We start from the raw sequence: 56,150 nt of genomic DNA on the forward strand, positions 1-56,150 counted from the left end.
CGATCTGGTCGTAGGCCTTGGCTTCGCCGCCAAACTTGGCCGACAGCACGGTAGCGATCGCTGCCGTCAGGGTCGTCTTGCCATGGTCCACGTGGCCGATCGTGCCCACGTTGACGTGGGGCTTGGTGCGTTCAAACTTACCTTTTGCCATTTCAATTCTCCAAAGAGCAATCCCTGTGTAGTGGTTTTACGTCTGCATCTGGTTGCTGAATCACCCCGCACAGGGAACAGGGTGGCACCGGATCGCAGACAAAACAAAGCCCAGGCCAAAGAGGCCCGGGCGAAGTGCTTACTTACTTGGCGCGTGCTGCCATGATGGCTTCAGACACGTTGCGAGGGGCTTCGCTGTAGTGCTTGAATTCCATCGTGTAGGTGGCGCGGCCTTGCGACATGGAGCGCAAGGTCGTGGAGTAGCCGAACATTTCAGACAGGGGCACTTCGGCCTTGATGGCCTTGCCGCCGCCCGGGATATCGTCCATGCCCTGCACCATGCCGCGACGGCTGGACAGGTCGCCCATCACGTTGCCAGCGTAGTCTTCAGGCGTTTCCACTTCCACGGCCATCATGGGTTCCAGAATGACTGGACCGGCCTTCTTGCAACCTTCCTTGAAACCGAAGATAGCAGCCATCTTGAACGCCAGTTCGTTCGAGTCCACATCGTGGTACGAACCGAAGTGCAGCGTAACCTTGACGTCCACCACAGGGTAACCAGCCAGCACGCCTTGCGTCACGGCTTCGTTGAAACCCTTTTCCACGGCCGGGATGAATTCGCGAGGAACCACACCGCCCTTGATCGCGTCCACGAACTCGTTGCCCTTGCCGGCTTCGTTGGGTTCGATCTTGAGCACGACGTGGCCGTACTGACCCTTACCACCGGACTGGCGCACGAACTTGCCTTCGGCTTCTTCCACCGTCTTGCGGATGGTTTCGCGGTATGCCACCTGGGGCTTGCCCACGTTGGCTTCCACGCCGAATTCACGCTTCATGCGGTCCACGATGATTTCCAGGTGCAGCTCGCCCATACCGGCGATCAGCGTCTGGCCCGATTCTTCATCGGTCTTCACGCGGAACGATGGATCTTCTGCGGCCAGGCGCTGCAGAGCGATACCCATCTTTTCCTGGTCGGCCTTGGTCTTGGGTTCCACGGCCTGGGTAATCACAGGCTCAGGGAACACCATGCGCTCCAGAATGATCTGGGAATCGATGTCGCTCAGCGTTTCACCGGTGGTCACGTCCTTCAGACCCACACAGGCAGCGATGTCACCAGCGCGAATTTCTTCGACTTCCATGCGCTCGTTGGCGTGCATCTGCACGATACGGCCGATACGTTCCTTCTTGCCCTTGATGGGGTTGTAGACGGTATCGCCCTTGGTCAGCACGCCGGAGTACACGCGCACGAAGGTCAGCTGACCCACGAACGGGTCGGTCATCAGCTTGAACGCCAGGGCCGAGAACTTCTCGCCGTCGTCCGCCTTGCGGGTCACGGGCTGCTCGTCTTCGTCGGTACCCGTCACGTCCGGAATGTCCGTCGGTGCTGGCAGGTAGTCGATCACGGCATCCAGCATGCGCTGCACGCCCTTGTTCTTGAACGCGGTACCGCACAGCATCGGGTGGATTTCCGTGGCGATGGTGCGCGTGCGCAGACCGAACTTGATCTCGGCTTCCGTCAAGTCACCCTCTTCCAGGTACTTGTTCATCAGGTCTTCAGAGGCTTCAGCAGCCGCTTCCACCATCTTCTCGCGCCATTCTTTGGCGGATGCGACCAGATCAGCTGGAATTTCTTCGTAGCTGAACTTCATGCCCTGGGAAGCCTCATCCCACAGGATAGCCTTCATCTTGAGCAGATCGACCACGCCGGTGAACTTGTCTTCGGCACCGATCGGGATCACGACAGGCACGGGGTTCGCCTTCAGGCGCAGCTTCATCTGGTCATAGACCTTGAAGAAGTTGGCACCGGTACGGTCCATCTTGTTCACAAAGGCCAGACGCGGCACCTTGTACTTGTTGGCCTGGCGCCAGACGGTTTCCGACTGGGGCTGCACGCCACCCACGGCGCAATACACCATGCAGGCGCCGTCGAGCACGCGCATCGAACGTTCCACTTCGATCGTGAAGTCCACGTGACCGGGGGTGTCGATGATGTTGAAGCGATGCTCTTCGTAGGAGTTGTCCATGCCCTTCCAGAAGCAGGTCGTGGCAGCCGAGGTGATCGTGATGCCGCGCTCTTGTTCCTGCTCCATCCAGTCCATGGTGGCAGCGCCGTCGTGCACTTCACCAATCTTGTGGCTCACGCCCGTGTAGAACAGGATACGTTCGGTGGTCGTGGTCTTGCCAGCGTCAATGTGGGCCGAGATACCGATATTGCGGTAGCGCTCGATGGGAGTCTTGCGAGCCATGGTGGATCCTTGGATGGGTCGTGTTATTCAGGGGAAGGGTGCAGCATTGTGGCGCTGCGACCCGTCAATTTTGTGACCACCTCAATCGCCACAAGGCTGCAGGCAAAAATGCCGGCAGCCTTGCGCTTGGCGACGAAGCGATTCGTCGATTTAGAAGCGGAAGTGGCTGAATGCCTTGTTGGCTTCGGCCATGCGGTGCACTTCGTCACGCTTCTTCATGGCGCCGCCACGGCCTTCGGTGGCTTCCAGCAGTTCGTTGGCCAGGCGTTGGGCCATCGACTTTTCGCCACGCTTGCGGGCGGCTTCCTTGATCCAGCGCATGGACAGGGCCAGACGACGGACAGGACGCACTTCCACGGGCACCTGGTAGTTGGCACCGCCCACGCGGCGGGACTTCACTTCCACCATGGGCTTCACGTTGTTGATGGCAACGGTGAAGGCTTCCAGAGGGTCCTTATCGGGGTGCTTCTTCTCGATCAGCTCCAGGGCGCCGTAAATGATGCGCTCTGCAACTGCCTTCTTGCCGCCTTCCATGATCACGTTCATGAATTTGGACAGCTCTACATTGCCGAACTTGGGATCCGGCAGGATTTCACGTTTGGGGACTTCGCGACGACGTGGCATTTTTTACCTCTATCTTTGCTTCAGTTGGCGTCTTTTCAGACACCGCGAGAGTCATTAAAACTCCCACTTACTCGACCCGCGCAGAACACCTGCGTTTGGGGTCACTACGCTGCATCACCGCGCCACGCGGGGAACAGCACCGAAAATTCTTTGCAAAAAAGCGCAGGGCTTACTTGGCCTTGGGCTTCTTGGCGCCGTACTTGGAGCGCGCTTGCTTGCGGTCTTTCACGCCTTGCAAGTCGAGCGAACCGCGCACGATGTGGTAACGCACACCGGGCAAGTCCTTCACACGACCGCCGCGAACCAGCACCACGCTGTGTTCCTGCAGGTTGTGGCCTTCACCGCCGATGTAGGAGATCACCTCAAAACCGTTGGTCAGGCGCACCTTGGCAACCTTACGCAGAGCGGAGTTAGGCTTCTTAGGCGTCGTGGTGTACACACGGGTGCACACGCCGCGGCGCTGTGGAGAGTTTTCCATCGCAGGGCTCTTGGACTTGGTCTTTTCGACCTCGCGCCCCTGACGGACCAGTTGATTGATGGTTGGCATGAAATACGTCCCTAAACGTAAAAAACGAAAACGTGAAACCCTTCGGAAATTCCGAAAAGCCTTCTAATGTAGCAGCAAGCCCCTGAACGGGCAAGCGGTACGAGGCTTCTCCCCTGGGCACAGCAAGAGTTCTCTTCCTGTCCAGGCCCCCTGCGGCGTGAAGCAGCGCCACCCACAACCGCCGAAAGCGCGCCGCCCCCAACCAAGACCACCGCGCAAGGGTCGCCGGGTTGCGCAACGGCGTTTCGCTTGCGTGCGCTGGCGGTGCCCCCCTCCCGAGCGGCGCAGCCATTCGATAGAAGGGGTGAAGGCGCGGCAGCGCCTCAGGGGGAGGGTCTTGCTACTTTATCCACAGGCGGATCGCATCCCAGGCCCGGCCCAGGATGCCCGCCTGCTCTACCCCTTCCAGCGCCAGCAGGGGCACTTCGCCCACCACCTGCTCGCCCAGCATCACCTTCAGGGTGCCGATAGGCTGGCCCTTGGTGTAAGGCGCCACCAGCGGGTCGGGGCGGGCAATCTGGGTGGTGACCTTGCCTGCGCTGCCCGCAGGCACGGCCACGACGATGGCCTCTTCGCGGCCGATCTTCAGCACGCTGTCCTTGCCCTTCCAGACGGCGGGGGTGGCCACGGGCTTGCCCGCATCGAACAGCTTAACGGCTTCGAACGCGGTGTAGCCCCAGTTCAGCAGCTTCTGGCTTTCGTTCGCGCGCGCGTTTTCACTCGCTGCACCCAGCACGATGGACAGCAGGCGGCGTTGGCCCACGCCTGGGAAGTCACGCTTGGACGTGGCCACCAGGCAGTAGCCGGCGGCAGCCGTGTGGCCGGTCTTGAGGCCGTCGACCGTCGGATCGCGGAACAGCAGCGAATTGCGGTTGTTGCCGTTCGATGCGGGCGTGCCGGGGTAGCTGTACTGCTTGGTGGAGTAATAGTGCATGTACTCCGGGAAGTCCTTCATCAGGCGCATGGCCAGCACGGACAGGTCGCGCGCCGTGGTGGTGTGGCCAGGTTCGGTCAGGCCTTCGGGGTTCTTGTAGCTCGTGCCGTTCATGCCCAGGGCCTTGGCTTGGTCGTTCATGAGTTTGACGAAGTTCTCGGCCGTTCCGCCCACGCCTTCGGCCAGGGCCATGGTGGCGTCGTTGCCGGACTGCACGATCATGCCCTTGATGAGGTCTTCGACCGGCACCTGCATCTTGGGGTCGATGAACATGCGCGAGCCGGGCATCTTCCAGGCGCGCACGCTCACGGGCAGCTTCTGGTCCAGCGCGATCTTCTTGGCGCGCAGTGCGTCAAACACCAGGTAGCCCGTCATGAGCTTGGTGAGCGAGGCCTGCTCCACCGGCGCGTCGATGTCCTTGGCGGCCAGCACCTGGTTGGCGGTGACATCCACCAGCATGTAGGTGCGCGCGGCGATTTCGGGGGGCTGGGGTGCCTGGGCCAGGGCGCCGAAGGCAGCCGGGGCCACCGCAGCAAAGACGGCCAGGGATCGCAACGCAGACAGGATTCGTTTCATGGGGCAATAGGGGGCTGGAGAGGCTCAGAAAAAGAGGAAAAAGAGAAACGCGCAGAGAGGGGAAGAAGGCCCGAAAAGCCCGGGCCGCCCCCTCAGGCGCCCGATTGCAGGTGGCGGACCACCAGATTCTTCAAAAGCGGCAATTGTCCGTGAAAGAAATGCCCGCCCGCCGGGATGACTGTGACAGGCAGTATCTGGGGCCGCGCCCAGTCCATGACGGACGCCAGCGGCACGGTGTCGTCTGCCTCGCCGTGCACGACCAGGGTGCGCAGGTGGGCGTCGGGCGGCACCGGGGCCACGGTGAATCGGCTGGCGGCGGTGCCGACCAGCACGGCCTGGTCCACCCTGCCTTGGGGCCAGAGCGTGGCCAGCGCGTGGCTGGTGACAAACGCGCCAAACGAGAAGCCCGCCAGCGCAATGCGCTGGCCCTCGGCCACGGGCGCCACCTGTTCCACCACAGCCAGCAGGTCCTGGAGCTCGCCCCGGCCGTCGTCGTGCACGCCTGCGGTGCCGCCCACACCCCGGAAGTTGAAGCGCACGGCCGTGTAACCGCACTGCACAAAGGCACGCGCCAGGGTCTGCACCACCTTGTTGTCCATGGTGCCGCCAAACAGCGGATGGGGATGGGCAATGATGGCCACGCCCCGGGGGGCGGCCCCTTCGGCCAGCGCGGCGCTGTCGCGCACGGCCTCGATGGCGCCTGCGGGGCCGGACAGGGTCAGGCGTTCGGTCTGGGCATTCACGGGATTGCTACTCTATTGATAGCTACAAACGCTTATCCATCAGGCGCAAGCAGCCAAAATCATTCAAAAAAGACGAGGGATGGAGCCCGCATCAGCGGCCAAGTTCCGCCGGTGTGACCAGGCGCTCCACCACCTGGCCGTTCTTGAGGTGCGATTCGACGATCTCGTCGATGTCGGCCGCGTCCACATAGGTGTACCAGGTGCCCTCGGGGTAGACCACGGCCACGGGGCCGCCCGCGCAGCGGTCCAGGCAACCGGCCTTGTTCACACGCACCTTGCCTGCGCCTGCCAGCCCGGCCGCCTTGACCTGGGCCTTGCAGCGGTCAAAACCCGCCTGGGCGTTGTGGTGGGCGCAGCTGTCTTCGCCGTTGGTGCGCTCGTTCAGGCAGAAGAAGATATGGCGCTGGTAGTAGCCGGGCGCTGCGGCCGGTGCGGAGGAGGTGTCACTCATCCGGGCATTTTAAGTTTGCGCATCCCGCCGGGACACCCGCAAAAGCACATACAGCAGCGTGGCATAAGGCCACAGCCAGCCCAGCCACTGCCCCAGACCATAAAAGCGGATGAAGCGCCCCTGCTCCCAGATCTGCAGGGTCTGGGCAAAGTACGCGCTGGTGGGCGCCTGGTTGAGCAGCGCCAGATGCCAGGCCAGCGCCAGCAGCAGCACGGCGGCGCAGGCCCGGCGCGGCAGGGCCACCAGCAGCAGCGCCAGCGCCAGCGCCCCCCACACGCCCACGCGCACGGGCAGGCTCATCCATTCCCAGGCGTGCACCGGGCCCCAGCTCAGCGCGGCCGACAGTGCCGTGAGGACCACGCCCACCACCACCACGCCCAGCGCAAACAGTGCGCGCCGCCCCATCTGGCGGATCACGCAGTAGCCCAGCAGGCAAGGGATGAGCAGGCCCAGCGTGACGCACAGCAGCTCTCCACTGGGCGAAAGCGGGTCCAGCGCGGCCTCGCGCAGGGGCAGCCAGTCAAGAAACGGGGTGTCGGCCAGCAGTTCGATGAGCGCCGCCTCCAGCCGCTCCAGCACCTGGCCCAGCCCAAAAGGCACAGCCGCCGGGAACAGCAGTGCCATCGGCCACAGCGCCAGCAGCACCATCCCCCCGCTGGCGTCCGAGACAAACCAGCGCGAGCGGAAGTCGCTCCAGCGGTCCAGCGCACCCAGACGCTCCAGCAGCGCCGCGCTCAGGGCGCCCGCCAGGGTGCCGCCGATGTTGAGCAGCAGGTCCAGGTTGGATGGCACCCGCCGGGGCAGGTAGATCTGCAAAAACTCCAGCGCCAGCGACAGCAGCGCGCCCACCAGCGTGGCCAGCAGCACCGCCCCCCGGCCCCAGCCAGAGCGCAGCATGCCCAGCACCAGCAAAAAGCCCAGCGGCGCATAACCGGCCGCATTGGTGACCACGTCAAACCCCGTCCAGTACGGCGGGGGCAGGCGGGCCAGCAGGAACACCAGCGGGTCGATGCCCTGCGCGCGCCAGCCGTCAAACGGGAACAGGCTCGCAAAAACGATGAGCGCCGTGTAGATCAGCGCGAGCGGCCAGGCGGAGGTCTTGTGCACCGGTTCAGAAAGGCTTGACGACCACCAGCACCACAGCCACCAGCAGCAGCAGCACGGGCGCCTCGTTGAACCAGCGGAACCACACGTGGCTCTTGCGGCAGTTGCCGTCGGCCAGCTTGCGCAGCAGCACGGCGCAGGCATGGTGGTAGCCGATCACCAGCAGCACCACGGCCAGCTTCGCGTGCATCCAGCCATTTCCCTGTGACGCGGGGCCCCGGCCGATGCCATAGCCCATCCACAGCCACAGGCCCAGGGCCAGTGCAGGCACCGCCAGCAAGGTGGTAAAGCGCAGCAGCTTGCGCGCCATCAAGAGCAGCCGGTCGCGCTCGGCCACCGAGCCCGGTGCCACCATCTGCAGGTTCACGAAGATGCGTGGCAAATAGAAAAGGCCAGCAAACCAGCTGGCCACGAAAACGATGTGAAAGGCTTTGACCCAGAGCATGGGTGCAGTTTACGTTCCAGCAAGCTTTGCCACAGCCGAGGGCCGGACAAAAAAAGCCCGGCTATCCGCCGGGCCAGGAAAGCCTGTTTTGCATTGCTGCAATCCGAGGCCCCGCTCAGGGAGGAAAGCGGGGGGCAGCAAGCCGCCCAGCGCCAATTTAGCACCGGGCACACGCTGTTACAAGCGGCAATACCAGAGCATGCAAAGTGGCGCCGCATCTCGCAACAGACTCCGCCAGCGCGGAGCCTCCCTACCCCAATGGCCCACCGTGCACGCCTTTCCTTTCGATGGAGCGCGCCTCACCCCAGTGCACCCGTGGATCCGGCTGTGCCGGTCCAGGGGTGCGTCCCCCTCGAGGGGCTGAGGGCCAACGCCTCTGGCGGCGGCACCGAGGCGCCGACAAGCAGCACAGGGGGGGGCTTCATAATCCAATGATGCACCTCCAAAGCCCCGCCCCCTTCCCCCAGAACCGCCCCCGCCGCCTGCGCCGCGACGCCTTCACCCGCCGCCTGGTGCGCGAGAACCAGGTGACCGCCGACGACCTGATCTACCCCGTGTTTGTGCACGAGGGCCAAGGCCGCAGCGAGGCCATTGCGTCGATGCCCGGCGTGGAGCGCCTGAGCCTGGACCTGCTGCTGCCCGTGGCCGAAGACTGCGTGAAGCTGGGCATCCCGGTGCTGGCGCTCTTTCCCGCCATCGACCCGGCCCTGAAGACACCGGACGGCAAGGAGGCCCTGAACCCCGACGGCCTGATCCCGCGCGTGGTGCGGGCACTGAAGAAAGAATTCCCCGACCTGGGCGTGATGACCGACGTGGCACTGGACCCCTACACCAGCCACGGCCAGGACGGCGTGCTGGACGCCACCGGCTACATCATCAATGACGAGACGGTGGAGATCCTCACCGGCCAGGCGCTCACGCATGCCGAGGCGGGCGTGGACATCGTCGCCCCCAGCGACATGATGGACGGGCGCATCGGCGCTATCCGAGAGGCGCTGGAGGTGCAAGGCCACATCCACACCCGCATCATGGCCTACAGCGCCAAGTACGCCAGCGCTTTCTACGGCCCCTTCCGTGACGCGGTGGGCACGCGCGGCGCCCTGGGCAAGGCCGACAAGAACGTCTACCAGATGGACCCCGGCAACAGCGACGAGGCCCTGCGTGAAGTCGCCATCGACATCGCCGAAGGCGCCGACATGGTGATGGTCAAACCCGGCATGCCCTACCTGGACATCGTGCGCCGCGTGAAGGACGAGTTCAAGGTGCCCACATTCGCCTACCAGGTGAGCGGCGAGTACGCCATGATCAAGGCCGCCGCCGCCAACGGCTGGCTGGACCACGATGCCGTGATGATGGAAAGCCTGCTGGCCTTCAAGCGGGCGGGCGCCGACGGCGTGCTGACCTACTTCGCCCGCGACGTTGCCCGGAAACTTCAAAAATAATAGCTACCAGCGCTTACCCAGCGCGCGCATAAGCCATTTTTGACCACAAATCCGGGGCCTTGTTGTTCATGCGCATCTTCCACATCCACAGCGGCGGCGTGCAGGAGCTGGCCGAGCTGCCCGCACAGATGCCCGCCCAGGGTTTTGTCTGGATCGCCTGCGCGCGCCCGGTGTTCCAGGCGCGGCTGACCGAGATCCAGGCGAGCCTGCAGGCCCTGGCAGGGCTGCAGTTGGTGGACCTGCATGTGTCCGACCTGCTCAACGCCCAGCTGCCCTCGCACTACGACTACACCTCGCAGTACGACCTGCTGGTGTTTCGCCGCCTGGCCACGGCGCAGGGCGACGGGGCGGCCCAGCCCCCGGCCCCAGCGCCTGTTGCCCCGGCAGAGAACCCCGCGCGCCGCAGCGGCCCGCCCGTGCTGCGCCGCATCGACACCAGCCCCGTGGGCTTTGCCGTGTTCGACCAGCTGCTGCTGACCGTGCACCCCAGCGACTGCGCCGTGCGCGATGCCTATGCCACGCGGCTGCTGGCCTCGGTGCCCGCGGCCAGCACCAACGGCGAGGGCCGCAGCAACCCGGCGGCCGGCGCCCGCGTGCCCACCGGCCCGGCCGACCTGATGCTGCGCGTGGTCAACCAGATGGTGGACGGCTACCTGGACCTGCGCCGCGAGCTCACGCGCCAGCTGGACCACTGGCAGACCGAACTGCTCAGGCCCCGCGCGCGCTACGTCAACTGGAATTCGCTGCTCGAAGCGCGCCTGTCGCTGCACATGCTCGACGAAATCTGCGAAGACCAGCGCACCGCCGTGCAGGACTGGATTGACGCGCTGGAAACCTGGACCCTGCCCGACACCCCCGCAGGCCTGCGCGAGCTGGACCTGCTGAAGGTGCGCAGCCGCGACGTGCTGGAGCACATCGAGCGTGTGGTGCACCACGTGCGGCGGCTGGAGCAAAGCACTGAAACCGCCGTGCAGATGCATTTTTCGGTCCAAAGCAACCGCACCAACGACATCATGCGCACGCTCACGGCGCTCACCGCCGTGTTCCTGCCGCTGAACCTGATCGCGGGCATCTTCGGCATGAACTTCGAGTTTCTGCCGCTGATCCACAAGGCCGACGGCTTCTGGTGGGCGCTGGGATCGATGGTGTTCATCGCCCTGTCGCTGGTGCTGCTGTTCTGGCGCAAGCGGTATCTGGCGAGGACTCGGTGACAACCCCCTGAGCGGCTACGGCGCTTCCCCCTTCTCTCGAATCGCTGCGCGATTCGGGAAGGGGGACGATGCCCTCGCTGCGGGGCGGCCCTTGCTTGGCATCCCTGGCTAGGGTCAGCGCCCCTATCGGCGGGCGTCACTCAAAAACAGGAAGGGTCATATGCTCCAGTGCCCTATGGTCGGGCCACACCAACACCGAACAACCCCGCCCCGTTGTCCCACGCCACCTTGCGCGCCACATCGGCAGGCAGGCCGCCCAGCCACTGGCGGTAGCCCTGCATCAGGCTTTCGTAGTGCTGCCAGCGCTGGTTCACCCAGGTGTCCGAGCCGATCACGAAGCGCGTCGGGTACTTGAGCAGCAGCGCACGCCAGGCGGGGCACAGCTGGTTGTCGTCACACACCAGGCCCGGGCGGTACGAGAGTTCGCCCACCAGGCCGGGGTAGCGCGCCATCAGCGCATCCACCCTATCCACCGGCGCGCCGCCGATGCCAGTGTGGGCCCAGATCAGGCGCGCCTTCTGCCCCTTCGACGGGGTGTGGGCCATCAGCAGGTCGATGGCGACATCGTCCACATGGGCCAACACCACCAGGTCACGCTCTTCGGCCAGGGCCATGAGCTTCTGGGCCACGGGGCCGTTGGCATTGGCGCTGTCGTACAGGTGGAACTCGCCAATGCCCCGGTAGGGCCCGGCCGCCGTGCCGCGCGCCAGTTCGGTCTGCACCATGGTGTAGATGCTCTCGTCGGCAAACCAGCCGGTGTAGTCCGCCCGGTTGCGGTACAGCCGCACAAAGGGCACGACGGTGACGCCCGCCTCACGCGTCTGCGGCAGGCGCGCCAGCGTGAGCGAACCCGCGTTGGGCCGCGAATTGGCCACGATGGCGCGCACGCCGCTGGCCTTCATGCGCGCGAGCACATCAGCGGGCGGGTGGGGGCCGGTTTTGCCGTCCCACGCTTCCTCGTTGTAGTGCAGGTGCGCGTCGAACAGGGGGCCGGTGTAGTCGGCCGCATGGGCGCTGGTGCCAATTGCTACCAAAAAAATAGCTATCAGCGCTTGCTGGATGCACGCCAGGGGCCCAAAAAGCTTGAATTTTTCCATGGCAACCCCGGGTAGATGCGTTGATAGGTGGGTGTTGGTTGTCTCAGGCCAAGTGCTTGTCGAAGAACGCCAGGGTGCGGTCGCGCGCGGTCATGGCCGCAGGCTCGTCGTAGCTGCCGCGCTGGTCGCAGTTGAAGCCGTGGTCGGCGGCGTAGATGTGCACCTCGGCCCCCGGCTGCGCGCGGGCAAAGGCCTGCACGCTGTCCACGGGGATCCAGTGATCGCGCTCGCCAAAGTGGGCCAGCACGGGCACGCGCGGCTGGCGGGCGGCTTCGTCGGGGCTGGTCATGCCACCGCCGTAGTAGGGCACGGCGGCCGACAGGCCATTGAGCGTGCAGGCCGCGCGCCAGGTGAGCAGCCCACCCCAGCAAAAGCCCACGATGCCCACCTTGCGGCCGCTTTGCGCGGCGGCGTAGTCGATGGCGGCCTGGATGTCGGGCATCACGCCAGGGGCGGGCAGCGCCTCCACCGCCGCTTTCAGGCCCATACCAGCCTGCATGTCGTCGCCGGTGTAGCCCAACTCCACGCCGGTTTTCACACGGTGGAAGGTCGAAGGCGCCACCGCCAGGTAGCCACGCGCCGCAAAGCGGTCGGCCACGGCGCGGATGTGGGAGTTCACGCCAAAAATCTCCTGCAGCACCACCACGGCGCCACGCGGTGCGGCATCGGGCTGGGCCACCCAGGCCGGAAACACAAAACCGTCACCCGAAGTCAGATCGACAAACTGTCCCATGCTGCAATCTCCTTGATAAAAATGCGCCGGAGTGGAGGTGCGCCTGCTGCAAACCGCTGCCCGCAGCACCCAGAACCTGTTCCAATGCGCCATTCTTGCAGGAGACCCCGATTTCATGGACAAGATCGCCTTAATCACCGGTGCCAGCCGAGGCATTGGCGCCGCCACCGCCCTGCTGGCGGCACGCCAGGGCTGGGCGGTGGCGGTGAACTACCAAGGCAACCAGGCCGCCGCCGATGCGGTGGTGCAGCAGATCCGCGCCGCAGGCGGCACCGCGCTGGCCGTGCAGGCCGATGTGGCCGATGAAGCCCAGGTGCTGGCCATGTTTGCCACCATCGACGCGCAACTGGGCCGCGTCACCGCACTGGTAAACAACGCAGGCGTGGTGGACACCACCCAGCGGGTGGACGAGATGAGCGTGGCGCGCCTGCGCCGCATGTTCGACATCAACGTGATCGGCAGCTTCATCTGCGCCCGCGAGGCTGTGCGCCGCATGAGCACGCGCCATGGCGGCGCTGGCGGGGCCATCGTCAACGTCTCCAGCGCCGCGTCACGCCTGGGTTCGGCCCACCAGTATGTGGACTACGCGGCGGCCAAGGGCGCCATCGACACCTTCACCGTGGGCCTGGCGCGCGAGGTGGCGGCCGAAGGCATCCGTGTGAACGCCGTGCGCCCGGGCCTCATTGAAACCGACATCCACGCCAGCGGCGGCCTGCCCGACCGCGTGCGCGACCTGGCCCACCAGGTGCCCATGTTGCGCGGCGGCACGGCCGAAGAAGTGGCCGAGGCCATCGTGTGGCTGATGTCGGATGCTTCGCCTTACACCACCATGTCCCTTTTAGAAGTCTCCGGAGGCCGTTGATGGATCTCAAACCGCTCATTACCTTGCTGGCCATCGTGAACCCACTGGCCATCGTCCCGTTCTTCATCCACTACACCCAGGGCTTTTCGTACGCGCAGCGGCGCCGCACCATCCGGGTGGCCAGCTTCAGCGTGTTCTGCGTGATCGCGGCCTGTGCGCTGCTGGGCCTGCAGATCCTCGATTTTTTCAACATCTCGCTGCAGAGCTTTCAGGTGGGCGGCGGCATGCTGCTGCTCATCAGCGCGATGAACATGCTCAACGCCCAGCCCGCCGAGGCCAAGCCCAGCACCAATGAATACGAAGAAGGGGCAGAGAAAGCCGCAGCGGGCAGCAGCATTGCCGTGGTGCCACTCACTATCCCGCTGCTCACCGGCCCGGCCAGCATGTCCACCGTGGTGATCTACGCCGACCGCGCCCAGGGCGTGTGGCAGACCGCTACCCTGGTGGGCTACGGCGTGGTCATCGCCCTGGCCACCGCCGTGTGTTTTTCGCTGGCCGACCCGATTGCACGCGTGCTGGGCAAGACCGGCATCAATGTGATGACCCGCCTGATGGGCCTGATCCTGGCCGCGCTGGCGGTGGAGGTGATGGCGGACGGGCTGGGCAAGATTTTCCCCGTACTGATCGCGCGCTGACCGTCCATGTCTGCCCGCCTGCTGCTCCTCGAAGACGACCCCGCCATCGCCCGCACCGTGGCCTATGCGCTGGAACGCGACGGGCTGCTGGTGACGCACAGCCTGCTGGTGAACGATGCGCGCCTGCAGCTGCAGCGCACACGTTTTGACCTGCTGGTGCTGGACGTGGGCCTGCCCGACGGCAGCGGTCTGGACCTGCTGCGCGACGTGCGCAATGCGCCGCCCACCGCCGCCCTGCCCGTGCTCATGCTCAGCGCCCACGGCGAAGAAATCGACCGCGTGCTGGGCCTGGAGCTGGGCGCGGACGACTACCTCACCAAACCCTTCAGCCCGCGCGAACTGGCCGCGCGCGTGAAGGCGCTGCTGCGCCGCGCGGGTCACGGAAACGGCAACGGCCACCCGGCAGCGCCCGCCGCCACGGCCGCCGCGCTGTTCCACGACGACGAGACGGGCCAGCGCATCAGCCTGCGCGGCCAGGCCCTGCCACTGACCCGGCGCGAGTACCGCCTGCTGTCCCACCTGCTGCGCGGCGCAGGCCGCATCCATTCACGCGACGCCCTGCTGGCCGCCGCGTGGGGCGACGACAGCGAAAGCACCGACCGCACGGTGGACACCCACATCAAAACCCTGCGCGCCAAGCTGCGCGAGGTGGACCCGGCGAGTGAATACATCAGCACGCACCGGGGCATGGGGTATTGCCTCGATGTGCAATAAAAAGCGGCCCTACCGCTCGTCGGTATTGGGTTTATAGCTATCTATTTTTATGAAGTACTTGCGCCGTTGCTTGAAAGCATTGGGCTGGCTGATGCTGGCCCTGGGGGGCTTGGCCGCCGTGTGGCTGGCCGCACTGATCATTGCCAACTGGAACGACGACGCCTTGACCGAGGCGGCCCAGCGCGCGCTGCAGTACACGCCGCCCACCGAGCAATCCCTGGAGGGCAACGGCTATTTAATCTTGATGGGGCTGGACGCACCCGCCGGGGGCGATGCCATCGGTGATGCCATGGCACTGGGCCGCCAGCGCCTGGCGCGCGAAATCGAGCGCAGGCGCTGGGTGGAGGCCCATGGCGACCGGCAGGAAGGGATGCCTCCGTCGATTGCAACCGAGGCCACGTTGGGTGACGTACTGCCCGACCGGCTGCGTTGCCCAGTCGGCGAACCGGATTGTTTTGCCTGGTTTGTGAAACATGGCGATAAAGTGCAGGCCTTGGCGAAAAACCACCAGGCCCTGCTGCAACGGCTGGCGGCAGCAGCCAGTGCCCCGCAGTTCAGCAACCCCGCCCCTTTTTACCTGCTGGCCGAATTCCCGCCCTATGCGCTCCTGGTGCGCGCCCATGAACTTTTGCTGGCCCAGGCCGCGTTGGAATGGATGCACGGGCAGCCGCAACAGACCGTGGACATCGCCCGCCAGGCCGCCCAACTACGCAGCCGCCTGGCAAGCAACTCCAACAGCCTGATTGCCTCCATGATCGCGCTGGCCATGCAGCACCGCGAATTGCGCTGGTTCAGCGATGCGAGCGCACAAACAGCATCGCCAACACCTGCGGCTGTGTCCACAGCGATCGAAGAACTTCTTTCCGTGCCGACCGAGTCCTTGGGGTCAGCCATGGAGGGGGAAATGCGTTTTGTTGCCAGCGGTTTTTATATGTACAAAACCGTTAATTTGTTCACCAGTCCATGGGACGCACCCCCCACATGGTGGCAACGCCTTTTGAGCAAAGCGAGCAATTGGGCCTATTTACCCAGACAGACGCTCAATCTCTCGCTCGACTACCTGCAGCAAGTGCACACCATTCACGGCATGCCTGCCCCGCGACAGGACGCAGCTTTCTCCACACTCATGCAGCAACTGGAAGATGATGGAGCGTGTCTGCCCTGGAAACGCTTGCGCAATGTCACGGGAACATGTCTGGCGGCGATCACGGCGCCCAGTTACCAGGGCTACGCCCAGCGGGTGACAGACATCGACGGCTACCGCCGCCTCGTCCTCCTGCAGCACCGCGCCGCCGCAGAACAGGTCGCCCCGCCCGACATGCCCGCGTGGCTGGCACAGTCACCCGAGGAATTGCGCAACCCTTACACCCTGGAGCCGATGCAATGGGATGCAGCCACCCGCAGCCTCGTGTTTGAAGGCCGCGAGGAGCAGAACCAGAACCCTGGCCGGTCCTCGACCTACCGCGTTCGCTTGCGGGGGTAAAAAAGGCATGAAATCCGCCGTCTGCGCGCGCCCAGCAATCCTTTGCAGCTACTGTTTTTACAAAAGGGTCCACTGATCCATGCGCCTCGGCATCCGCCTGCTGTTCGCCTTCTTCCTCATCAACGGCATCGCCGCGTTTTTTGTGCTGCGCGTGTTCATGGCAGAGATCAAGCCCAGCGTGCGCGAGGTGATGGAGGACATGATGGTGGACACGGCCAACATCCTGGCCGAGCTGGCCAGCGAAGACCTGGCCGCCGGGCGGTTGGCGGCGGGGGCTGACAACAGCAGCACCAGTCCGTTTGCGCAGCATGTGCGCCGCTATGCCACGCGGCCCATCGACGCGGCGATCTGGGGCTTCTCCAAGCAGTCGCTGGACTACCGCATCTATGTGACCGACACCACGGGGCGCGTGCTGTTCGACTCGGAGAACCGCGCCATCGGCGCCGACTACTCGCAGTGGCGCGACGTGGCCCGCACGCTGCGGGGCGAGTACGGCGCACGCTCTACGCGCGATGTGGAAGATGACGACACCAGCGGCGTGATGCATGTGGCCGCGCCCATCTACGTGCAGGAGCGGATCGCGGGTGTGCTAACGGTGGCCAAGCCGACGCGCACGGTGCAGCGCTTCATCGACAGGGCCGAGCGCAAGGTGTTCATGGGCGGGCTGTTGCTGCTGGCACTCTCGGCCGTCGTGGGCGTGGCGGTGACACTGTGGATGGTGTGGAACGTGCGCCGCCTGCGCGACTACGCCCTGAGCGTGCAGGGCCCCGCCGATGGCGAACGCCACGACCCGACTCTTCCGCCCCCCACGGCCCTGGCCGTGCCTGAGGTGCCCGGCGAGCTGGGCGACCTGGCCCGCGCCATGGACCGCATGCGCGCGCGGCTGGAGGGGCGCGACTACATCGAGGGCTATGTTCGCGCGCTCACGCACGAACTCAAGAGCCCCGTGGCCGCCATCCGGGGCGCAGGCGAGCTGCTGCAGGACGAGCTGCCCGCCGCCGACCGCGCCGAATTCGCGACCCAGGTGGTGCAGCAAAGCGAGCGCCTGCAGCGCATCATCGACCGGCTGCTGGAGCTGTCCAAGCTGGAGCAGCGCCACCATGCCGAAGGCCGCGCGCCCGTGGCGCTGCACGACTGCGCCGAGGCCGCCATTGCCCAGACCCGCGCCCGCGCCGGGCAGCGCGGCATCAGCCTGGCACTGGAAGGGCTCGGCACCAGCGGCCCGTGGGAGGCAGAGCTGGTGACGCTGGCGCTGACCAACCTGCTGGACAACGCCATCGACTTTGCACCTGCGGGCAGCACGGTGCGGGTGGAGTTGGACGGCGCCACGGTGGCCGTGCAGGACAGCGGCCCTGGCGTGCCCGACTACGCGCTGCCGCGCCTGGGCGAGCGCTTTTTCACCACCGCGCGGCCGGGCGGGGAGCGCAGTGGATCGGGACTGGGGCTGGCGATTGTGCAGCGTGTGATGGCGCTGCACGGCGGGCAGATGGTGGTGCGCAACACGGCGCCGGGGCTGCGGGTGGAGCTGGTGTTTGGGGCCTCTAAGCGGCCGCCACCTTGAGGCGGGGCTGGGCATTCAGGAAGTGCACGAGGTCGCCCACGGTGTTGACCTTGTCGTAAAAGGGATTGGTCTGCGTGTCGGAGAGGTTGCAAGCTGGCCCGCCTGATCTACGCCATGCTGACCCAAGGGCAGGAATACACCGACCGAGGGCAGGATTACTTCGAGGAGCGCTACCGCCAGCGCGTCTTGCACAACCTCGCCCAGAAGGCCAAGGCTATGGGCATGCAGCTCATTCCCACCGACTACCCCGCCTGAAAACACCATGAAAATCAATCAGTTATCTGGTGTTTCTTGAGAGGGCGCAGCTCGAACGACCGCGCATAGAGCAAGGGCGCGCTTTGGCAGCAGAGACGCACAAACGGCTCCTGAAAACAGCGCAAAAAGTGCCAATGCTATCGGCCAGGAGAGAAGCAAGACTAAGCCGGGAAGTATGCCAAAGGAGAAAAGTTCATGCTTAGGGTCTTGCACGCCGTAGAACCACCCGAAAAACAAAAACGTTGAGACGAACGTAGAAGCGGACGAAACGGCGCCACCCAGTGCTGCACGAGAAGATCTTGATTGCAGATGGCTTTCTGGCTTGTAGAAGAACGCAAAAAGGGCACCCGCTAAAGCGGCTGGAACGCCACCTACGGTATAGCTAAGACTAAGCATAGCTGGGATCGGCATTGCTACGGCCGGTCCAAGGACTGCAAACCAGGTCGCACATAGGAAAACAAAGCGAAATGGTCGCGACCTTGGGTTGGGCATCTGCAGCCTCTTAACGAATGAAAGGGACTTCCCCGTCCCGAACTAGCCGCATGCGGCAAACGGCAACCGAGTGCCACGACGGGAGGTGCATTCTCTCATCAACTCATTCGGAAGGGGAAATCCATGACGATTCAAGTGGAAGTACGACGATCCGCAGCGACGATACCGCCAATTTCAATGATTCAATGGACTAGGCAGCAGCAGTGGCCTGGAGGTGAGGCTGGGCGTTGAGGAAATGCACGAGGTCGCCCACCGTGGCGACCTTGTCGTAGAACGGATTGCCTTGCGTGGACGAGAGGTCGCGGCCCGCACGTTGGGCGATGTCCGGAACCAGCGACAAGTCCAGGTCGTCGACATCCAGGCGCAGATCCTTCCGCAACCGATCAGTCACCCGCAGCGGAAGCGACCTGCCCGCTCCCGGCAACCCGGCCTGGAGTTCTTCGTACACGGCACGCACCACCCAGGTGTCCACGCTGCGGCAGTCGATGGACCGGGCGAACTGGCAGATCGATTCCCCCGAACGCTCCTGCGCCAGCCGCGCGAAGTGCTTTTGGTCCCGCCCGCCGGAGACAACGGCCCCTACCCACAGAACGCTGGCCGCAGCGCACACGAAGACAGGATGATTCCACAAGGCCCAGAGCAAGACTGCGGATGCGGTCCACACCAAAAGACGGACCGACCAAGGCAACGGCACGGACGGTTGCGAGACTGGGGGCATGAAGCGGGAAGCGCGTTGCATGGCTATCTCTCCAATGCGCCAGCCATCGGCTGGCTGGCTTCAGAACCATTCTGCCACTGGCCCCACTTCACACCCGCCTCACAAACTTCATAGCGCCCTCACAGCACGCCACAACACTGCCCCCACAACATTCACTTGTGGAGGATCTTTTGCTCAAACACCCCTTGTTCACCAAACTGGCGGCGCTGGCCGCCATCACCGTGCTGCTGCTTTTTGGCCTCGGGCTGATCGAAGATGTGGTGCGCGACCGGCTGCGTTACCGCAGCATCACCGCACAAAGCGTGGCCGAGAGCCTGGCCGGGCCGCAGACGCTGATGGGCCCCATGATCCACAGCGCCTGCGTGGAGAGTTGGGAAGTGGAGACCGGCAAGGGCGATGAACGCCGCAAGGTGGAGCAGCGGCGCGAGTTCTTACTCACGGCCATGCCGGAGCAGCTCAAGCTCAGCACCGGCGCCGCGATGGAAGAGCGCGCACGCGGCCTGCATAAGGTAAACACCTACAACCTCAAGGCCCAGGTGACGGCGCAGTGGGGGCCACTGACCAGCCTGCTGCCACAAACCACCATGAAGAATTCGCGCATGGTGTGTGGCGCCCCCGTGGTGATGATGGCGGTGGGCGATGCGCGCGGCATCCGCACCGCGCAGCTCACGCTGGGCAACCAGGCCATGGCCCTCAAGCCCGGCACCTTCCACCCCACGTACAGCCGGGGCCTGCACGCGATGCTGCCGGAGTCGGTGCGTGGCAAGGCCGATGGCCTGACCGCCACGCTGGACCTGGAGCTGGTGGGCACGGAGCGCCTGGGCATTGTCCCGCTGGGGGGCAACACCGAGGTGCTGATGACCAGCAGCTGGCCCCACCCTTCGTTTGCAGGGCGCTTTCTGCCGTCCGAACGCGAGGTCAAGAAGACCGGCTTCTCGGCCCAGTGGCGCCTGTCGTCGCTGGCCACCACGGCGCAGGCCGATGTGGCCAGCGGCAAGCGCGTGTGCCTGGCGGGTGCTGAAGACGGCATCGGCCATGCGCCCGGCAGCAGCCCGGGCGACTGCGCCGACAGCTTCAGCGTGGCCTTCATCGATCCGGTGAATCCCTATTCCCTCTCAGACCGCGCCACCAAGTACGGCGTGTTGTTCATTGCGCTCACCTTCGTGGCCGTGGGCCTGTTCGAGCTGATGAAAAAGCTGCGCGTGCACCCGGTGCAGTACCTGCTGGTGGGCAGCGCGCTGTGCAGCTTCTTCCTGCTGCTGGTGAGCCTGTCGGAGCACCTGCCGTTCGGCATCTCGTACGCGGTGGCCGCCACGGCCTGTGTGCTGCTGCTGGCCTACTACGCCAGCCACATGCTGGGCAGCCTGGCGCGGGGTATTCCGCTGGGGGCGGGCATTGCCTTGCTGTATGGCCTGCTGTATGTGCTGCTGCAGCTGGAGCAGACGGCGCTGGTGGTGGGCGCAATTGCACTCTTCCTGGTGCTGGCGGCGGTGATGGTGCTGACGCGCAAGGTGAACTGGTATGGGCTGTCGCAGAGCGGCGGCACGCCGGGCCGCCCCATGCCGCCCAAGCCACCGTCCACACCACCCACCTCGCCCATGCCACCGACACCAGCCGCGCCCGCCGTACCGACCCGCCCTGTCACCCCACGCGCGGAGGCCGCATGACACCCGGAGCCCTGGGCCCGCAGCCCGGCACCCTGCCAGCCCCTCGCACCTGGGCCGTGCACCTGGCCCAGGGCCCAGGGGGCGCAGGCCCCCTCACCCCGGCGGCATTGGCGACGACGCTGACGGCGGCCGAGGCCGCCCGCGTCCAGCGCCACCGCGACCAGCTGATGAGCGCGCTGCGCGCCCGGGACCGGGTGGCGCTGGTCAGCGCCAAGCAGCAGGTGCTGGAGGCAGCCTTCTGCCCCCATGAAGTGCCGGGCACGGCCAGTGCAGCCACCGCGCCGTCGCCCGCCCTGCGCCGCGCGCTGCGCGATCTGTCGTGGCGCATGGCAGCGCTGCTGCTGCCACGCAGCCCGGGGTGTTGAGACCGCGCGCTGCGCGATCTGTCGTGGCGCATGGCAGCGCTGCTGCTGCCACGCAGCCCGGGGTGTTGAGAGACTGAAAGCTTTTTGCCCACGCCTGCGTGGCAGAGCCCGGCATGCCCGCCTGGACATGCCGGGCTTTTACACGCTTTGCAACCTCAAAAACAATGGTCAAAAAGAGGCTTTCCGCTCATCCACAAAGCGCAGATAGCTATCAATAAATGAGCAATCATCCCCTACACCACCACCGTGCGGCTGCGGCCCTCCCGTTTGGCGGTGTACAGCGCGGAGTCGAGCAGGCGCAAGGTCACGTCGAGCGGGCGCAGCGGGTCAAACAGCGTCAGCCCCATGCTGACCGACAGCCGGTGCGGGGGCTCGATGCCAGGCAGGGGCTGCTGGGCGAGCGCAGCATGCACACGCTGCGCCACGGCCTGGGCCTGCTCCAGCCCTGTGGCGGGCAGCAGGGCCAGAAACTCCTCGCCGCCCCAGCGCCCGACCACGTCGGAGGCCCGGAACACACTGCGGCAAAGGTCTGCAAACAGCTGCAGCGCCTGGTCCCCCACATGGTGGCCATGCACATCGTTGATGCGCTTGAAGTGGTCCAGGTCCATCATCAACAGGCAGGCGGGTTCATTGCCCCGCTGCAGCAGGGCCTGCTCCTGCCGCAGGCGTTCGGTGAAGGACCGTCGGTTGGCCAGCCCGGTCAGCACATCGGTGTGGGCCAGCACGGCCATCTGCTGGCGGGCGGCGTCCAGTTCGGCCAGCATCTGGCCCTGGCGGTCGTTGGCGCGGTGCAGCTCCAGCAGCAGGACCACCTGGCGCGCCAGGGCGCTGAGCAGCTCCTGCGCACGCGGCGACAGCTGGCGCGGCCGGTGGTCCAGCACGCAGAGGGTGCCCAGGGCGTAGCCGTCGGGCGTGACCAGGGGGGCGCCCGCATAAAAGCGCAGCGGGTGTTTCTGGGTGACGATGCCGTAGTGCGCAAACCGCACGTCCTGGGCCAGGTCGGGCACGATGAACACATCTGGCTGCCGGAGGGCGTAGCGGCACACGGACTGGTCGAGCGGCGTCTCCCGATTGGGCAACCCGTGCGCCGACTTGAACCACTGGCGGTCGCGGTCCACAAAACTCACCAGGGCCACGGGTGCCTCGCACACATGGCCCGCAATGTCGGCCAGCTCGTCGTAGGCGGGCTCCATCGGGGTGTCGAGAATCCCGTAGCGCTGCAGGGCCTGCAGGCGCTCGGTGTCATCGACCGGGGCTTCGAGGGAAGAGATTGCGGCCATGGAGCAAGGCGGCCATGCCGCCCACACTTGCCTAAAGAAAAGGCAGCATGCCACACAAGCGGCGCCCGCGCGCGGGTAAAAGCACGCTTGCGGCTGCGCAACGCACATCCCCCATCCGCGCAGTCGCGCTGCGCGAAGGCCCTCGCAAGCCGGAGACTTCAGGCCACTGCGGCCTGCCGCGCGTTGTCTGTGCTGTCCGCCACGGGCTCGTCACCCGCGTCCGAGCAGGTGGCGCCACCGCAGCCGTGGATCAGCTCACCCGGCAGCGCCTGCGGTGCGTGCACCACGCCGGTGACAGGGTCAAACCCGACGCGGCGCAGGTGCAGGGCCAGCGCCGCGTCCATGCTCTGCGCATGCTGGGGGAACCACAGGGCCAGCTCGCTCGCCATCACGCGCAGCACCTGCAGGTCGCCCTGCGCAGCCCGTGCTGCGCCTTCGCGCATCACCTGCAGCACCACGCGGTGCTGCATGCTGTGGCAGTTGCCCGAGGCAAAGCGGGTGGATGCCATCCAGGCGTCTTCCTGGCCAAAGTGCTGGTCGGTGTGCTCCACCAGCGCCTGCCACGCCGGCTGCAATTGCGCGTCGTCGGCCTGCGCCACAACCGACAGTAGATCGACGAACTCCCGGTGGGTGTCGTCCATCAGGGGCAGGTCCAGGTTCAGCGCGTCCGACCATTCGAGTTGGGCCATGGGTATCAATCCCTCTGCCGTCCGGCAAAAACAACGGGAAAAAATGGAAGGCCCAGCTTAGAGCCCGCACTGCGACCCGGTATTGATGCAAGTCAGGCAAATCCTGCCTGCACACGCAAAAAAGCCCCGCCAGAGCGGGGCGTTGTGCGAAAAATTGCGCGGGGGCAGTGATCCGCCCTTGCCGTACGTGCGCTTGATGTCGTCCACACAGGCCGACTTGGCGTTGCCTGACATCGCGTCGCAGCGCTCCTTGGCCGCCTGGTAGTTGGCATCGTTCTTTTCTGCGTTGGCTTCCTTGCGGGTCTCCGCCAGATCGACCGCCTTCTCGGCCGGGTTACCAGCGGGCTTGGCCTGCACAGCGGCCACCTTGGCGTCGGCCTTGGCCTTCACGCGGGCGGCCTTGGCGTCTTTTTCGCAGACGTCCTTTTCATTGCCCTTGAGGCCGTCGCATTTTTCCTTGGCAACTTCGTAGGCAACGGCAGCGCGCGCTTCGGCTACCTTCTGGGTGCTTCTGGGGCTGGGTTTTTACTGGGCTTCCAGTTCGGCCTGGGCCACTTTTTCCTTGCCCCTGGCTTCCTTCTGGCAGATGTCCTTGGCATTGGCGGCCAGGGCATCGCATTTTTCCTGGTCGGCCTTGTAGGTCGCTTCAATGCTGTCCTTGGCGGCCTTGTGCTCGGCCGGTGTCATGGCAAAGGCGGATGTCGCCACCAGACCGGCGGCCACGGCGGCGATCAGCGTGTGTGCGGATGGGAATTGCATGGGGTTCTCCTCGGCATCGGGGGTAGTCAGTGCGGCGCGCAGCAGCAGGGCATGCCTGCTGCTGCGACGATGGGCGGGCTGCACAAACCAGGCTGTACAGCACCCGCCCGTCAATCGTTGAAGCGGAAGCCCGGGTGGCGTTCCTGCCATTCCTTGAGCTGCTTTTCGGCCGCTTCGCGGGCCAGGCCCTGGCGCTCCTGCAGCTTGCCCAGGAACTGCTCGCGCTTGCCGTCGATGACATCCAGGTCGTCGTTGGTGAGCTTGCCCCACTGCTCGATCATCTTGCCCTTGAACTGCTTCCAATTGCCCTTGATGGTGTCTTCATTCATGGTTGCATCCTTCAAAAACCTCGCCCTGGCCATCCACCCGGAATGCGTGGAAACACTGCGTGGGGCGATGGGTTCACTGTAAAAACGAATCAGTCCGTGGGCCGTAGTCCATGCCAAGCGGCGTGCGTGGGCCCAGGCCTACGGGGTTGACGGACAGGGCCGACGGGCAGGGAGCCATGCCGCGCGCCACAAGGGCTGCCACGCAACACACGCCCCCGGCAGGCCACAAAGTGTTGCAATTGCCCATCATTTCGCCGCAAGGACCGCAGCACCCGCCCAAGGAGGCGTTTCTCTTGGTAACACTTGTGTCACCGCCCTGCGCCTGCCCTGTGATTAAGTGGCGGCTGCGCCACTTGAACAGCGCGCGTTTCACCACGATCACCATGAAAACCACATACGAGGAACCTCTGGCCACCCAGGTTGCAGAGGACGCAGAGGGCGCACCCACCACCGCCACGCAGCCCGCTCCGGCAGAGCGGGGCCACACCCCATTGCTGACGGCGCTGTTCGCATCCACCGCCGCGCTGGCCGCCTGCGGCGGCGGCAGCGAGGACACCCCGTCGGCCAACGCCCCCATCACCGCCCCTCCGGGCTCCGCGCCTGCACCGGCACCGACGCCCGCTAACCCGAGCCCGGCTCCCGCAGCGCCCACGCCCCCCAGCCCGGCCCCCTCACCCACCCCTGCCCCCAGCCCCTCACCCACCCCTGCCCCCAGCCCCGCGCCCGGCCCGACGCCTGCGCCACCACCCGCTGTCGGCAACTACGCCTACCCCGCAGCCACCACCGACCAGGAAGCCGCCCGTTTCCTGCTGCAAGCGCAGTTCTCGGCCTCCACCGCCGAGATTGCGGCACTGCGCTCCACCACCTATGCCAACTGGCTGCGCACCCAGTTCAGCACACCCGCCAGCCAGACAGGCTGGGACTGGCTGAACCAGCGTGGCTACGCGGCCATCAGCAACGACACCGCCTACTACGACAACTCCTACCCGGCGGACTACATGATCTGGAACCAGCTCATGACCTCCCCCGACGGCCTGCGCAAGCGGGTGGCCCTGGCGTTGTCCGAAATCTGCGTGGTCTCGCTCAACGGGGTGGACATCACCTGGCGCTGCCACGCCATGGCCTGGTACTGGGACCAACTGGTCAACAACGCGTTTGGCAACTACCGTTCGATCCTGGAAGACATAACGCTGAACGCGGCCATGGGCTACTACCTCAACACCCGGGGCAACCAGAAGGAAAACGCCGCCACCGGCCGCCAACCGGATGAGAACTACGCCCGCGAAATCATGCAGCTGATGACTATCGGGTTAGTGGAGCTCAACCCCGACGGCACCGCCAAGAAGAACGGCGCAGGCAAACCCATCGACAGCTACACGATGGACGATGTGACCAACCTCGCACGGGTGTTCACCGGCTACGACTACGACCAGACGCAGAATGTGCCCACCACCGTGCCAGGCACATCACGGGTGGTATCCAACACCACCTTTGCGCGCCTGCCCATGGCGCTCAATGCATCGCGCCACTCCACCCTGGCGGCCACCTTCCTCGGCACCACGGTGCCCTCCAACACGCCCGGGGCAGCGGCGCTCCAGATAGCACTGGACACCCTGTTCAACCACCCCAACGTGGGCCCGTTCATCGGCAAGCAGCTGATCCAGCGGCTGGTCACCAGCAACCCCTCACCCGCCTACGTGGCGCGCGTGACGGCGGCCTTCAACAACAACGGTGCAGGGGTGCGGGGCGACCTGCGCGCCGTGGTCCAGGCGATCCTGCTGGACGACGAAGCCCGCTCGCCCGCTGGCCTGACCCAGCCCGGCTTTGGCAAGCTGCGCGAGCCCATGCTGCGCTTGGTGCAATGGGGCCGCACCTTCGGGCTGAACTCGGCCCAGGGCAGTTGGAAAATCGGCGACCTGACCGACCCCGGCTCCCGTCTGGGGCAAAGCCCGCTGCGCTCGCCATCGGTGTTTAACTTCTTCCGCCCAGGGTATGTTCCTCCATCTACCGCGCTGGCGGCCACCGGGGCCGTAGCGCCCGAGTTTCAGTTGGTCAACGAAAGCAGCGTCGGCGGCTACCTCAACTACATGCAGGGCGTGATCCGCAACGGCATTTTTGTGAATGCCCCGGAGCTGCCCAACAACGCCAGCACAGCCAACAACGGCTACGACATCAAGGCCACCTACGCCAACGAGCTGGCCATCGTGGCCGATGCCGATGCCCTGGTCACGCGCATCAACCTGCTGATGTGTGCCGGCCAGCTCTCGGCGGCCACGGTCAAGCTCATCTCCGATGCGCTGAAGGCCACGGTCGTCACTGCGGCCAGCCCGGACAGCGCCAAGCTCGACCGCGTGGCCGCCGCCATCCTCCTGGTGATGGCCTCGGCCGAGTACCTCATTCAAAAGTAAGCCCCGCCGACAGAACCCAAGAAGCCCAGCCATGCACCTGCTTCAACCCGAACTCCATACGCGCCGCGCCTTCCTGCGCCGCTCCACCCAACTAGGCCTGGCGGGCACCGCCCTGCCCTTTGCCCTGAACCTGGCCGCCATGGGCGAGGCCGCCGCATTTACCGCCACCGACTACAAGGCCCTGGTCTGCGTCTTTCTGTATGGCGGCAACGACTACGCCAACACCGTGGTCACCTACGACGACGACAGCTACAACCGCTACAACACCATCCGGGGTGGCGGCGTGGGCCAGGCGGCAGGGGGCATTGCGCTGGCCAAGGCCGACCTGACCCCCACGCTGCTCGCGCCCACCACGGCCCTGCCCGGCGGCCGCCAGTACGCGCTGCACCCGGCCATGACGGGGCTCACCGGCCTGTTCAACAGCGGCAAGGCTGCGGTGCAGCTCAACGTGGGCCCGCTGGTCGTGCCCCTCACCCGCACGCAGTTCAGCAGCGCTGACCGCGCCAACTACCCCATCCCTCCCAAGCTGTTTTCGCACAACGACCAGCAATCGGTCTGGCAGTCTTCGTCGCCCGAAGGCTCCACCGTAGGCTGGGGCGGCAACATCGGCGACTTGGCGCTGTCATCCAACGGCAACTCGCTGTTCACCTGCATCTCGGTCACGGGCAATGCGGTGTTCCTGTCGGGCGACTCGGCCCTGCAGTACCAGGTCACCTCCAACGGTACCGTGGCCATCAATGGCGTGAAGAACAACGTGTATGGCTCCTCGGCCGTACGCACCGCCCTCACCTCGCTCATCCAGCAGGGCAGCACGCAGACGCTGGAGAACGAGTACACCCGGGTCACCACCCGCGCTGTCACTGCCGAAAGCCAAATCACCAGCGGCCTGTCCGCCATCACGCTGTCCACCCCCTTCCCCAGCGGCAACGCGCTGGCCAGCCAGTTGAGGATGGTTGCGCGCCTCATCGGGGCGCGCTCGGCACTGGGCAGCAAGCGCCAGGTGTTCTTCGTGTCGCTGGGCGGCTTCGACCTGCACGACAACCTGATTGCGCAGCAACCCGTACTCATGCAGCGGGTGAGCGAGGCAATGACTGCGTTCTACAACGCCACCGTCGAACTGGGCGTGGCCGACAAGGTCACCGCCTTCACCGCCTCGGACTTTGGCCGCACGCTCAGCTCCAACGGCGACGGCTCGGACCACGGCTGGGGTGGCCACCACCTCATGGTGGGCGGCGCGGTCAAGGGCAAGGCCTTCTACGGCAAGGCACCACCGGTCAGTATTGCCAACACCGCCGACGCCAACGACCAATGGCATGTGGGCCAGGGCCGCCTGCTGCCCAGCACATCGGTGGACCAGTACGCCGCCACGCTGGCCAACTGGTTTGGCGTGAGCAACAGCGAACTGGCGAGCGTGCTGCCCAACCTGAGCCACTTTGGCGGGGCCGACTACCCCACCAACCTCGGCTTCATGGCCTGACCGCAGGGCACGCGGCAGCGTGCCCTGCCTCCCCGCCGCCCCCCCAATCCCCGCCTCGCAGCGGGGCGGGCGCGGCAGCCCCAATAATGGGGGCATGCACACTTCCCCCGCCCCCTCTGGACACACCCCGCAACGCCCCCGCATCGTCATCATCGGCTGCGGCTTTGGCGGCCTCGAAGCGGCCCGGGCGCTGCAGGGCGCGGCGGTGGACGTGACCCTGGTGGACAAGACCAACCACCACCTCTTCCAGCCCCTGCTCTACCAGGTGGCCACGGCCGGGCTGTCGGCCCCGGCGATTGCGGCGCCCATCCGCCACCTGTTTCGCCAGCAGCGCAATGTCACCACCTTGCTGGGCGAGGTCACGCGCATCGATGTGGCCCGGCGCGCCGTGCACCTGACAGACGGAACCCACCTGCCCTACGACCACCTCATCGTCGCCGCAGGCGCCACCCACAGCTACTTCGGCCGCGACGACTGGGCGGCCTATGCGCCCGGCCTCAAGACCCTGGACGACGCCTTCGAGATCCGCCGCCGCGTGCTGCTGGCCTTCGAAGCCGCCGAGAAAGAGCCCGACCCGGCACGCCGCGCCGACTGGCTCAACTTTGTGGTGGTGGGCGCTGGCCCCACGGGCGTGGAGATGGCGGGCACGCTGGCCGAGATCGCGCGCCACACGCTGCCCGGCGAGTTCCGCCACATCGACCCGGCCGCTGCCCGGATCATCCTGCTCGAAGGCGGCGCCCGCGTGCTGCAGGCCATGCCCGAACGCTTGAGCCAGCGCGCCAAAGAGCAGCTCGAAAAACTGGGCGTGGACGTGCGCCTCAACGCCCGCGTCACGGCCATCGACGCGCAGGGTTTGAGGGTCGAATCGGCCTCTCCCGCGCAACCATCAAACCCCAATAGCTATCAAATAAGTAGCAAATGCATTGTCTGGGCGGCGGGCGTGGCCGCATCCCCTCTGGGCCGCCACCTGGCCGAAGCCACCGGGGCCCCCACCGACCGCGCAGGCCGCGTGGTGGTTGCGCCCGACCTGGGCCTGCCCGGCCACCCTGAGATCAGCGTGATTGGCGACCTGGCTGCCGCCAAGAGCCACACGCCCGGCCGCGAGCCCACCCCCGTGCCCGGCGTGTCGCCCGGCGCCAAGCAGATGGGCCGCGCCACGGCCGCCAACATCCTGCGCCGACTGGCCGGGCAGCCCACAAAGCCGTTTCGTTACCGCGACTACGGCAACCTGGCCACCATCGGCCGCAATTCCGCCGTGGTGGACCTCACCTCACCCGCCGGGCCGGTGCGGTTTTCAGGCTACTTTGCCTGGCTGTTCTGGCTGTTTGCGCACGTGTATTTCCTCATCGGCTTTCGCAACCGCCTGGTGGTGCTGCTGGACTGGGCCTGGGCGTACTGGAGCTTTGCGCGCTATGCGCGGGTGGTGACGGGGATCGAGGGCGGGTCGCACCAGCCTCCCGCGCCCTCTTCGGCAAAGCCGCCCGGCTGAGTACCGAACCGACTCCTACCGCCCCACCTGCTCCACCCACGCTGCCAACTCCCCTGCCACGCGACCCGAGGCGTCGGCCAATGCCGCCACCCCACCCGCCGCGTCGGCCGAGCGTGCGGGCTGCTGGGCGATGAACACGCGCTGGCCGCGCAGGGATTCGCCTGCGGGGGTCAGTTCGACCACGGTGGCGCGCAGGCGTACCACGCCGCTGCTGTCGGTGGGGCTGGTGAACAGGTGGCTGAATTCCTCCAGCTCCACGCGCAGCACCAGCGGCAGCTTGCCGCCCTGGGCCGGGTCGCGGGCCTGGGCGGCGCCGTCGTCGGCTTTCAGGATGGCGCGGCGCTGGCCCAGCTGTTCCCGCAGGCGCTGCTGCACCAGCTGGGCGGGCGGCTGGCTCCAGCGGGCCTGGCTGTAGGGGCGCAGCTGCTGGCCGTCGGCATAGGCCAGGCGGTAGAGCATGGCGTTGCTGCCCTCGGGCAGGCCGGTGGCCTCCACGTCGGCCAGGGCCAGCGGCGGCAGGGGCGCGCGGCGGTCGGTGGGCGCCGGGGCCACGGCGCCCGGGCCAAAGTCATACAGCGCCGGACGCGCGGGTGGGGCGGGCAAGGCCGAGCAGCCTGCCAGAATCAAGCAGCAAATGCCGCTTGCGCCTGCTACATATGATTTTTTAGCTATATTTTTCATAGTACCCATCCATTCCTCGGTGATCCATACCACGTCTGCCTCGCCGCCATCGCGTGCAACGGGCGCGGCACATCCCAGTGCACCCGTGGAGCTGGCTTCGCCAGGCCACCGGGTGCGTCCCCCTCCCGCGCAGCGAGAGAGGGGGAAGGCGCCGAAGGCGACTCAGGGGGTGCTTCATCTCAAGGCGCGAATCCAGCCTCGCCCGGGCCGGGCGGGACACGGCCCGAGCCATAGATGAACAGCTGCGGGTTGTCGGTGATACCGCCAGCCGCACGCCCCAGTTGGCGCGCGGCGCGCGAGGTGTCGTCGGCGGCGCGGTTCACGCGGGGCAGCGTGGTGTTGCTGAACTGGTCGGCCGCACGGGCGAGCGACTGCGTGCCGAGGGTGATCTGGTCGATGGCACCGCCTTCGGCGTTGAGGCGCTGGGTGGTCTTGCCCAAGTCCACCGCCAGGGCCGACACGCCAGCGCCCGCCTGCTGAAGCGACTGCAAGGTCTGCCGCGCATCGCTGGCCAGGGGAGGCAGCGCGGCCAGGGCCGGGTCCAGGCGCTGGGTCACGGTGGCGTCCAGCCGCTGCGTCAGGGTGTTGACGCTGCCGGCGGCCTGGCCGATGTTGGACAGCGCCTCGGTGAGCTTTTGCTGGTTGCCATCCCCCAGCAGCTGGTTGATGCGGCGCGTGGCTTCTTCCACCTGGGTGAGGATGGCGGGGGCCTGCTCGGCCAGCTTGCCAAAGGGCGAGGGCTTGAGCGGCAGGCGCGGCAGGCCGCTGGGGCCCGGGGGCAGCTCGGGGTAAGGTTTTTCGGCGTCGTCGAGCAGCACATGGGCCAGCCCCGTGACGCCCTGGTAGCCCAGCACGGCAAAGGTGGTGGGACTGATGGGCGCCTGTTCGTTGACGGCGATGCGGATCAGCACGTTGCCAGTGACCTGCGGGTCAAAGCCGATGCGCGTGACCTTGCCCACGGCCACGCCCTTGTAGCGCACAGCGGCCTGGGGCTGCAGGCCGCTCACCCCGTCGCGGGTGGAGAGTTCGTACTGCTCGTAGTTGGCGTTGTCGCGGGTGAGCCAGATGGCCAGACCCGCCAGCATGGCGGCCACCACCAGCACAAAAATGCCGGCGGCGAGGGCGTGGGATTTGTTTTCCATCAGCGGGGTTCCTTTGCGGGCGTGGGCGCGGCGGCGGGCTCCACGGATTGCACCGGGGCCATGGCACGCTGGCCACGTTCGCCCAGGAAAAAATGTTCGATGAACGGGTGCGGGAAATGCGCCACCTCGTGGGGCGGGCCGGTGACGATGACCTTTTTATCGGCCAGCACGGCCACGCGGGTGCTGAGCGCAAACAGGGTGTCGAGGTCGTGCGTGACCATGACCACGGTGAGTCCCAGCGCAGCGCGCAACTCGCGCAGCAGGGCGCAGAAATCGTCGGAGCTGCTCGGGTCCAGCCCCGCTGTGGGCTCGTCCAGCAGCAAAAGTGGTGGGTCCATGATCAGCGCGCGCGCCAGCGACACACGCTTGACCATGCCACCCGACAGATCGGCCGGCATGCGCGTGGCGTGCTCGGGCTTGAGGCCCACCATCTGCAGCTTGACCAGGGCAGCATCGCGAACCAGGTCGTCGGGCAAGGTGCCTTGCTCGCGCAGCGCAAAGGCCACGTTGTCGAGCACGTTGAAGGCCGAGAACAGCGCCCCGTGCTGGAACAGCATGCCCACGCGGCTGGCCGCGCCCTCGCGCCCCATTTCAGCAGCGGGGCGGCCCAGCACCGTAACGCTGCCGCGCGTGGGCCGGGCCAGTCCCAGGATCTGCCGCAGCAGCACCGTCTTGCCCGTGCCCGAGCCCCCCACCAGCGACAGCATCTCGCCGCGCTGCACGCTGAAGTTCAGGTCCTGGTGCACGGTGAAGGTTTCGCTGCCCTTGCCAAACTGCGACCACAGGCCGCGCACGTCCACAATGGGCGGCTCGCCCGGGGTGGTAGCGATGTGCTCGGGCTTGGAGATGCGCTCAGACATGGCCACCACCGGTCGAAACTGGCACGCCCCAGACCAGTGGCCGCCGCGCAAGGGCCGCCCCGCCGCGCTGGCGGCGTCCCACTTCCCGAATCACGCAGTGATTCGAGAGAAGGGGGAAGGCGCGAAGCGCCTCAGGGGGATGCCACTTCGTCTTCATATGCCTATGTTCTTGAAGGCCACGGCGAACAACGCGTCCACGATGATCACCATGGTGATGGACGACACCACCGAGGCCGTCGTGCCCTCGCCCAGGCTCTGGGTGTTGGGCTTGACGCGCAGGCCCCAGTGGCAGCCGATGAGCGCGATGCATGCACCAAACACCACCGATTTGGCCATGGCCAGCCCGAGGTTGCCCACCTTCACGGCGGCGGGCAGCGCCTGCACAAAATACGACGGCGAGATGTCCATGGCAATGTCGGCCGCCAGCATGCCGCCCGCCAGCGCGGCCAGCGTGGTCCACACGCTGATGAGCGGCATGGCCAGCGCCAGCGCCAGCGTGCGTGGCATCACCAGCCGAAAGCCGTGCGGGATGCCCATCACGCGCATGGCATCCAGCTCTTCGGTCACGCGCATCACGCCGATCTGCGCAGTGATGGCCGAACCTGAACGCCCCGCCACCAGGATGGCCGCGAGCATGGGCCCCAGCTCGCGGATCAGCGAGATGCCCAGGATGTTGACGATGAAGGACTCGGCACCAAACTGCCGCAGCTGCAGGCTCATCAGGTAGGCCAGCACCACGCCGATCAAGAAACCCACCAGCGCCGTGATGGGCAGGGCCGTGGCCCCCATGCGGTACAGGTGGCCGGACACATCGCGCCAGGGCCCCTTGCGCGGGGCGCGTGCCAGGCGCACCAGGTCCAGCACCAACTGGCCCACCATCTCCAGCAGGTGGCGGGCGTGGTCCACGCCATGCAGCACCAGCACGCCCAGGTGGTCGATCTGGTCGCCCAGGCGCCAGGGCTCGGGCGGGGGGGCCACGGTGGTGAACGCGGCCACGCGCGACAGCATGGTGCGCTGGCCCTCGGTGCAAGCCAGCTGTGCGGGCCAGGCGTGTTGCCAGTGGTTCCACAGCAGCTGGGCACCCACATGGTCCAGCCACTGCAGCTCCCGCAAGTCCCAGCCCAGGGCAGGCTCGGCAGGGCAGCCTCGCAACTGCTCGGACACGGCCTCCCACTGCGACTCGGAGCCCAGCTCGGCCGCGCCCCAGCGCCCACGCAGCTGCGCACACGGCCCCTGGGGCGTCTCGGTGCGAACAATGCGGGGGGCGTGGTCGGTCATGGGCCGGGCTGCACAAGCAGCCAGAGGTAGGTGACAGTCAAGAAGCAGAAAGGAAGAGGGTGCATGGTAGCGGACCCCAACCTGCCCGCCCCACCGGACAAGCGGGCGCCAAGCACAGGCCAGCCCCGATGGCATGTAATTATTATCAAAACAAGGCCCAGCGCGCTACCAGCAAACCCCAACAGCTACCAAATATGTAGCAACTCGCACACACCCTATCGACAGGGCTTGAGCGATCCGCACAATGGCCCACCGTTACAACCCCCACATTGCCCGCCCCTTCACCCATGAGCGACACCACGTTTGACACCATCATCATCGGCGGGGGCACGGCCGGTGCCCTGCTCGCCAACCGCCTGAGCGCCGACGGCCGCCACCGCGTGCTGCTGATCGAGGCGGGTCGCAAGGACGACTACCACTGGATCCACATCCCCGTGGGCTACCTGTACTGCATCGGCAACCCGCGCACCGACTGGCTCTACAACACCGAGCCCGACGCGGGCCTGAACGGCCGCACACTGCGCTACCCGCGCGGCAAGACGCTGGGCGGCTGCAGCAGCATCAACGGCATGATCTACATGCGCGGCCAGGCGCGCGACTACGACCAGTGGGCTGCGCTGACCGGCGATGCGGGCTGGCGCTGGGACAACGCCCTGCCCTACTTCCGCCGCCACGAGGACCACTGGCGCCTGGACCAGCCCGGCAGCGCGAACGAGAATTTCAAACGCCTGCACGGCAACAAGGCCACCGGCAGCACCGGCGAGTGGCGGGTGGAAAAACAACGCCTGCGCTGGGACGTGCTCGACGCCTTTGCCCACGCCGCGCAGCAGGCGGGCATCCCCGCCACCGACGACTTCAACGGCGGCAGCAACGAAGGCGTGGGCTACTTCGAGGTCAACCAGAAAAGCGGCTGGCGCTGGAACACCGCCAAGGCCTTTTTGCGGCCCACTTGCTATGGCCGCCCCAACTTCGAGATGTGGACCAGCGCGCAAGCGGCCAAGCTCGTGGTCGAAACCCAGCCCGATGGCAGCCAACGCTGCACGGGTGTGATGGTGTGGGACGGCCAGGAGATGGTGACGGCACAGGCCACGGGCGAGGTGATCCTGAGCGCGGGCGCGGTCAACTCGCCCCAGCTGCTGCAGCTGTCGGGCATCGGCCCGGCCGCGCTGCTGCGCCAGCACGGCATCGACGTGGCGGTGGACCTTCCTGGTGTGGGCGCCAACCTGCAGGACCATCTGCAGATCCGCGCCGTGTTCAAGGTGCAGGGCGTGCAGACGCTCAACACCATGGCCAACTCGCTGGTGGGCAAGGCCAAGATCGGGCTCGAATACGCGCTCAAGCGCAGCGGCCCCATGAGCATGGCGCCCTCGCAGCTGGGCGCTTTCACCCGCAGCAGCGCCGACCAGCCGTATCCGAACATCGAGTACCACGTGCAGCCGCTGTCGCTCGATGCGTTTGGCGAGCCGCTGCACAGCTTTCCGGCGTTCACTGCCAGCGTGTGCAACCTCAACCCCACGAGCCGGGGCACGGTGAACATCAAGAGCGCCGACTTCAAGACCGCTCCCGCCATCGCCCCCAACTACCTCAGCACGCCCGAGGACCGCCAGGTAGCGGCCGACAGCCTGCGCGTCACGCGGCGCATCGTGGCCCAGCCTGCGCTGGCTAAATACCGGCCTGAGGAGTGGAAGCCAGGCGTGCAGTTTGAAAGCGACGAAGACCTGGCGCGCCTGGCGGGCGACATCGCCACCACCATCTTCCACCCGGTTGGCACGACCAAGATGGGGCGCGATGGTGACCCGATGGCCGTGCTGGATGCGCAGATGCGCGTGCGCGACGGACGTGGCGGCGTGGTGGCCGGCCTGCGCGTGGTGGATGCGGGCGCCATGCCCACCATCACCAGCGGCAACACCAACTCGCCCACACTGATGATGGCGGAGAAGGCGGCCGAGTGGATCATCGCGGCGCGGCGGGCGTGACCTGACGCCCGTGCCGCCACGCAGGCCCGCTCAGCGGATGCCCCCCACGTAGCGCGGCACTTCGGGCGGCGGTGGAGGCGGTGGTGGTGCCAGGCGCTGGCGCACCGCCTGTGTGGCCACATCCAGCAAGGGCTTGCGCGCTGCGGGCGTAGGCGCCTGGTGCACCGCCTGGTCCAGCCGGTCGGCCCACTCGGCCAGCTCGGGCGCGTTGTCCTCCTGCGCACGCAGGCGCGCAAAGCGCACGATCTCCAGCGCGTATTCGGCGTTGGCCGCCATCCACTCGGTGTCGGTCACGCGCCCCGTCTTGCGGCGCAGCAGCACGTGCAGATGGGCGGCAATGGCAAGCTTGTCGGAATCGGGCATGGTCGGCTCCTTACGGCATTTCAGTCATCCAGGGCGCGGTGGGTCAACCCCCTAAGTGCTCGCGGTGCTGGGCGATGTCGAGCCCGGTCTGCTCGCTCTGCTCGTCCACCCGCAGGCCCATTGCAAAGTTGACAAGCCACAGCAGCACGGCCGTCGCCACCAGGCTGTAGGCCATCACGGCCCCCACACCAATGGCCTGGGTGAGCAGGCTGCCCGGCACGCCGCCCACCGTGCGGCTGGCCAGCACGCCCGTGAGCAGCGAGCCCACGATGCCGCCAATGCCATGCACACCGAACACATCGAGCGAGTCGTCCACCCGCAGCAGCCGCTTGAGCCCCGTGGCGCCCCAGTAGCAGGCCAGGCCTGCCACCAGGCCAATCACCACGGCCGAGCGCAGCGTGACAAACCCTGCCGCCGGCGTGATGGCCACCAGGCCTGCGACCAGGCCGGAACACAGCCCCAGCAACGACGGACGCCCGCGCACCACCCACTCGCCCAGCATCCACGCCAGCGCACCGGCAGCAGCGGCCAGGTGCGTCACCGCCATGGCCAGCCCGGCGCGGCCATCGGCCGCCACGGCCGAGCCCGCGTTGAAGCCAAACCAGCCCACCCACAACAGGCCCGCGCCCGCCATGGTGAGCCCCAGGTTGTAGGGTTCAAACGGCTGGCGGCCATAGCCCGTGCGGCGGCCCAGGAACCAGGCACACACCAGCCCGGCCACACCCGCATTCACATGCACCACCGAGCCGCCTGCAAAGTCGAGCGCCCCCATCTGGGCCAGCCAGCCGCCCGGCTCCCACACCCAGTGCGCCACCGGGGCATAGACCACCAGGGTCCACAGGCCGATGAAGACCAGCATGGCGGAAAACCGCATGCGCTCCACCAGCGCGCCCACCAGCAGTGCGGCGGTGATGATGGCAAAGGTGAGCTGGAACATCGCGTACACCGATTCGGGAATGTGGGGCGCCACATGGCTCACGGCCAGCTGGCCGCCCGCCAGGTCGAAGTCCAGCCCCGCAAAGCCCGCGCGCTCCCAGCCACCCAGCCAGGCATTGCCGGGCGTGAAGGCGAGGGAGTACCCTGCCGCAAACCACAGCAGGCTGACCAGCGCCGCAATCGCCACCACGCTGGCCATGGTGTTGAGCACATTCTTCTTGCGCACCATGCCCGCATAGAACAGCGCAATGCCCGGCAGCGTCATGAGCAGCACCAGGGCAGTGGAGGTCATCATCCAGCCGGTGTGGGCCGCATTCACGGCATCCTGCGCAACCAGGGATGGCCGCGTGAGCGCCACCGCTGCCGGGGCCGCCCCACCGGCCACCGCCTCAGGCGGGCTCTGCGCCAGCACACTGGCACACAGCCCCAGACACAACCCCACAACCGCCACGAACCGGTGCAAGACTCCCCGCATGAAGGCTCCCTTTCGCAATTTGTTACAGCGCATTGCACGAGCCATGCCAACCGATGCCGCCCGATTCAGGGCCACCGCACGGCCCGGCGCCCTACAAAGGGGGGCGGGAAACCCCCAATGCACCAGCGGGGTGCGGCCGTTACAGTTGCGGCACTCGAAAGCGCGCTTCGGTGTGCCAAGCGAGGGGCCCGAGGAGACACTTTCTACCAACAACCAAATTCAAAGCACCCAACGAGGTGCAACACTTTCCAGGCGCTGGCGATCCCAGCGCCTTTTTCTTGCCTGCTCGAAAAGTGATCCAGGCGCCCAACGCGTCCGTTCAGTCCTGAATTGATAGCACTCCAGGTGCGAAAATAGCGCCATGGAATGGATTTTGATGACCCTGGCCTCGCTGCTCGCAGGCTTTGTGGATGCGATCGTGGGCGGCGGGGGGCTGGTGATGGTGCCCGCCTTGTTTGCAGCGTTTCCGGGAGCGCCACCGGCCACGCTGCTGGGCACCAACAAGGCGGCTTCGGTGTGGGGCACGGCCATGGCCACCTGGCAGTACAGCCACCGGGTGCAGATCCGCTGGCAGGCCATGCTGCCCGCTGCGGCGGCCGGTTTTGCCGGGTCGTTTGCAGGCGCCTGGGCCGTCACGGTGATCTCGGCCGACTTCCTGCGCAAGCTGCTGCCCCTGGTGCTGCTGGCCGTGCTGGTCTACACCCTGGCCAAAAAAGAGCTGGGGCGGCACCACATGCCGCGTTTTGCCGGTCGCACCGAGGTGCTGGTGGCCGGGCTGATCGGCGTGCTCATCGGTTTTTATGACGGCTTCTTCGGCCCGGGCACCGGCAGCTTCTTTGTGTTCCTGTTCGTGCGGCTGCTGGGCTATGACTTCCTGAACGCCTCGGCATCGGCCAAGCTGCTCAACTGCGCCACCAACATCGCCGCCATCGTGCTGTTTGCGGCCAAGGGCCATGTGTGGTGGCACTTTGCCGTGACGCTGGCCGTGGCCAACGTGGTGGGCAGCCTGCTGGGCACGCACATGGCGCTCAAGCATGGCACGGGCTTTGTGCGCGGCATCTTCATCCTGGTGGTGAGCACGCTGATCCTCAAGACCGGCTACGACGCCTTCTTGCGCTGACACCGGGCACACAAAACTGCTCCTGAAAGTTCGGGAGCCCCGTCTAAACCTGTTGTGAATAGGCACACAAGCGTCCGCTGGGGGTTGTCCGCAGTGTCAAGGAAAAAGTTCACATCTTTATAATCGTGTCCATTTGATGACGGCAGGCTTCGCCATTGGCGATGACCCCGCCCTCGTTCCCCGAGCCTCCGGCCTGCTTACCCGCATGCCGGATTTTTTGTACCTGAAATACCCCGTACAGGACCCATCCCATGAAATTGTTCAAGGCTGTCGCCACCGCCCTCGCGCTTTGCGCCGCATTCGCCGCCCAGGCCCGGACACTGGACGAGGTGAAGAAGGACGGCAAGATCCTCATCGCCACCGAAGGGCAGTTCGCCCCGTTCAATTTCTTCAACGGCACCACGCTGACCGGCTTTGAAGTGGAAGTGGCCGAACTCGTGGCCAAGAAGATGGGCCTGACCATCCAGTGGAAGACGCTGGGCTTCGACGCCCTGCTGACCGGCCTGCGCCAGGACCGCTGGGACCTGGTGATCGCCTCGCACGGCATCACCGAAGAGCGCGCCAAGGCCGTGACCTTCACCGAGCCCCACTACTGCTCGGGCGGCATGATCATCGCCATGGACCCCGCCATCAAGGGCGCCAAGGACCTGGCCGGCAAGATCGTGGCCGTGCAGACCGGCACCAGCTACCTCGAAAACGTGCAGAAGGTCTCGTCCATCAAGGAAATGAAGAACTTCCCCACCGACGTGGATGCCCGCAGTGCCCTGAACTCGCGCCGCGTGGACGCCTGGGTGACCGACCGCTTCGTGGCCAAGGCCGTGGCCGAGAAGAACCCCGGCGCGGGCTTCAAGCTCGGCGACATGCTGTTCATCGAACGCATCGCCGCCGCCGTGGCCAAGGGCAACAGCTCGCTGGCCGGTGGCTGGAACAAGGCCCTGGCCGAAGTCATGGCCGATGGCAGCTACGCCGCACTGTCCAAGAAATATTTCAACGAAGACGTGCGCTGCCAGTAAGCGGCACGGCCGGGATATTTCTTCATGCTCACTGCCTTTTGGCCACAGCGCTGGTCCCGCCAGCAGCGCAGCAACGCCACGCTCGTCTCCGCCGTCATCCTGATGGTGCTGGCGCTGGCGCTGCTGGGCCAGTTGCTCTCCTTCCTGCCCGAGCCCATTGGCTCCAACGCCCAGGCTTTTTCTGACGGCGCGCGCACCACGCTGTGGCTCACCCTGATCAGCGGCAGCGTCGGCCTGGTGCTGGGCACCGGCGCGGCCCTGGCGCGCACCGCACGCTGGGCGGTGGTGCGCTGGGCAGCCAGCTTCTACATCTGGGTCATCCGGGGCACGCCCCTCTTGGTGCAGATCCTGTTTGTGTACTTCGCGCTGCCGGTGCTGGTGCCGGGGCTGAACTTGCCCGACTTTGCCGCCGCCGTGCTGGCCCTGGGCCTGAACGTGGGCGCCTACAACGCCGAGGCCATCCGCGCCGGGCTGCTGGCCGTGCCGCGCGGCCAGACAGAGGCCGCCAAGGCCCTGGGCCTGGGCCGCATGCATGTCTTTTTTGACGTGGTGTTTCCGCAGGCGTTCAAGATCTCGCTGCCGCCGCTGGTGAGCAACTTTGTGGCGCTGCTCAAAGACTCGTCGCTGGCCTACGCGATTGGCGTGGTGGAGCTGACCAACGTGGGCAACCGCATCCAGTCGGCCACCTTCCAGCCCATTGCCACGCTGTCTACCGTGGCGATCACGTACCTGCTGCTGACCACCCTGGTCACGCAGATCTCGAACGCGGTGGAATACCGCTTCGACGTGGAAGGCCGCAACAAATGACGATGGGCCAAGCCACTCCATTTATCGTCGTGGACCGGGTCTGCAAGTCGTTCGGCGCCCACCAGGTGCTCAAGGACGTCTCGACCACCTTCAACACCGGCGAAGTGACCGTGATCATCGGCGCCTCGGGCTCGGGCAAGAGCACCTTGCTGCGCGCCATCAACCGGCTGGAGCCCCACGACAGCGGCACCATCACCATCGGCGGCGAGCCGGTGGGCGACGACCAGCACCTGCTGCAGAAGCAGCGCAGCGAAGTCGGCATGGTGTTCCAGCAGTTCAACCTGTTCGGCCACATGAGCGTGCTGGACAACGTGACACTGGCGCCGCGCCGCATCCGCCGCACGCCGCGCGCCCAGGCCAACGCGCAGGCCATGGCCCTGCTCACCCGCGTGGGCATGCAGGACCATGCGCACAAGTACCCCTGGCAGCTCTCGGGCGGCCAGCAGCAGCGGGTGGCCATTGCACGCGCGCTGGCCATGCAACCCAAGGTGATGCTGTTCGACGAACCCACCTCGGCCCTGGACCCCGAGATGGTGCAGGAGGTGCTGGACGTGATGCGCGAACTGGCCCGTGGCGGCATGACCATGATCGTGGTGACCCACGAGATGGGTTTTGCCCGTGAGGTGTCCGACCGCGTGATGTTCTTCGACCAAGGCCGCATCGCGCACGACGCCCCGCCCGCCGAGTTCTTCAACAACCCCGGCAACGACCGCATTCGCGCCTTCATTGGCCGCATGAGCACCTGAGATCCAGGTCCATGTGACATCCACAAAAACGCCAACAACCCCTACCGGAGTGACCATGAAACTGAACCACACGTTCCTCGCCCTGATGGCCGCCGGCCTGTGCAGCCTGCCACCCGCAGCCTTTGCCCAGACCGCCAAGGATTTCGAAGACATGCGCAATGAGCTCAAGGCCCTGCGCGCCGAGCTGAACGCGCTCAAGGCCCAGGCACCGGCCGCAGCGCCCGCCGCCTCGGCATCGGGCTGGAACGACCGCATCGAAGCGGTGGAACTCAAGCAGAAGGACGCCGTGGTGCTAGGCGACATCCCTGGCAGCTTCCGCCTGCCGGGCAGCGAGACCTCGATCCGCGTGTACGGTTTTGCCGAAGCCAACATGGTCAAGGACTTCAAGGGCACGGCCCCTGGCGACACCTTCACCAACCTGATGGAGCAGCCCCTGGGCAGCTCCAAGAGCGGCAAGACCAGCCTGACCGCACAGACCTCGCGTTTTGGTTTCGAGACCTCCACGCCCACCGCCGTGGGCACCTTCAATACCAAGATCGAAGCCGACTTCTATGCCTACTGCGGCGCCGAGTGCAACCGCAACCGCCTGCGCCTGCGCCATGCCTACGGCGAATACGCAGGCTGGCTGATCGGCCAGACCTGGTCCACCTTCATGGACACGGACAACCTGCCTGAGACGGTGGACTTCAACGGCCCGCCCGGCGCCACGTTCCGCCGCCCCACGCAGATCCGCTACACCTACAACAACCCGAGCCTCGCCAAATTCCAGTTCGCAGTGGAAGAGCCCACCGACGGCGCACGCAGCCCCAACCTGGTGGCCCGCATGGACAAGGCCTACGACTGGGGCAACGTGAACGCCCGCCTGATGTCGCACGAGCAACGCGTGTCCGGCGTGTCCAAGCGCGGCACCGGCTTTGGCCTGGGCGCGGGCTACAAGATCACCGGCACCACCACGCTGATGGCGCAGTACACGCGCCTGGACGGTGATGGCGACGGCGCCTACCTGGTGGGCACCAACTACCCGGTGCTGGACGGCGGCACGGTGCGCCTGGACAAGTCGCACGGCCTGGTGCTGGGCCTGTCCAACGTGTTCAGCGAAAAGCTGCGTGGCACGGTCTCGCTGGGCCTGGTGCGCTCGCGCAACCACCTGGGCGACGCCTACGTGAACGCCTACGGCGCCGAAGGCAACCACAAGCTCTACCAGTGGCACGCTGGCATGTACTACCTGCCCATCAAGAACGTGGAACTGGGTGGCGAGCTGATTGGTGGCCGCCGCACCACGTTCGACGGCCAGCAGGGCGACATGCTGCGCCTGAACCTGCAGGCCCGTTATCTTTTTAACTGACACCCCCTGAGGCGCTGCGCGCCCTCACCCCTCTCTCTGCGCGCTGCGCGCTCCGGGAGGGGGACGCAGCCAGCGGCCTGGCAGAGCCAGCTCCGCGGCTACCTCGCCAAGGCTGCGCCAATGCGCAGGCAGCAGACAACGCGAACAGCGCTGCGAAAGAACCTGTGGAAGCGGCTGGCCGGGAAACCGACCAGCCCTTTCTTTTTTGCGTGAGAGCCCATGAAACCCGAACGTTTTGGCCTGATGGCCCTGCTGGCCGTGACCGTGGTGTGGGGCACCACCTTCCCGGCCATGAAGCTGTTGTCCACCCAGCTTGATGCGCTGCAGATCATCTGGCTGCGGTTTGTGATTGCGCTGGCGGTGCTGGCGCCGCTGTGGTGGGGCATGTGGCGCCATGAGCGCCTGTGGGGCTGTGCCCTGGGAGCACTCTTGTTCCTGGCATTCTGGCTGCAGATCGAGGGGTTGGCGCGCACCAGCAGCAACCGCAATGCGTTTGTGACGGGCCTCAACGTGCTGGTGGTGCCGCTGATTGCCATGGCCGCCATGGGCCGCCGCTACGGCTGGCGGCTGTGGGCGGCCTGCGGAATGGCCCTGGGGGGCATGACCCTGATGTTCCACGAGAACGAGCCTTGGAACCTGGGCGATACGCTGACGCTGGCCAGCACCGTGTTCTATGCGCTGTACATCCTGGCACTGGAGGAATGCGCGCGCCGCACGGCCGCGCGCCCCCTGCGCGCCACGCGCATGGCGGCGGCGCAGGCCATGGTGATGGCGGTGGCATCCACCCTGCTGCTGCTGGGCCGCGACGGGGGCATGGGCTGGCTGCAGTCCACCGCGCACCTACCCACCGATGCCTGGGTGGCGCTGCTGTATCTGGGCCTGCTGGCCAGTGTGGTGGTGGTCACGCTGCAGGCCTGGGGCCAGCAGCGGGTGGACGCCATGCGCAGCGCCATCGTGTTCGGGCTGGAACCGGTGTTTGCCGCACTCACGGCCTGGGCGCTGCTGGGCGAGCGGCTGGGCTGGGCGGGCCTGGCGGGCGCGGCGCTGATCGTGGCGGCGCTGGTGTTCAGCCAGATCCCGCCGTCGGCGCGGGCACAGCCTGCCTGAGCAGAAAATTCAAGGAAAATGGTCTTCACCGCGCGACCAGCATGCCCTTATAGCTATCTAAATGATAGCAATAATTCTACCGCAGTACGGATACACGCCCCCGTACGGCGCGGGTCGCGGCGCTACACCTGCGTGACCAGCCCCACCATCTTCACCACCTCCAGGTCGCGCCCCTTGACCGAGGCCAGCTCGGCGCGCAGGCGGTCGTTGTTCCAGCGTGCATCGGGGGCGCCGCTGAGGAACCAGTCCGAGCCGTTGTCGGCCAGGAACATGCCGTAGGTCTTGAGCGCCGCCAGGATGGCCTGGGCCTCGGGGCTGAAGCTGGCAGGGATGGCGTAGGCCGCCTTCAGGCGCACGCGCATGCCCATGGGCGGCAGGTTGGGGTCGGTGTTGGACGACGCATAGTGTGTGGCCGGTGGCACAAACGCGCGGCGTGTGCGCGCCGCCGTGAAGCGCAGCGCATGGCGGATGCCGCCCGCGCCCTGAGAGGCCTCGTCGTACCGCACCAGCCCGGGAAAGATGGGCAGCCCGGCGGCGTCGGCGCTGGTCCAGCCGGGCCTGGCAGTGGGCCGCACGGTGTTGTTGTCGAGGTGGAACATGGCGCCTACGTCGGCCACCCAGCGGTCGCCGCGTGCAAAGGCACGCCCCAGTTCATACAGCCGCTGGTTGTCGCGGTCGATCACCAGCACATGGCGGTCGCCGTTCTGCCCCGGCGCGCCCTCCACAGGTGCGTCCAGCGGGATAGGAAACGGGCCGGGGTCGCTTTCGTCCCCGTAGGCCTGGTACTCGATGGCCACGCGGGCCTGCTGGCCCGAGACCACCTGGTAGGGGATGCCGATGGGCGCGCCCTCCCACAGGCCGGAGCCGAAGTCGCGGTACAGGCCCTTGTCGGCACCGATGCTGGCGATCAGGCGGTCAGAGGCCGGGTCCACGTCTGCGCCGCTGATGTCGGTGTTCCAGGGGTTGTCGGCCGGGAAAGGGATGGCGCCGTTGAGCGCCGCGCCGGCCCCGAGGCCCGCGCGCGAGAGGTTGCCATAGGCCACGCTGCCGGGCGGTGGTGGCGGCAGGGGCGACGGCGATGGGGCTGGCGCCGGAGACGGAGCGGGGGATGGCGCGGGAGCCGGGCTGGCCGGGGCATCGTCGCCACCGCCGCCGCCTCCACACGCCGTGAGCAGCAGAACAGGAAGGGCCCCAAGGGCCCGGCGGCGTTGGCGTTGCATGGTGCTTGTCTCCGGTGCGTGGCGATCGGGCGCGGCCCCGGGTTGGCGCCGGAATCAGGTTCCCGGTCATCCAGCGGGGGCGGGCGGATTCTGCCCCAGAAGCGGCGCGCGGCCTGTTAGAAGATGTTCAGGGGGTGGGCTGCGGGGGCGGGGGCAGACCAGCACGCGGCCCCGGCCATCAAGGCAGGGGCAGGGCCACCTCCGCCGCGCGGCGCGGCTTGCCGATGGGGGCTGCGGCCTGGCCCTTTTGCACGGCGGCGATGTCTTCTTCACTGGGGTAGTCGCCTTGCAACCAATAGTCGAACACGCGCCGCACGATGGGTGCTGCGTGGGCTGCGCCAAAACCGGCGTTTTCAACAATCGCTGCCACGGCGATGGTCGGGTTCTCGGCCGGTGCAAAAGCGGCAAACAGCGAGTGGTCGCGCTGGTGTTCTTCCAGCGCCTTGGCGTTGTACTTCACGTTCTGGCCCAGGCTCACCGCCTGCGCCGTGCCGGTCTTGCCGCCTGCGGTGTAGGGCGCCCCGGCGAACACCCGGGTGCCGGTGCCGCCCTTGTTCACGGCCACCATGGCATTGCGCACGATCTCCACGTTCTTGGGCAAATAGCCCAGGTTCTCGCCGGGCGGCTGGACAATTTCGGTGATGGCCCCCGTGACCGAGTTCTTCACCGCCTTGGCCAGGTGCGGGCGGTAGCGGGTGCCTCCATTGGCCATCGTGGCCTGGGCCAGCGCCAGCTGCAGCATGGTGAAGTTGTTGTAGCCCTGGCCAATGCCCAGCGACACGGTTTCGCCCGGGAACCAGCGCTTCATCTCGGGGCGCTTGTAGGCGTTGCGCTTCCACTCGGTGCTGGGCAGGGTGCCACGCACTTCGCCGTTCAGGTCGATGCCTGTGGACTGGCCAAAACCCAGCGGCTTCATGAAGTCGTGGATGGCGTCCACGCCCATCTCCACCGCCAGCGAATAGAAGTAGGTGTTGCTCGACTGCTGGATGGCGCGGTGCATGTCCACCCCGCCCAGCCCGCCCTCGTGGCTGCGGAAGGTGTGGCCCCCAAAGGTGTAGAAACCCGGGTCGTTGACCACCATGCTGGGCGAGCGTTTGTTCAGCTGCAGCGCCGCCAGCGCCATGAAGGGCTTGTAGGTGGAGCCCGGCGGGTAGGTGCCCCGCAAGGCACGGTTGAGCAGCGGCTTGTCGATGGACTCGTTGAGCGCAGCCCAGTTTTCGGCATCGATGCCCTCGACGAACAGATTGGGGTCGAAGGTGGGCTTGCTCACCAACGCCAGGATTTCGCCGTTGCGCGGGTCAATGGCCACCAGCGCGCCCCGGCGGCTGCCATACAGCTCTTCGATGAGTTTTTGCAGCTTGATGTCGATGGACAGCATCACGCTGTCGCCCGGCGTGGCCGCATGGCTGGACAGCTTGCGCACGGCCCGCCCGCCCGCCGATGTCTCCATCTGCTCGAAGCCGGTCACGCCGTGCAGCGCCGCCTCGAAGCTCTGCTCCACACCCAGCTTGCCGATGTATTCCGTGCCCCGGTAGTTGGCCTCGTCCTCCGAGTCCTGGATGCGCGCCTTCTCGGTCTGGTTGATGCGGCCGATGTAGCCAATGGCGTGCGCCCCCACATCCCCCAGCGGGTAGTTGCGGAACAGCCGCGCCTTGATGTCCACCCCCGGAAAACGGTAGCGCTGGGCGGTGAAACGCGCCACCTCCTGGTCGGTGAGGCGGGTGCGGATGGGCAGGGATTCAAAGTTGCGCGACTCGTCCATGAGCCGCTTGAAGCGCCGGCGGTCCCGCGTCTGGATGTCCACCACCTTGGACAGCGCGTCGATGGTTTCGTCGAGCACCCCAGCGCGCGAGGGCGTGATCTCCAGCGTGTAGGCAGAGTAGTTGGTGGCCAGCACCACCCCATTGCGGTCCAGGATCAGGCCCCGGTTGGGCACGATGGGCGCGACCGCCGTGCGGTTGCTCTCGGCCTGGGCCGCGAGGTCGTCGTGGCGCACCACCTGCAGAAAAATCAGCCGCGCCACCACCAGGCAGAACGCAGCAAACACCACCAGGCCCACCACCACAGCCCGCAGGCGAAAACGCGATGCGTCGGCTTCGCTACTGCGCAGTTCGGTCATGGCTGCGCCTTCGACGGCACGGCCCGGAAACTCGCTGCATGCGCGACTGGCGCTGCCCATACCAGGGGACGCCGAGCAAGGGCCGCCCCGCCGCGAGGGCGTCGTCCCCCTTCCCACAGTGCGCAGCACTGTGAGAGAAGGGGGAAGCGGCGCAGCCGCTCAGGGGGTTGCCTCATGTTCACAACGGCCGGTTCTGGTCGCTGTCGGGCGGGCGGCGCTGGGGCGCCAGCAGCACCCAGCTGGCCAGGGGCCAGAGCAGCGCCTCGATCAGCGGCGCCAGCAGGCTCCACAGCCCCGGGAAAATGCCGCCCGCCGCCATGCGCAGCAACAGCTCGACGGCGTGGGCCAGCGCAAACAACGGGAACACCTGCAGCGCCTGCGACGGCACGCTGAACCACAGCAGGCGGCGGTGGATGGCAATGGCGCCAAACGACAGCACGGTGTACGACAGCGCATGCTGGCCCAGCAGCGCCGACTGGCTCACGTCCATGCACAGGCCCAGCACAAAGGCTGCACCCATGCCAATGCGCAGCGGCTGGTGCACGCCCCAGAAGACCAGCAGCACCATGAGCAGGTCGGGCGTCCAGACGATGCGGCCCAGCGGCAGCATGTTGATGGCCAGGCCCGCCACCAGGCTGAACCACATGAACACCGGGTTCACCGGCATCAGCAGGGGCTCACCACGCGGCATGATCATGGCGTGTGTCCTTTCGTCTGGATGCTGGGGAGGATGCGGCGGCTCACTTGCGGCCTCCGCGCTTGTTCGATGGCACCGGGTGCGCCGGTTCGGGGCGCTGCAGCTCGTGCTCGGCCAGCGGCTTGAGCACCACCACATGGCGCGCGCCCTGCACCTGGGCCAGCGGCGCGCAGTAGATGCGGGCAAACGCCGAGTCGGCCCGGCGCTCCACCCGCACCACCCGCGCCACGGGCAGGCCCGGGGGGTAGAGGCCGTCCACGCCGCTGGTGGTCAGCAGATCGTCTTCGCGGATGTCGGCATTGGCGGGCATGAAGCGCAGCTCCATGCCACCGCCATGCCCCGCCACGGGGTCGCCATAGGCCACGCCCCGCACGCCGGTGCGGATGTTCAGCACAGGGATCGCCTGGTCGCGGTCCACCAGCAGCGTGACCTCGCTCACCAGCGGGAACACCCGCGTGACCTGGCCCAGCACCCCGGCCTCGTCCATGACGGGTGCGCCCAGCTCCACGCCCCCCAGTTGGCCCCGGTCCAGCACCACGCGGCGGGTGTAAGGGTCGGCCGTGTCGTAGATCACCTCGGCCGCCTGGGCCGGGGTTTGCAGCCGGTCGCGCAGATCCATCAGCTTGCGCAGGCGGCCGTTTTCCAGGGCCAGCTGATCGGCCTGGTTGGCGCGCTGGCCCATCTCGGTCATCTTCTTGCGGGCAGCGTCCAGGTCCTGCTGTGCGGTCTGCAGCGACTGGAAGTAGCTGGAGCCCTGGCTGGCAAATTCCACCGGCTTGAGCATGAGCCACTGCACCGGGTAAAGCACGGTGGCCACCACCTTGCGCAGCGGGTCTGTGATGTGGAAGCGCGCGTCGGCCACCATGAGGAACAGCGCCAGCGCACTGAACACAGCCAAACGCGACAGGGCCGAAGGGCCCTGTTTGAAGAAGGGGGGAGCGCTGCGCTCCAAGGTACCGAGTGGCATGGTGCGCAGCGGTCAGTCTCTGCCGCAGGGAGCAAGCTCCATGGGCGTGTGCTCAGAAACAAGCATTGGAGCAAGAGCGGTCATGCAATTCAGAGCGCAAAAAAGTGCCTGCCATGTACAGGCGCCTGCCAGTTACTCGCTCGTGAAGATGCTGCCCAGGCGGTCCATGCGCTCCAGCGCAATACCGCAGCCACGCACCACACAGGTCAGCGGGTCTTCAGCCACCAGCACCGGCAGGCCAGTTTCCTCGGCCAGCAGGCGGTCCAGGTCGCGCAGCAGCGCACCGCCGCCGGTCAGCATCATGCCGCGGTCGGCAATGTCGGCGCCCAGCTCGGGCGGGGTCTGTTCCAGCGCGTTCTTCACGGCCGAGACGATCTGGTTGAGCGGGTCGGTCAGCGCTTCCAGCACTTCATTGGAAGAAATGGTGAAGCTGCGTGGCACGCCTTCGGACAGATTGCGGCCCTTGACCTCCATCTCGCGCACTTCGGAGCCGGGGAAGGCCGAGCCGATGTTCTTCTTGATGGCTTCGGCCGTGGGCTCGCCGATCAACATGCCGTAGTTGCGGCGGATGTAGCTGATGATGGCTTCGTCGAACTTGTCGCCGCCCACGCGGACGCTGCCCTTGTAGACCATGCCGCCCAGCGAGATCACGCCCACTTCGGTGGTGCCGCCACCGATGTCCACGACCATGGAGCCCGAGGCTTCCGAGACGGGCAGACCGGCGCCGATACCGGCGGCCATGGGTTCTTCGATCAGGTACACCGCCGTGGCGCCCGCCGCCTCGGCCGCGTCCTTGATGGCGCGGCGCTCGACCTGGGTGGAGCCGCAGGGCACACAGATGATGATGCGCGGGCTGGGGGTGAACAGCGTGCGCGGATGCACCATCTTGATGAACTGCTTGATCATCTGCTCGGTGATCACGAAGTCGGCGATCACGCCGTCCTTCATCGGGCGGATGGCTTCGATGTTGCCGGGCACCTTGCCCAGCATGGCCTTGGCCTCGTGGCCTACGGCCTGGATGACTTTTTTGCCGTGGGGCCCGCCTTCGTGGCGGATGGCGACCACGGAAGGTTCGTCGAGGACGATGCCTTTGTCGCGGGCGAAGATGAGGGTGTTGGCTGTGCCAAGGTCAATGGCAAGGTCGGTGGAGAAGTACCGACGGAAAGCTCCGAACATTCAAAAGTCCTCTCGGGCACGGCATGCGCGTCGGCCTGCCATCGCCAGGTATTTCAGGGGTGTTTATTGGCTTTTTTCACGCAATTGACTCCCATTCCGGGAGCTTTGCGGCAAAGCCGGGATAATACCCCATCCCCTGTGAATAACTCCCTCCGGCGAGCCCCGGATCACAGCTTTACTTCTGGTTTCTCTAGATTCTCCTCCCTATGGCACTGACCCCCCAGGACATCGGCCGCATTGCCAACTTGGCGCGGCTTGAGCTGACACCCTCCGAAAGTGAGCGCATGCTCACGCAGCTCAATGGTTTCTTTGACATCGTGGAACAGATGCGGGCTGTGGATACCTCGGGCGTTACGCCCCTGGCCCACCCCGTGGCCGCCATCCAGGACGTGCAGCTGCGCCTGCGCGAAGACCTGGCCAGCGAGCCCAACCAGCGCGAAGCCAACCAGCAAAGCGCCCCCGCTGTCGAACGAGGCCTGTTCCTCGTGCCCAAAGTGATCGAGTAAGAGCCCCGCCGCATGACTTCCACCGCATTGCATGACCTGGGCGTGGCCCAGCTGGCCACCGAACTGCGCGAGCGCCGCGTCTCGGCCGTCGAGGCCGCCCAGCATTTCCTCGCCCGCGCACAGGCCCACCAGAACCTGGGCGCCTACGTGGCCGTAAACCCCGAGATCACCCTGGCCCAGGCCCGCGCCCAGGACGCCGCCATTGCTGCAGGCACCGCAGGCCCGCTGGCGGGCGTGCCAATTGCGCACAAGGACATCTTTGTCACCAAAGGTTTCCCCAGCACCGCAGGCTCCAAGATGCTGGCGGGCTACCAGTCGCCCTTTGACGCCACCGTGGTCACCAAGCTGGCCGACGCAGGCGCCGTGACCCTGGGCAAGCTCAACTGCGACGAGTTCGCCATGGGCTCGGCCAACGAGAACTCCGCCGTCGCCCCCATGGGCTCCGACACCCCCGCCCCCGTGCGCAACCCCTGGGCCACCGACCGCATCCCCGGCGGCTCGTCCGGCGGTAGCGCCGTGGCCGTGGCCGCGCGCCTGGCACCAGCCGTGACCGGCACCGACACCGGAGGCTCCATCCGCCAGCCCGCGTCGTTCTGCGGCATCACCGGCATCAAGCCCACCTACGGGCGCGCCAGCCGCTACGGCATGATCGCGTTTGCCTCCAGCCTCGACCAGGCCGGCCCCATGGCCCGCTCGGCAGAAGACTGCGCGCTGCTGCTGTCCGCCATGTGCGGCCCCGACCCGGACCGCGACTCCACCAGCCTGGACGTGCCTGCCGAGAACTTCAGCGCCAAGCTCAACGACAGCATCGACGGCCTGCGCATCGGCATCCCCGCCGAGTTCTTTGGCGAAGGCCTGGCGCCCGATGTGCGCGCCGCCGTGGATGGTGCCCTGAAGGAATACGAGAAGCTCGGCGCCAAGCTGGTGCCCATCAGTCTGCCGCGCACGCAGCTGTCCATTCCGGTCTACTACATCATTGCTCCGGCCGAAGCGTCGTCCAACCTGAGCCGCTTTGACGGCGTGAAGTTCGGCCACCGCGCCAAGGACTACACCGACCTGGTGGACATGTACAAGAAGACCCGCGCCGAAGGTTTTGGCGACGAGGTCAAGCGCCGCATCATGATCGGCGCCTATGTGCTCTCGCATGGCTATTACGACGCCTACTACCTGCAGGCGCAGAAGATCCGCCGCATGATCGCCGACGACTTCCAGAACGCGTTCAAGAGCTGTGACGTCATCGCCGGCCCCGTGGCCCCCACCGTGGCCTGGAAGCTGGGCGACCACGGCAACGACCCGCTGGCCGACTACCTGGCCGACATCTTCACCCTGCCCGGCTCGCTGGCTGGCCTGCCGGGCATGAGCGTGCCCGCCGGTTTTGGCGAGGGGGGCATGCCTGTGGGCTTGCAGTTGATTGGCAACTACTTCAAGGAAGCCCAGTTGCTGAACACCGCACACCGCCTGCAACAGGCCACTGACTGGCATCTGAAGACGCCGGAGGGGTTCTGACATGCACGACTACGCGGACGCAGCAGAACGACATTTTCTCAGTGCCGATGCAGTGCATACCGCACACCCTGCTACTGCAAGCCATTGCTACGGGATTGCTGCAGAGTGCGTTCTCAAGGCGTTGATGAGCAATCTTCAACCCCAAGTCAATCGGGTTTCTGGAAAGCACATCGGTGCCAGCCTATGGGCCGAGTTCGCGAACCACCAAACACTGCAAACGCATCCCAGCCGTGTCGCAGGGGCCATCAAGTATCAAAGTGGATTCAATGGCTGGGACATCGGGCAGCGCTACCTGAGCCGGATGAGCACTGAGTTTTCCGAGGCTCAGGTCTCTGCGCAACTTCAAAGCGCACGGGGTTTGTTGGGGCTGTTGCAGTTGGTGCAGCGGGAATTGGCATGACGATTGATCTCTACCTCAAGACGCAAGATCGGATCGATGCCATCCGGGGCACACTTGAAGCGCACAAAAACGATTGGTGCCAGTACCTTCAGCTATTCTGCGCTCCGTTTAACTCGCTCCTCGTGATCCGAGATTGGCAAGGTCGAATTCATATCGGAGTGCCTGGAAACAAGAAGTTTGACAAGCTCCCTGAGGCTTCTCGGCTTGCCATTCGCACTGCGAGAACTGCATTGGAAGCTGCGGCGGGAGTTCTCTTGTTCGATCCGAACGGATTTGTGTACCAAGACGAGCTGTTCGACGCGGAAGCTCTTTGGGCCAGCGCTGATAAGGTGCTTTGGGAGGAACTTGACCCTCTTCCCGCATATTGGATTGAGCGGCAAGCAAAAGAGAAGATATGGACTCAATCCCCAGTCCCTGTTGATGGAGCGCATCCTCTACGCATCGTTTACTTCGGTATCAAAGGAGGCGTTGGACGTAGTAGCGCGTTGCTTGCGTCGGCCTATCACTTGCTGGGTCAGGGCAAGAAGGTGTTGGTTCTAGACGCGGACTTTGAGTCCCCAGGGGTTTCGGCGACCCTATTGGCTGACGAACTGCGACCTGACTACGGCTTGCTGGACTGGTTTGCACTTGATGGGCTACGCTCAGATTTAGCAGATGAACTTATCGATAGTGCGCGTCTGTACGAGCGAAGCGGCCTAGATGCAAGCGTGGTTGGCGAGGGCACAGTGTGGGTTGCCCCCTCTTTTGGGAGAGAGACACAAGACTATGTAGGCAAGCTGGGACGTCTTTATCAAGATGTTGCCGAACAAGGCTACGTCCAACGGTTCAAGAAACTTCTGATGCGCCTTGAGGCTCAGCTAACTCCAGATGTGGTTTTGATCGACTCTCGCGCCGGGATCGACGACACAGCCGCTGTTGCACTGACGCAGTTGGACGCGCACGGACTTTTGTTCGCAACTCATGGACGCGCCACTTGGACGGCTTACGAATATTTGTTTAAGCATTGGCAGCACTTCGCTAACTTGCAGGAAGGCGGCGAAGACTTCCGATCAAGACTGCATGTGGTCAGTGCCTTGACACCTGTCGATACGGCGTATGACAAGGCCTTCTTGGATGCCAGCTACCGCTTGTTTTTGGAGCATCTTTACGAGGAACTTACGCCCGATCAGATGGAGGGCGATGGCTTCAACTACGGCGCGGATGATCCTGATGCGCCCCACCGCCCCTGGCGCGTTCGCTGGGACGATGTGCTGCGGCATTTCGACCCCATCCAAAACCCTGCGCAGCTGGATGCTGCTGTATTCGAAAAAGCGTTTGGCGATTTGAAGCAACTCCTCAACCAACTGCTTGGAACTGGGGGCCTTGATCATGAATAGCCAGGAGGCTGCTCAGCTGCGATCTGAGTTGTTGAATGTGGCTCAGAACTGGCGGTCTGAAGACAAGCCGACGCAGCCGACGGACATCTTCTTTCCACCAGCACATGTCCGAGCATTGGCATTGGATCGACCTCTGGTGATCGGAATGCGCGGTGCTGGCAAGTCGTTCTGGAGTGAGGCACTGACCAACGAAAGCCTGCGACCCGCCTTGTCCAAAGTGGTCAAGGGGTTCAACAAGTTGCGGTTTGTTGGATCTATTCGCTGGGATGAAGCTGCTTTTTCGACACGCTTGCCAGACAGAACTCATCTGGAAAAGCTGCAAGGCTCTCTTGAGCCTCGTGTACTCTGGCTAGCCTTGGTGTTGAATGAGTTGCGGTCTCTATGTGAGGCGAGAGGTGTTGTTGTTGGTATGCCCAACCCCACCAGCGATGGCGGTTGGACAGAGGCGCTGCTGTGGGCCGGTAGTAACCGAGATGCGCTCACACGTTCGCTGGAGCAGATCAACTTGACCCTGTCGCAGTCCGGCGAAGTGGCGCTCATGGTTTTTGATGCGCTAGATCGGATGCAAGGACAACTGGCGCACAGCGTTGACTACTTGCGTGGGTTGCTGCAGCTCCTGTTGGACACTCGACAGCTCAAGGGCTTGCGGTTCAAGGTCTTTTTGCGGGAAGACATGACCAATATGCCTAACGTACTGTCGTTTCCCGATGCCTCTAAATTGGTCAACGAAGCAGTTCATCTCAAATGGACCCGAGAGGACATCTATGCATTGCATTGGCATAAGCTCGCGCAGGGGAGCCAAGGGTTTCAAAAACTCTTGAGCGATACATTTGGTCCGCCGCAGCTTCAACTCAGCGATGGTTATTGGCATGAGGTGCTCGTTCAATCGTCTCCTGATGCAGGAAAACTAACCGAGTTCCTGAAGCTTATTGCCCCCCCGTACATGGGCAGCAGCCCGACCAAAGGGCACGTGTACACATGGTGGTACAAGCACTTGGCAGATGGCAAAGATCGAGTCAGTCCTCGCACGTTTGCCGCTTCCCTCAAAGAGGCTCTCCAAGCGTCTCAAAGGCCGAACTCTGTGTCGGTACTGATGCCGGCTGGTATTCAAAACGGTGTGCGAGCGGCCAGTGACGCGCGAGTGGAGGAGTTGAAAGAAGACTATTTCTGGGTGGGCACTGCGCTGGCAGCGTTCAATGACCGATCCACACCGATTTCCGTTAAGGAGATCTACGGGGTGTGGAGCATCGGGGTAGATGGAACGCCAACACCTCGTTTAATCAGCGAGCAATGTTCCGCCAAAAATGTGTTCGTGCCCTGGGATGAGGGCGACAGGCTTACTTCCAATAGCCAAAAGCTCCGGGACACCTTGGTGGAGCTTGGCATCTTGATACTCCGCGATGACGACACCAGACTGGATATGCCCGACATCTATCGTCTTGGGTATCGCATCCGTAAGCGTGGCGGTGTATCTCCACGCAGATGAAGACAGTTGAATTTCAAGTATGACAAAGCAAGCACTTATCCATGGCTACGAAGTCGTCATCGGCTTCGAAACCCACACCCAGCTCGCCACCAAGAGCAAGATCTTCAGCCGCGCCGCCACCGCCTTTGGCGCCGAGCCCAACACCCAAGCCTGCGCCGTGGACCTGGCCCTGCCCGGCACTCTGCCCGTGATGAATCGCGAGGCTGTGGCCTGTGCTATCAAATTAGGACTGGCACTCGGCTCCCATATTGCCGAGAAGAGCATTTTTGCGCGCAAAAACTACTTCTACCCCGACCTGCCCAAGGGCTACCAGATCAGCCAGTTCGAGATCCCGGTCGTGCAGGGCGGCGAAGTGTCGTTCTTTCTGGGCGACGAAAAGAAGACCGTGCGCCTGGTGCGCGCCCACCTTGAAGAAGACGCGGGCAAGTCGCTGCACGAGGACTTCATCGGCCAGTCGGGCATTGACCTGAACCGTGCGGGCACGCCGCTCTTGGAGATCGTGACCGAGCCCGACATGAGCTCGTCCGAAGAAGCCGTGGCCTACGCCAAGGAGCTGCACAAGATCGTCACCTGGATCGGCATCTGCGACGGCAACATGCAGGAGGGCAGCTTCCGCTGCGATGCCAACGTGTCGGTGCGCAAGCCTGGCCAGCCGCTGGGCACGCGCCGCGAGATCAAGAACCTGAACTCGTTCAAGTTCATGCAGCAGGCCATCGACTACGAAATCCGCTGGCAGATCGAGCAGATCGAAGACGGCCACGCGATCCAGCAGGCCACCGTGCTGTTCGACCCGGACACGGGCGAAACGCGCGCCATGCGCACCAAGGAAGACGCAGCCGACTACCGCTACTTCCCCGATCCCGACCTGCCACCGCTACATATTTCAGAGCAATGGATCGAGGAGCAGCGCGCGCAGATGGCCGAATTGCCTCGCACCATGGCCGCGCGTTTTGTGGCGGACTACGGGGTGCCGGAATATGACGCGACCACGCTCACCCAGAGCAAGGCGATGGCCGCCTACTTCGAAGCCGTGGCCAAGGCCTGCGGCCAGGCCAAGCTGGCCAGCAACTGGATCATGGGCGAGGTCTCGCGCCGCCTGAACATGGCCGAGATCGGCATCGAGCAGGCCCCCGTCCCGTCAGCCCAGCTGGCCGCGCTGATCGCGCGGATCGCCGACGGCACCATCTCCAACAACGCGGCCAAGCAGGTGTTCGACGCGCTGTGGACCGGCGAGGGCCAGGAAGTGGATGCCGTCATCGAGGCCAAGGGCCTCAAGCAGATGAACGACTCTGGCGCGCTCGAAAGAATCATCGACGAGGTGATTGCCGCCAACGCCGACAACGTGGCGCAGTTCCGCGCGGG

General features: G+C 65.7%; 52 protein-coding genes and 1 pseudogene (1 of these 53 running past the window's edge). 26 read left to right on the plus strand and 27 right to left on the minus strand.

The features are described 5' to 3' along the window. The 9 genes from ACYZGB_RS18480 to ACYZGB_RS18520 all read right to left on the minus strand — a co-directional run. The coding region (locus ACYZGB_RS18480) for a GTP-binding protein (protein WP_255577894.1) at positions 1-151 on the minus strand (151 nt) is incomplete at its 3' end. Between the two features lie 142 nt (positions 152-293). Beyond that, complete coding sequence (fusA, locus tag ACYZGB_RS18485; RefSeq protein ID WP_462390338.1) at positions 294-2,396, minus strand: elongation factor G; 2,103 nt, start codon at positions 2,394-2,396, stop codon at positions 294-296. A 150-nt stretch (positions 2,397-2,546) separates the two neighbouring features. Continuing rightward, complete coding sequence (rpsG, locus tag ACYZGB_RS18490) at positions 2,547-3,020, minus strand: 30S ribosomal protein S7 (protein ID WP_005798541.1); 474 nt, start codon at positions 3,018-3,020, stop codon at positions 2,547-2,549. Between the two features lie 169 nt (positions 3,021-3,189). Further along, positions 3,190-3,567, minus strand: a complete 378-nt coding sequence (rpsL, locus tag ACYZGB_RS18495) for a 30S ribosomal protein S12 (RefSeq protein WP_015012185.1) — start codon at positions 3,565-3,567, stop codon at positions 3,190-3,192. A gap of 340 nt (positions 3,568-3,907) precedes the next feature. Next, on the minus strand, positions 3,908-5,077 hold the full coding sequence (locus tag ACYZGB_RS18500) for a D-alanyl-D-alanine carboxypeptidase family protein (RefSeq protein WP_462390339.1): 1,170 nt from the start codon (positions 5,075-5,077) through the stop codon (positions 3,908-3,910). 92 nt (positions 5,078-5,169) lie between these two features. Then, positions 5,170-5,820 carry an alpha/beta hydrolase gene (locus ACYZGB_RS18505; RefSeq protein WP_462390340.1) on the minus strand — a complete coding sequence of 217 codons (651 nt, stop codon included), beginning with the start codon at positions 5,818-5,820 and terminating at the stop codon, positions 5,170-5,172. A 91-nt stretch (positions 5,821-5,911) separates the two neighbouring features. Then, a complete protein-coding gene (locus ACYZGB_RS18510; protein ID WP_462390341.1) occupies positions 5,912-6,271 on the minus strand; it encodes a (2Fe-2S) ferredoxin domain-containing protein in 360 nt (119 codons plus the stop codon). A 9-nt stretch (positions 6,272-6,280) separates the two neighbouring features. Further along, positions 6,281-7,378, minus strand: coding sequence for a VanZ family protein (locus tag ACYZGB_RS18515; protein WP_462390342.1), 1,098 nt, complete (start codon positions 7,376-7,378; stop codon positions 6,281-6,283). 4 nt (positions 7,379-7,382) lie between these two features. Continuing rightward, entirely contained in the window at positions 7,383-7,820 is a 438-nt protein-coding gene (locus ACYZGB_RS18520) for a CopD family protein (protein ID WP_462390343.1), read from the minus strand. A gap of 434 nt (positions 7,821-8,254) precedes the next feature. Between ACYZGB_RS18520 and hemB the strand changes: the two genes are divergently transcribed. Then, the gene (gene hemB / locus ACYZGB_RS18525; protein WP_462390344.1) at positions 8,255-9,262 is read left to right on the plus strand and encodes a porphobilinogen synthase; all 1,008 of its coding nucleotides are present in this window, start codon (positions 8,255-8,257) and stop codon (positions 9,260-9,262) included. Positions 9,263-9,330: 68 nt separating this feature from the next. Next, positions 9,331-10,473 (plus strand): magnesium transporter CorA family protein, encoded by a 1,143-nt coding sequence (locus ACYZGB_RS18530; RefSeq protein ID WP_462390345.1) that lies wholly within the window; start codon positions 9,331-9,333, stop codon positions 10,471-10,473. Between the two features lie 173 nt (positions 10,474-10,646). Here the strand turns inward: ACYZGB_RS18530 and ACYZGB_RS18535 are convergent, their stop codons facing one another. Beyond that, a complete protein-coding gene (locus ACYZGB_RS18535) occupies positions 10,647-11,570 on the minus strand; it encodes an amidohydrolase (RefSeq protein ID WP_462390346.1) in 924 nt (307 codons plus the stop codon). A 43-nt stretch (positions 11,571-11,613) separates the two neighbouring features. Next, positions 11,614-12,303, minus strand: coding sequence for a dienelactone hydrolase family protein (locus ACYZGB_RS18540; protein WP_462390347.1), 690 nt, complete (start codon positions 12,301-12,303; stop codon positions 11,614-11,616). A gap of 115 nt (positions 12,304-12,418) precedes the next feature. Between ACYZGB_RS18540 and ACYZGB_RS18545 the strand changes: the two genes are divergently transcribed. From ACYZGB_RS18545 to ACYZGB_RS18570, 6 genes are all read left to right on the plus strand, one after another. Then, positions 12,419-13,165 (plus strand): SDR family oxidoreductase, encoded by a 747-nt coding sequence (locus ACYZGB_RS18545; RefSeq protein WP_462390348.1) that lies wholly within the window; start codon positions 12,419-12,421, stop codon positions 13,163-13,165. After that, the gene (locus ACYZGB_RS18550) at positions 13,165-13,800 is read left to right on the plus strand and encodes a MarC family protein (protein WP_057228413.1); all 636 of its coding nucleotides are present in this window, start codon (positions 13,165-13,167) and stop codon (positions 13,798-13,800) included. The genes ACYZGB_RS18545 and ACYZGB_RS18550 overlap by 1 nt, the downstream gene beginning before the upstream one ends. Before the next feature lie 6 nt (positions 13,801-13,806). Next, the gene (locus ACYZGB_RS18555; RefSeq protein ID WP_462390349.1) at positions 13,807-14,514 is read left to right on the plus strand and encodes a winged helix-turn-helix domain-containing protein; all 708 of its coding nucleotides are present in this window, start codon (positions 13,807-13,809) and stop codon (positions 14,512-14,514) included. 91 nt (positions 14,515-14,605) lie between these two features. After that, positions 14,606-15,997, plus strand: coding sequence for a hypothetical protein (locus tag ACYZGB_RS18560; RefSeq protein ID WP_462390350.1), 1,392 nt, complete (start codon positions 14,606-14,608; stop codon positions 15,995-15,997). Between the two features lie 79 nt (positions 15,998-16,076). Then, positions 16,077-17,558 (plus strand): two-component system sensor histidine kinase CreC, encoded by a 1,482-nt coding sequence (gene creC, locus ACYZGB_RS18565; protein ID WP_462390351.1) that lies wholly within the window; start codon positions 16,077-16,079, stop codon positions 17,556-17,558. A 114-nt stretch (positions 17,559-17,672) separates the two neighbouring features. Continuing rightward, positions 17,673-17,813 carry a hypothetical protein gene (locus ACYZGB_RS18570; protein ID WP_462390352.1) on the plus strand — a complete coding sequence of 47 codons (141 nt, stop codon included), beginning with the start codon at positions 17,673-17,675 and terminating at the stop codon, positions 17,811-17,813. Positions 17,814-18,495: 682 nt separating this feature from the next. Here ACYZGB_RS18570 and ACYZGB_RS18575 read toward each other — a convergent pair. Next, complete coding sequence (locus ACYZGB_RS18575) at positions 18,496-19,044, minus strand: hypothetical protein (protein ID WP_462390353.1); 549 nt, start codon at positions 19,042-19,044, stop codon at positions 18,496-18,498. A 149-nt stretch (positions 19,045-19,193) separates the two neighbouring features. On the opposite strand from ACYZGB_RS18575, the gene creD reads away from it, so the two are divergent. Continuing rightward, complete coding sequence (gene creD, locus ACYZGB_RS18580; protein WP_462390354.1) at positions 19,194-20,690, plus strand: cell envelope integrity protein CreD; 1,497 nt, start codon at positions 19,194-19,196, stop codon at positions 20,688-20,690. Continuing rightward, positions 20,687-21,055, plus strand: a complete 369-nt coding sequence (locus ACYZGB_RS18585) for a hypothetical protein (protein WP_462390355.1) — start codon at positions 20,687-20,689, stop codon at positions 21,053-21,055. Before creD ends, ACYZGB_RS18585 begins: the two co-directional genes overlap by 4 nt. Positions 21,056-21,288: 233 nt before the next feature. Here ACYZGB_RS18585 and ACYZGB_RS18590 read toward each other — a convergent pair whose 3' ends face one another. From ACYZGB_RS18590 to ACYZGB_RS18605, 4 genes and pseudogenes are all read right to left on the minus strand, one after another. Continuing rightward, a complete protein-coding gene (locus ACYZGB_RS18590; protein ID WP_462390356.1) occupies positions 21,289-22,335 on the minus strand; it encodes a GGDEF domain-containing protein in 1,047 nt (348 codons plus the stop codon). A gap of 158 nt (positions 22,336-22,493) precedes the next feature. Continuing rightward, positions 22,494-23,024 (minus strand): hemerythrin domain-containing protein, encoded by a 531-nt coding sequence (locus ACYZGB_RS18595; protein ID WP_462390357.1) that lies wholly within the window; start codon positions 23,022-23,024, stop codon positions 22,494-22,496. Positions 23,025-23,201: 177 nt separating this feature from the next. Next, a pseudogene (locus ACYZGB_RS18600) lies at positions 23,202-23,783 on the minus strand (hypothetical protein); the annotation flags it as partial. Positions 23,784-23,893: 110 nt separating this feature from the next. After that, a complete protein-coding gene (locus tag ACYZGB_RS18605) occupies positions 23,894-24,112 on the minus strand; it encodes a CsbD family protein (protein ID WP_063460191.1) in 219 nt (72 codons plus the stop codon). Positions 24,113-24,495: 383 nt separating this feature from the next. On the opposite strand from ACYZGB_RS18605, the gene ACYZGB_RS18610 reads away from it, so the two are divergent. From ACYZGB_RS18610 to ACYZGB_RS18620, 3 genes are all read left to right on the plus strand, one after another. Continuing rightward, complete coding sequence (locus tag ACYZGB_RS18610; protein ID WP_462390358.1) at positions 24,496-26,520, plus strand: DUF1800 domain-containing protein; 2,025 nt, start codon at positions 24,496-24,498, stop codon at positions 26,518-26,520. A gap of 31 nt (positions 26,521-26,551) precedes the next feature. After that, positions 26,552-27,997: a DUF1501 domain-containing protein gene (locus tag ACYZGB_RS18615; RefSeq protein ID WP_462390359.1), complete on the plus strand. Its 1,446-nt coding sequence runs from the start codon at positions 26,552-26,554 to the stop codon at positions 27,995-27,997. Positions 27,998-28,091: 94 nt separating this feature from the next. Continuing rightward, positions 28,092-29,486, plus strand: a complete 1,395-nt coding sequence (locus ACYZGB_RS18620) for an NAD(P)/FAD-dependent oxidoreductase (RefSeq protein ID WP_462390360.1) — start codon at positions 28,092-28,094, stop codon at positions 29,484-29,486. Between the two features lie 15 nt (positions 29,487-29,501). Here ACYZGB_RS18620 and ACYZGB_RS18625 read toward each other — a convergent pair whose 3' ends face one another. The 4 genes from ACYZGB_RS18625 to ACYZGB_RS18640 all read right to left on the minus strand — a co-directional run bounded on the left by ACYZGB_RS18625 (position 29,502) and on the right by ACYZGB_RS18640 (position 33,447). Further along, entirely contained in the window at positions 29,502-30,176 is a 675-nt protein-coding gene (locus tag ACYZGB_RS18625) for an ABC-type transport auxiliary lipoprotein family protein (RefSeq protein ID WP_462390361.1), read from the minus strand. Between the two features lie 170 nt (positions 30,177-30,346). Further along, complete coding sequence (locus ACYZGB_RS18630; RefSeq protein ID WP_462390362.1) at positions 30,347-31,309, minus strand: MlaD family protein; 963 nt, start codon at positions 31,307-31,309, stop codon at positions 30,347-30,349. Beyond that, positions 31,309-32,169 carry an ABC transporter ATP-binding protein gene (locus tag ACYZGB_RS18635; protein ID WP_462390363.1) on the minus strand — a complete coding sequence of 287 codons (861 nt, stop codon included), beginning with the start codon at positions 32,167-32,169 and terminating at the stop codon, positions 31,309-31,311. Before ACYZGB_RS18635 ends, ACYZGB_RS18630 begins: the two co-directional genes overlap by 1 nt. 153 nt (positions 32,170-32,322) lie before the next feature. Then, complete coding sequence (locus ACYZGB_RS18640) at positions 32,323-33,447, minus strand: MlaE family ABC transporter permease (protein ID WP_462390364.1); 1,125 nt, start codon at positions 33,445-33,447, stop codon at positions 32,323-32,325. Between the two features lie 287 nt (positions 33,448-33,734). On the opposite strand from ACYZGB_RS18640, the gene ACYZGB_RS18645 reads away from it, so the two are divergent. Next, positions 33,735-35,423 (plus strand): GMC family oxidoreductase, encoded by a 1,689-nt coding sequence (locus ACYZGB_RS18645; RefSeq protein WP_462390365.1) that lies wholly within the window; start codon positions 33,735-33,737, stop codon positions 35,421-35,423. Positions 35,424-35,453: 30 nt separating this feature from the next. Here the strand turns inward: ACYZGB_RS18645 and ACYZGB_RS18650 are convergent, their stop codons facing one another. Both ACYZGB_RS18650 and ACYZGB_RS18655 read right to left on the minus strand, forming a co-directional pair. Beyond that, positions 35,454-35,786, minus strand: a complete 333-nt coding sequence (locus ACYZGB_RS18650; RefSeq protein WP_063460965.1) for a hypothetical protein — start codon at positions 35,784-35,786, stop codon at positions 35,454-35,456. 43 nt (positions 35,787-35,829) lie between these two features. Continuing rightward, positions 35,830-37,197 carry an ammonium transporter gene (locus ACYZGB_RS18655; protein ID WP_462390366.1) on the minus strand — a complete coding sequence of 456 codons (1,368 nt, stop codon included), beginning with the start codon at positions 37,195-37,197 and terminating at the stop codon, positions 35,830-35,832. Positions 37,198-37,558: 361 nt separating this feature from the next. On the opposite strand from ACYZGB_RS18655, the gene ACYZGB_RS18660 reads away from it, so the two are divergent. The 6 genes from ACYZGB_RS18660 to ACYZGB_RS18685 all read left to right on the plus strand — a co-directional run bounded on the left by ACYZGB_RS18660 (position 37,559) and on the right by ACYZGB_RS18685 (position 43,335). Then, positions 37,559-38,317, plus strand: a complete 759-nt coding sequence (locus tag ACYZGB_RS18660; RefSeq protein ID WP_462390367.1) for a sulfite exporter TauE/SafE family protein — start codon at positions 37,559-37,561, stop codon at positions 38,315-38,317. 251 nt (positions 38,318-38,568) lie between these two features. Beyond that, positions 38,569-39,330: an ABC transporter substrate-binding protein gene (locus ACYZGB_RS18665; RefSeq protein ID WP_462390368.1), complete on the plus strand. Its 762-nt coding sequence runs from the start codon at positions 38,569-38,571 to the stop codon at positions 39,328-39,330. Positions 39,331-39,354: 24 nt separating this feature from the next. After that, entirely contained in the window at positions 39,355-40,137 is a 783-nt protein-coding gene (locus tag ACYZGB_RS18670; RefSeq protein WP_063460968.1) for an amino acid ABC transporter permease, read from the plus strand. 2 nt (positions 40,138-40,139) lie between these two features. Then, entirely contained in the window at positions 40,140-40,883 is a 744-nt protein-coding gene (locus ACYZGB_RS18675; RefSeq protein ID WP_462390382.1) for an amino acid ABC transporter ATP-binding protein, read from the plus strand. A 55-nt stretch (positions 40,884-40,938) separates the two neighbouring features. Beyond that, on the plus strand, positions 40,939-42,228 hold the full coding sequence (locus ACYZGB_RS18680; protein WP_462390369.1) for a DcaP family trimeric outer membrane transporter: 1,290 nt from the start codon (positions 40,939-40,941) through the stop codon (positions 42,226-42,228). A 219-nt stretch (positions 42,229-42,447) separates the two neighbouring features. Beyond that, positions 42,448-43,335: a DMT family transporter gene (locus ACYZGB_RS18685; RefSeq protein WP_462390370.1), complete on the plus strand. Its 888-nt coding sequence runs from the start codon at positions 42,448-42,450 to the stop codon at positions 43,333-43,335. A gap of 122 nt (positions 43,336-43,457) precedes the next feature. Here the strand turns inward: ACYZGB_RS18685 and ACYZGB_RS18690 are convergent, their stop codons facing one another. From ACYZGB_RS18690 to ACYZGB_RS18710, 5 genes are all read right to left on the minus strand, one after another. Then, positions 43,458-44,555, minus strand: a complete 1,098-nt coding sequence (locus ACYZGB_RS18690; RefSeq protein ID WP_462390371.1) for a hypothetical protein — start codon at positions 44,553-44,555, stop codon at positions 43,458-43,460. Positions 44,556-44,733: 178 nt separating this feature from the next. Further along, entirely contained in the window at positions 44,734-46,674 is a 1,941-nt protein-coding gene (mrdA, locus tag ACYZGB_RS18695; RefSeq protein WP_462390372.1) for a penicillin-binding protein 2, read from the minus strand. Between the two features lie 178 nt (positions 46,675-46,852). Then, entirely contained in the window at positions 46,853-47,371 is a 519-nt protein-coding gene (mreD, locus tag ACYZGB_RS18700) for a rod shape-determining protein MreD (RefSeq protein WP_063460974.1), read from the minus strand. Positions 47,372-47,414: 43 nt separating this feature from the next. Continuing rightward, positions 47,415-48,338, minus strand: coding sequence for a rod shape-determining protein MreC (gene mreC, locus ACYZGB_RS18705; protein ID WP_462390373.1), 924 nt, complete (start codon positions 48,336-48,338; stop codon positions 47,415-47,417). Between the two features lie 132 nt (positions 48,339-48,470). Further along, complete coding sequence (locus ACYZGB_RS18710) at positions 48,471-49,514, minus strand: rod shape-determining protein (RefSeq protein WP_008907364.1); 1,044 nt, start codon at positions 49,512-49,514, stop codon at positions 48,471-48,473. A 206-nt stretch (positions 49,515-49,720) separates the two neighbouring features. Between ACYZGB_RS18710 and gatC the strand changes: the two genes are divergently transcribed. The 6 genes in view from gatC to gatB are tightly spaced (at most 19 nt apart) and all read left to right on the plus strand, a layout consistent with a single transcriptional unit that may run on beyond the window. Beyond that, the gene (gene gatC, locus ACYZGB_RS18715; RefSeq protein ID WP_055394393.1) at positions 49,721-50,020 is read left to right on the plus strand and encodes an Asp-tRNA(Asn)/Glu-tRNA(Gln) amidotransferase subunit GatC; all 300 of its coding nucleotides are present in this window, start codon (positions 49,721-49,723) and stop codon (positions 50,018-50,020) included. Positions 50,021-50,032: 12 nt separating this feature from the next. After that, entirely contained in the window at positions 50,033-51,526 is a 1,494-nt protein-coding gene (gene gatA, locus ACYZGB_RS18720; RefSeq protein WP_462390374.1) for an Asp-tRNA(Asn)/Glu-tRNA(Gln) amidotransferase subunit GatA, read from the plus strand. 1 nt (position 51,527) lies between these two features. Next, positions 51,528-51,926 carry a hypothetical protein gene (locus ACYZGB_RS18725; RefSeq protein ID WP_462390375.1) on the plus strand — a complete coding sequence of 133 codons (399 nt, stop codon included), beginning with the start codon at positions 51,528-51,530 and terminating at the stop codon, positions 51,924-51,926. Next, positions 51,923-53,302, plus strand: a complete 1,380-nt coding sequence (locus tag ACYZGB_RS18730; protein WP_462390376.1) for a KGGVGR-motif variant AAA ATPase — start codon at positions 51,923-51,925, stop codon at positions 53,300-53,302. Before ACYZGB_RS18725 ends, ACYZGB_RS18730 begins: the two co-directional genes overlap by 4 nt. Beyond that, on the plus strand, positions 53,289-54,788 hold the full coding sequence (locus tag ACYZGB_RS18735; protein WP_462390377.1) for a hypothetical protein: 1,500 nt from the start codon (positions 53,289-53,291) through the stop codon (positions 54,786-54,788). The genes ACYZGB_RS18730 and ACYZGB_RS18735 overlap by 14 nt, the downstream gene beginning before the upstream one ends. A gap of 19 nt (positions 54,789-54,807) precedes the next feature. Next, positions 54,808-56,150 carry the 5' portion of an Asp-tRNA(Asn)/Glu-tRNA(Gln) amidotransferase subunit GatB gene (gene gatB, locus ACYZGB_RS18740; RefSeq protein WP_462390378.1) on the plus strand. It continues 109 nt past the right edge of the window, so only the first 1,343 of its 1,452 coding nucleotides appear in the window; its start codon is at positions 54,808-54,810; its stop codon lies off the right edge, out of view.

The sequence above is a fragment of the Acidovorax sp. Q11 genome, assembly GCF_054950075.1.

Excerpts from the sequence above, each read along its gene's own strand:
- fusA (WP_462390338.1), bottom strand. The coding sequence starts at position 2,396 with ATGGCTCGCAAGACTCCCATCGAGCGCTACCGCAATATCGGTATCTCG.
- rpsG (WP_005798541.1), bottom strand. The coding sequence starts at position 3,020 with ATGCCACGTCGTCGCGAAGTCCCCAAACGTGAAATCCTGCCGGATCCC.
- rpsL (WP_015012185.1), bottom strand. The coding sequence starts at position 3,567 with ATGCCAACCATCAATCAACTGGTCCGTCAGGGGCGCGAGGTCGAAAAG.
- ACYZGB_RS18500 (WP_462390339.1), bottom strand. The coding sequence starts at position 5,077 with ATGAAACGAATCCTGTCTGCGTTGCGATCCCTGGCCGTCTTTGCTGCG.
- ACYZGB_RS18510 (WP_462390341.1), bottom strand. The coding sequence starts at position 6,271 with ATGAGTGACACCTCCTCCGCACCGGCCGCAGCGCCCGGCTACTACCAG.
- ACYZGB_RS18520 (WP_462390343.1), bottom strand. The coding sequence starts at position 7,820 with ATGCTCTGGGTCAAAGCCTTTCACATCGTTTTCGTGGCCAGCTGGTTT.
- hemB (WP_462390344.1), top strand. The coding sequence starts at position 8,255 with ATGCACCTCCAAAGCCCCGCCCCCTTCCCCCAGAACCGCCCCCGCCGC.
- ACYZGB_RS18530 (WP_462390345.1), top strand. The coding sequence starts at position 9,331 with ATGCGCATCTTCCACATCCACAGCGGCGGCGTGCAGGAGCTGGCCGAG.
- ACYZGB_RS18535 (WP_462390346.1), bottom strand. The coding sequence starts at position 11,570 with ATGGAAAAATTCAAGCTTTTTGGGCCCCTGGCGTGCATCCAGCAAGCG.
- ACYZGB_RS18540 (WP_462390347.1), bottom strand. The coding sequence starts at position 12,303 with ATGGGACAGTTTGTCGATCTGACTTCGGGTGACGGTTTTGTGTTTCCG.
- ACYZGB_RS18545 (WP_462390348.1), top strand. The coding sequence starts at position 12,419 with ATGGACAAGATCGCCTTAATCACCGGTGCCAGCCGAGGCATTGGCGCC.
- ACYZGB_RS18550 (WP_057228413.1), top strand. The coding sequence starts at position 13,165 with ATGGATCTCAAACCGCTCATTACCTTGCTGGCCATCGTGAACCCACTG.
- ACYZGB_RS18555 (WP_462390349.1), top strand. The coding sequence starts at position 13,807 with ATGTCTGCCCGCCTGCTGCTCCTCGAAGACGACCCCGCCATCGCCCGC.
- ACYZGB_RS18560 (WP_462390350.1), top strand. The coding sequence starts at position 14,606 with ATGCTGGCCCTGGGGGGCTTGGCCGCCGTGTGGCTGGCCGCACTGATC.
- creC (WP_462390351.1), top strand. The coding sequence starts at position 16,077 with ATGCGCCTCGGCATCCGCCTGCTGTTCGCCTTCTTCCTCATCAACGGC.
- ACYZGB_RS18570 (WP_462390352.1), top strand. The coding sequence starts at position 17,673 with ATGCTGACCCAAGGGCAGGAATACACCGACCGAGGGCAGGATTACTTC.
- ACYZGB_RS18575 (WP_462390353.1), bottom strand. The coding sequence starts at position 19,044 with ATGCAACGCGCTTCCCGCTTCATGCCCCCAGTCTCGCAACCGTCCGTG.
- ACYZGB_RS18585 (WP_462390355.1), top strand. The coding sequence starts at position 20,687 with ATGACACCCGGAGCCCTGGGCCCGCAGCCCGGCACCCTGCCAGCCCCT.
- ACYZGB_RS18590 (WP_462390356.1), bottom strand. The coding sequence starts at position 22,335 with ATGGCCGCAATCTCTTCCCTCGAAGCCCCGGTCGATGACACCGAGCGC.
- ACYZGB_RS18595 (WP_462390357.1), bottom strand. The coding sequence starts at position 23,024 with ATGGCCCAACTCGAATGGTCGGACGCGCTGAACCTGGACCTGCCCCTG.
- ACYZGB_RS18605 (WP_063460191.1), bottom strand. The coding sequence starts at position 24,112 with ATGAATGAAGACACCATCAAGGGCAATTGGAAGCAGTTCAAGGGCAAG.
- ACYZGB_RS18610 (WP_462390358.1), top strand. The coding sequence starts at position 24,496 with ATGAAAACCACATACGAGGAACCTCTGGCCACCCAGGTTGCAGAGGAC.
- ACYZGB_RS18615 (WP_462390359.1), top strand. The coding sequence starts at position 26,552 with ATGCACCTGCTTCAACCCGAACTCCATACGCGCCGCGCCTTCCTGCGC.
- ACYZGB_RS18620 (WP_462390360.1), top strand. The coding sequence starts at position 28,092 with ATGCACACTTCCCCCGCCCCCTCTGGACACACCCCGCAACGCCCCCGC.
- ACYZGB_RS18625 (WP_462390361.1), bottom strand. The coding sequence starts at position 30,176 with ATGGGTACTATGAAAAATATAGCTAAAAAATCATATGTAGCAGGCGCA.
- ACYZGB_RS18630 (WP_462390362.1), bottom strand. The coding sequence starts at position 31,309 with ATGGAAAACAAATCCCACGCCCTCGCCGCCGGCATTTTTGTGCTGGTG.
- ACYZGB_RS18635 (WP_462390363.1), bottom strand. The coding sequence starts at position 32,169 with ATGTCTGAGCGCATCTCCAAGCCCGAGCACATCGCTACCACCCCGGGC.
- ACYZGB_RS18640 (WP_462390364.1), bottom strand. The coding sequence starts at position 33,447 with ATGACCGACCACGCCCCCCGCATTGTTCGCACCGAGACGCCCCAGGGG.
- ACYZGB_RS18645 (WP_462390365.1), top strand. The coding sequence starts at position 33,735 with ATGAGCGACACCACGTTTGACACCATCATCATCGGCGGGGGCACGGCC.
- ACYZGB_RS18650 (WP_063460965.1), bottom strand. The coding sequence starts at position 35,786 with ATGCCCGATTCCGACAAGCTTGCCATTGCCGCCCATCTGCACGTGCTG.
- ACYZGB_RS18655 (WP_462390366.1), bottom strand. The coding sequence starts at position 37,197 with ATGCGGGGAGTCTTGCACCGGTTCGTGGCGGTTGTGGGGTTGTGTCTG.
- ACYZGB_RS18660 (WP_462390367.1), top strand. The coding sequence starts at position 37,559 with ATGGAATGGATTTTGATGACCCTGGCCTCGCTGCTCGCAGGCTTTGTG.
- ACYZGB_RS18665 (WP_462390368.1), top strand. The coding sequence starts at position 38,569 with ATGAAATTGTTCAAGGCTGTCGCCACCGCCCTCGCGCTTTGCGCCGCA.
- ACYZGB_RS18670 (WP_063460968.1), top strand. The coding sequence starts at position 39,355 with ATGCTCACTGCCTTTTGGCCACAGCGCTGGTCCCGCCAGCAGCGCAGC.
- ACYZGB_RS18675 (WP_462390382.1), top strand. The coding sequence starts at position 40,140 with ATGGGCCAAGCCACTCCATTTATCGTCGTGGACCGGGTCTGCAAGTCG.
- ACYZGB_RS18680 (WP_462390369.1), top strand. The coding sequence starts at position 40,939 with ATGAAACTGAACCACACGTTCCTCGCCCTGATGGCCGCCGGCCTGTGC.
- ACYZGB_RS18685 (WP_462390370.1), top strand. The coding sequence starts at position 42,448 with ATGAAACCCGAACGTTTTGGCCTGATGGCCCTGCTGGCCGTGACCGTG.
- ACYZGB_RS18690 (WP_462390371.1), bottom strand. The coding sequence starts at position 44,555 with ATGCAACGCCAACGCCGCCGGGCCCTTGGGGCCCTTCCTGTTCTGCTG.
- mrdA (WP_462390372.1), bottom strand. The coding sequence starts at position 46,674 with ATGACCGAACTGCGCAGTAGCGAAGCCGACGCATCGCGTTTTCGCCTG.
- mreD (WP_063460974.1), bottom strand. The coding sequence starts at position 47,371 with ATGATCATGCCGCGTGGTGAGCCCCTGCTGATGCCGGTGAACCCGGTG.
- mreC (WP_462390373.1), bottom strand. The coding sequence starts at position 48,338 with ATGCCACTCGGTACCTTGGAGCGCAGCGCTCCCCCCTTCTTCAAACAG.
- ACYZGB_RS18710 (WP_008907364.1), bottom strand. The coding sequence starts at position 49,514 with ATGTTCGGAGCTTTCCGTCGGTACTTCTCCACCGACCTTGCCATTGAC.
- gatC (WP_055394393.1), top strand. The coding sequence starts at position 49,721 with ATGGCACTGACCCCCCAGGACATCGGCCGCATTGCCAACTTGGCGCGG.
- gatA (WP_462390374.1), top strand. The coding sequence starts at position 50,033 with ATGACTTCCACCGCATTGCATGACCTGGGCGTGGCCCAGCTGGCCACC.
- ACYZGB_RS18725 (WP_462390375.1), top strand. The coding sequence starts at position 51,528 with ATGCACGACTACGCGGACGCAGCAGAACGACATTTTCTCAGTGCCGAT.
- ACYZGB_RS18730 (WP_462390376.1), top strand. The coding sequence starts at position 51,923 with ATGACGATTGATCTCTACCTCAAGACGCAAGATCGGATCGATGCCATC.